Source organism: Bacillus sp. 7705b, from assembly GCF_002289525.1.
Taxonomy (GTDB): domain Bacteria; phylum Bacillota; class Bacilli; order Bacillales; family Bacillaceae; genus Bacillus; species Bacillus halotolerans.
Genome location: NZ_NSDH01000018.1, coordinates 1 through 55,487, shown reverse-complemented (window position 1 = coordinate 55,487; position 55,487 = coordinate 1). Strand labels below are relative to the sequence as shown.

Sequence of the window (55,487 nt, the reverse complement as noted above, 5' to 3'; positions counted from 1 at the left end):
CATAAGGTGATTTTTAATGCAGCTGGATGATTGCTCCTATGCCATACAGTGCTAAAGCTCTACGATTGAAGGCGCCCGCACGCTTTTTTTGCCGTGCTTCTTTCACCTTCAATCCAGAAGGCTTTTTTTATGCCTTGAAAACGAAATGTTGAACAAAAAGGAGGTGCGGAGTATGGATTCTCCCCATTCGAGTCAATCTGAAGAAGTACCCATATACTATGACAGCAAGACAATTGATTACACGATGAGGAGACGATCTGCCGCACCTTCTGGCGAGGCCGGCACGTCTCCGTAGAGGAGGTACGAGTCCCGATGGTTCAAAACATGACCTATGACGAACTCATTTTACGCATCATTATATTATTGCGAGACGGAAAAATCAGGGATTTCAGAAGTGTTATTGATGAGCTTCAGCCCTATGATATGGCGTTTATTTTTAAAGAAATGCCGGAAAAACACCGCGCCCGCTATTTATCTTATTTAACTGTTGATGATATTACTGATATGATCGGCGAACTGGAACGGGAATTTCAGCTAGCCGTCTTAAATAAAGTCGGAAAAACAAAAGCAACACTCGCCATGAACAAAATGGACAACGATGACCTCGCTCAATTGCTTGAAGAAATGGATGAAGAACTGAAGGAGCAGCTTTTATCCAGCATGGAGGCATCAGAGTCAAAAGCTGTTCAGCTCCTTATGAATTACCCGGCTGATTCAGCGGGGCGCATGATGACCAACCGTTATGTGTGGATTCCTCAGCATTACACGGTAAAAGACGCGGTCGTCAAACTAAAAAGTTTCGCGGAAATCGCAGAGTCTATCAACTACTTATATGTTATAAATGACAGTAAGCAGCTTGTCGGCGTTCTGTCATATCGCGATTTGATTCTCGGGGAACCGGAAGAAAAGGTACAAGACTTGATGTTTACCCGTGTCATTGCAGCAGACGCGCTTCAAGATCAGGAAGAAGTGGCGCGGCTGATTGAACGTTACGATTTCTTAGCGATTCCGATTGTGGAAGAAAACAATGTGCTTGTCGGGATCGTGACGGTCGATGATATCATCGACGTCGTTATTCGGGAAGCCGATGAGGACTACGAAAAATTCGCCGCATCAGGTAAAGCCATTACCTTCGATACAAAAGCATATGTTGCAGCATACCGCCGCCTTCCATGGCTGATCCTGCTTTTGTTCATCGGGCTGATTTCAGGCAGCATCATGAGCTATTTTGAAGATACGCTGAAGCAGGTCGTGGCGCTGGCATTCTTTATGCCGATGGTGTCAGGGATGACAGGGAATACAGGAACACAGTCTCTCGCGGTTGTCATCAGAGGTTTATCTAAAGAAGAAATGAATAAAACAACGATTGTGAAACTGATTTTTCGGGAGCTCAGAACGAGTATTTATATCGGTGCCGTCTGTTCTGTCTTAATTACGGTGATCGCCATTATATGGCAGGGGAATGTGCTTTTAGGATTTGTTGTCGGCTCTTCACTGCTGCTGACCTTAATTATCGGCACGATGTCCGGAACAATCATCCCCATTATTCTGCATAGACTGAATGTAGACCCGGCCATTGCGTCAGGCCCGCTCATTACGACGTTAAATGATATTTTGTCATTATTAATTTACTTTGGTATTGCGACTGCATTCATTCACTCATTATAAACGATAAAAGTCCGTCTCAGATTGCGAGGCGGACTTTTATCGTTTAACGGTTTTTGTACCTAAAGTGAGCATTAAGCTGCCCCTCCAGCATTTTTTTTCGTACTTGCGGATCGTTTTTTACCATTTGTTCTTTTTTGCGCATATCTTTTAAAATTTCAGCTGTCTGCACGCCGTCTTCGCGTTTGTTGGCAATATCCATCAGCCGCTCGACGTCGGCAAAAGAATATTTTCTCGTTCCCCTTGAAGAACGCTGCGGATAAATCAGCTTACGCTCCTCATAATACCTGATCTGTCTTACGGACAACCCTGTCAATTCACTGACAATCCCGATTGAAATCACTTTTTTGTCTTTATAAGAATGATCTTCTGTGGTCATTTTTCCACCCCTGGATGTCTTTTGATAATAGTATATAAAAAACATAGAGAAAAAACCTGACGCTTGTTATATTTTCTAACATGAAATAGCAGATTTTTGAAAAAATACGGCAGAAAAATTAACAAGAATGATGCGTAACCTATAAGCGCGTTTTATCCTTTATGTAACGATTAAATGAGGAGGAAGGATAATCATGGAGGAAGAAAAAGCGGTCTCACTGGCAAAGGAAATAATCGAGTTGGATATGAAACGGGATGAAATGCTTGAAACGTTTATGCAGCTTGCCGGAGAACATGCTTTTCAGCTTTTAAGATCAGTTCAAAACGGACTTTACCGAAAATCTTCGTAAACATAAATTCTTTACATTAGATTCACACCACATTCATTTAAAAAGAGTATCTTATTTAGAGGATACCTTAAAATGAAGGAGGACGCTATGAGTAATTTATTGAAAACAGCATTAGAAAAAGAACGAAGCCATTATTCAGAAAAACTCTTTCAAATCGGAGTTTATAATAAAGAAGTAATGAACAAAATGACACTTTCTGAACTGCGGAAGGAATACGCATATTTCTTTCGCAGCATCCCATATCACCAAAAAAATCCTTATACAAAATAACGAGTATAAGGATTTTTTTGTTTCCTGAAAAGGAATTTCTCGAATTATAGCGAATAAAAATAATAAGGGCATTAAACTCTTATTATATGTAAGGGTTTTCATTATTTTTTTATAAAAATTCTATATACGGGGTAGATATGATGAGATTATCGTTTAACGAAGAAGAAGTTGAGCGTGCGATGAATTTGTACAGAGTTTTTGCAAGGGCTTTCAAAAGTGTGTCTGAACACAGCATCCGTGACAGCAAAGAGCACGGCTTTAATCCCACAGAATTTGCCGTACTGGAACTTTTGTATACGAGAGGCCCGCAAAAATTACAGCAAATTGGGTCGCGACTTCTGCTTGTAAGCGGAAACGTCACATATGTCATTGACAAGCTAGAAAGAAACGGGTTTTTAGTCAGGGAGCAGGACCCGAAAGATAAACGCTCCGTTTACGCGCATCTCACGGATAAAGGGAATGAGTATTTGGATAAAATTTATCCAATCCATGCGCTCCGTATAGCGAGAGCGTTTTCAGGCCTTTCGTCTGATGAGCAGGACCAGCTGATTCTCCTGCTGAAGAAAGCAGGTATTCACAGCCAGCATTTACTGTTTCGTTAGTCATTCCACACTCTCTTTTCAGGAGGGTGTTTTTTTATGTTCACATTCATCTAATATCCTTTTTAAAACCTCTCCAATCTCCCGGTCACACATTTGGCCAAGATACTCCCTGACTTGCTTCTCTGCTGCTGCCCGTTCATTCGATTGAAAAAATGCGGAAATGCGTTCCTCTGCCCGCTTCATATCCCAGTTTCTTATATCTGTGACAAGCTGCCGTTCTTTTAACAGGTTCACATTCATTTCCTCCTGTCCCGGCAGCGCATGATAGATAAATACCGGAAGCCTTTTCTTTAAGCATTCACTGATGGTTACGCCTCCTGGCTTTGTCATGACGCCTGAGGCTTGTGCGTACAGACTGTTCATTTCTGCTTTGCTGTGAAGGTATGGGATCGCTTCGATAAAAGGATGTTGTAAACTTTTGACATAGCGGTAGAGCTTTTCGTTTCTGCCGCATAATATTTTGTATAAGATGTTTCCGCCTGGCGACAGCTCCTGGACCAGCTTAAAAATACCTCCGACTCCCATACTGCCGCCTGTAATCATGACGGTATAAGGCGGACGATGCTGACAGGTTTCTGCGGTTCCTGTTTCATAAGCCCGGTGAACGGGAATGCCGGTCAAAAATATTTTTTCCTGGCTGATTCCTTCGGTCATGAGCTGCTTCTTGATATCCATGATCGGGACAAAGTGGTAGTCAATGTTCTTCCGCCCCCATACCTGATTCACAAAAAAATCCGTGTATACATTTACAATGGCCATGTTTGGATATTCCGGTTTCAGCATGTTTAGCAGGTAAGAAGGCAGGGCGTGTGTGCAGAAGGCGATATCAGGCTGTTTTTCTTTGAGAATCTGTCTCATGCTTTGCATAAACAGCCATTCATACATGGCATAGCGTTTGACATTTTTACACTCTCCGCAAGCGAGAAGCTTGTATATTCCGCTGTACGTTTTCGGGAAATATTGAATCCATTTTAAATAAGCTGAGGAGGACAGTTGTTCTAAACGTTTATACGTATGTGAAAAGATATCAATTTTTTCTGAATGCAGCCCTTTAGATTCCAGATCAGCCTTCAGGGCATCAGCAACATGATGATGCCCGGTGGAAATGCTTAAAAAAGGAAAAATAAGAATGTTTGTCATGTCTGTCCTCCTTAAAAATATGGCAACTATATTTTGGGGAGAATCATCACAAAATATAAGGGTGTTTTTTTGATGATAAGGAAGGTGAAGAGATGAAAACCTGTTTCCTTTCCATTTGGAGAGTGATTGACCCGATTTATTTCTTTTTTTCGAGGCTGACTTTGATTGAAGATGAGCGAAAATGCGTCTTTCGAGTCAGACTGACGAAATACAAAGGGCATCATGTGGTGCTGAGTGACGGAACGCATATAAGAAAAAACGATGTGCTCGTTAAAATCCATCTGCACAACATCAAGCTGATCAGGGAACTGCAAAGCATTGAAAGCGCGGTCAGAAAAGGAATCATCATTTATCAAAAAGTATATCAATCAATGCCGATGCTGCTGGATTATATCAACAATCATAAAAAAAGCGAAAAAATCAAAGGGATCATTGGCATTACAATGCTTGATAAAGGGGTAGAAAGGCTCGGCTTTGACGTGGTAACCCCGGTCAATCCTTTTTACAGATCCTTTAAAAAAATCACCCATATGCCGATTTTATATTTAACGTCAAAGCCAGTGAGCTTGCGAAATCTGCCGGATTCATCCTATTTGTTTATCTCGAAAGAAAAGCTTCAGCACACCTATCAAAAAAAAGACTGATGCCATGGTCAGCACAGTCTTTTTAAATTTGATGGAAAGTCACTTCGGGGCGGCTTCCTACACGGATATTAACGCCAGTTTGTCCTAAACCTTCACTGATATAAAACGGTTTATCGTGATGATAATGAAGACCTTTAATCATATTCATGCGTACAAGCTTGCCCATTTTCACCAAATGATACGGCTTTGGCCAGTGGATTTGCCCTCCGTGAAAATGGCCTGATAACAGGTAGTCAAAATGAATATCCTGCATCTCTAAAATAATATTCGGATCATGTGTCAGTACAAGGTGATAGCCATTCTGAAGACCTTTATAAGAGTTTGTGATTTTACTGCGATTCGTGCTGTAATCGTCAATTCCGATAATATTAACAGGCCCTGCATCAGTATTGATGTGAACATGTTCATTTTGCAGCGTAATGCAGCCGTTTTCCTCCAGCACTCGCTTTAATCTTTGAAAGTCCTTTTCTTTTAATACATAATCATGATTGCCAAACACCGCGTACATGCCATAAGCAGGCTTCAGTTGTTGCAGTGCCTGCAAGTAGCCGGCAAGCTTTGGAATATTTCGTTTCCGGTCAAGAAAATCTCCGGTCAGCGCAATGATGTCTACAGGTTGATTATTTGTTAAACGATACAGCTCATCAGGCGAAACAGAAATGTTTTCTAAATGAAGATCCGATAAATGAAGGATATTCAGTTTTTTTCTTGCTGGAAGGCCGTCTTGCTGATCAATTGAAATCGTGTTGACCTTCACATCTTTTGTGTTGCGGTTTGCTTTATATATAAATGGCATAACAGCAAGTATGACCAATGAAAGTAAGATGAACACATGTATCCCCTCCCTTCTACCAGTATAGTAAGTGATCCAGCCTTATGGATAGCGGGAATTAATGGGTTGAAGACCAGTTTGAAAAATGCAGAAAGGATTGTCATTTGATGAATGTTTTAGAAGGGAAAAGGGATAATAAATTTTGACAGGTGAGGCAGATCATGCCCAATAGAAGTCAGAATAACAGATGGATGTGTTAGGGATGTTACGATTAAGACAACACAAAAAAGAAACATATTATCTTTTGATGGCTTTATTTCTCCTTTTGCTGTATGTCTCCCCGCTTTTTATTTTGAAGGAAGACGCCCATATTCGCGTACACGATAATTTGGATTCCAATATCGCTTGGTACAAGGTGCTGGCCGACAGCGGAGAAATCATCGGCAAAGTTGATGCGGCCATTCCGCAAATCATTAACGGACTGCCACGGGATGCGTTTGGCACTGAGTGGAGCGGAATTGTTTGGCTGCACGCGTTGTTTTCTTCTATGACCGCCTATGCGGTAAGCCAGACCATTACGAGAGTTGTCGCTTTCTTCGGAATGTATGTGCTGCTGAAGAAACATGTGATTCCGGAGGAGAAAGCGGCATTGATCCGAATTGGCGTATCGCTCGCATTTGCCTTAACGCCTTTTTGGCCTTCTGGAATGCTGAGCACGCTTGGATACCCTTTGGCGCTGTGGGCTTTTTTGAATATCCGAAAAGGGGATATCTCATGGAGAGAATGGCTGACGCTCGGTTTGCTGCCGTTGTATTCAAGCTTTGTATTAGGCTTCTTCTTTTTCTTGGCTGGGATGGCATGCTTCTGGCTGTATGATGTCATCACAAAAAGAAAATGGAATTTCATTTTCTTAGGCAGCATCGCTTTTATGACAAGTATTTATCTATTTGTCGAGTACCGGCTTGTCTATTCGATGTTGATTTCACACGCGCCGATGCACCGGATTGAATTTATTTCATCAAGGCATGATGTTTGGCACTCTCTGCGTTTGTCCGTCAAAAACTTTGTCTACGGACACAACCATGTCATGACAGTTCATACCGTTGTGATTCTTCCAATCTTATTACTCGTCTTTTTTGCTGTGCTGTTCAAACGAAATCGGACAAGGGAAGAAAACGTTTATCTTTTTCTCTGCGTGCTGAATTATGCGCTGTCACTGTGGTATGCGTTTTGGTTTAACAAAATATGGGCTGTTCCAAAGCAGAAATTTGCATTTTTAGCTGAATTTAATTTTGCCCGTTTTCATTTTTTGCGCCCGCTGGTGATCTACATGAGTTTTGCGCTCGCTTTGTACCTCATCTGGCGGATGGGGAAAAAGTGGCGATGGCTTGTGTATGCGGCAGTTACTGCGCAGCTGATGGTCCTGGCGCCTTTTAATGAGGAGTATACGTATGGCGTTCACTACAACGCGCCGACGTTTCGTGAATTTTACGCATCTGACCAATTTAAAGAGATTAAGGAGTATATCGGGCGCCCGCAAGATTCGTACAGGGTGGCGAGTATCGGTCTGCATCCGTCTATTGCCCAATACAACGGTTTTTACACCTTAGATACATATAACAATCTGTACCCGCTCTCATATAAATATGAATTTAGAAAAATCATTGAAAAAGAGCTGGAAAAAAACGCCCAATTGAAACGATACTTTGATGAATGGGGGAGCCGCTGCTATCTGTTCGTCGATGAGCTTGGCAAACGATATGACTTTAAAAAGAATTCGAAGAAAACAATCAATCATCTTGAATTAAATACAGATGTGTTTCAACAAATGGGCGGACAATATATTTTTTCTTCGGTTCCCATCATGAACGCTGACCAAAACCACCTGGCGCTCGTGAAAACATTTGACCATAAAGATTCCGCCTGGCGCATTTATTTATACGAAACAAAATAAGGAGGATATCGATTGAAACAGCCACAGCCAGTGTTAACCATCGTCGTTCCGTGTTTCAATGAAGAGGAAGTATTTAAAGAGACAAGCCGTCAGCTGACGGAGGTTGTAAACAGCTTAATGGAAGAAAAAATGATATCCGAAGACAGTAAAATTTTATTTGTTGATGACGGCAGCAAAGACCGCACCTGGTCTTTGATTGCCATGGAAAGTGTGAAAAACAAGAAGGTAACCGGATTAAAATTAGCCTGCAATGTCGGACATCAAAAAGCGCTTTTAGCAGGTCTGCATAAAGCAAAGCAAAAATCAGACTGCGTGATTTCGATTGATGCCGATCTGCAGGATGATATCTCTGTTATCAAGGATTTTATGCTGAAATATCACGATGGTTTTGAAATCGTGTACGGCGTGCGCCGCAGCCGGAAAACCGATACCTTTTTTAAGCGGACGACCGCTATAGGGTTTTACCGGTTCATGAATAAGCTTGGGATTAAGTTAATTTACAATCATGCCGATTTTCGCTTAATGAATAAAAGGGCGCTTGAAGAACTCGCGCGCTATCCGGAAGCCAATTTGTTTTTAAGGGGCATCGTTCCTATGATCGGCTTCAGGTCAGCCGAAGTCTTGTATGACCGCAAAGAACGTTTTGCCGGAAAAACGAAATATCCGCTGAAAAAAATGCTTTCATTCGCATTTAACGGAATTACATCCTTCAGTGTGGCCCCGATTCGCTTTTTTACGCTTTTGGGTTTTCTATTATTTTTGGTAAGCGCCATGGCGGGGATTGGCGCAGTCATTCAAAAAATGCTCGGCCACACAAACGCGGGCTGGGCGTCTCTCATCATCTCCATTTGGTTTCTGGGCGGATTGCAGCTCATGGGAATCGGGATTATCGGCGAATATATCGGAACGATTTTCTCTGAAGTGAAAAGACGGCCGAAGTATGCGGTTGATATCGATTTGTATAATGAACCCTTGAGCCCGCTGCAGCGTCAGGAAAGTGAGCATTTGGAGAAAAAATACAGTTGAAACAACACAAAGAGCTGACCGGATAAGTCAGCTCTTTTTCTTCAGCTGATTCAAAAGAGCGGCAAGAGGTTCATCCTGCGGATTGCGGTAAAATTCATAAAACGGGCATCCTTGTTTCTTGACCCGGTCAACGACGGTATCGATTGTATACATCGCCGGTGTCAAAGATGGCTGCACCTCGTGCCAATACAGCGGCGCCGCTACGGTGCCAAGCTCGTTTCCCCTGGTGGAATAGGGGCAGATAATCGTTTTTCCTTCAGCATGCTGCAAATAATCGAGATACAATTTTCCATGCCTGTTTTTGATCAGGCGTTCGGTTGTAAATAGGTCTGGAAATGCATTGGTACAATATTCGGCAATCAGCTGTGTAAATTGGCGTGTGTCCTCGTACGTAAATGCTTCTGGTGACAAGGGAATGTAAAGCTGAATCCCCTTGTTGCCGGAAAGCTTCGGATACGATGTGATGCCGAAGGATTCAAAGAGCCGTTTGAGTTCATTTGCTGCCTGAACAGCCATCAGAAAGTCATCTCGGGACGGGGGATCTAAATCAATGACAATCTCTGCCGGCCTTCTGCTTGTAATCGTTTGAAAAGGAACATGAAACTCTAAAGCGAGCTGATTGGCAAGCCACAATAAGGTGGACAGGTCCTTACAGACAATATGTTCATGGCTACCGTCAAAAAAGGATTGGACAAAGTCCGGTGTATAATCCGGCTTATTTTTTTGGAAAAAGGATTCGCCCCTTGATCCGTGCGGATAGCGAATAACCGTGACAGCACGGTCTTTGAGAAACGGGAACAGGTAGTCGCTGATTTCAATCATATACTGGATGAAATCTTCTTTTGTTTTTTTATGCTTTTCAAATATGATTTTATCCAGGCTTGTAAACTGCAGTTTTGGATGAACCGGCTTTGAGCGGCGCACAAGCTGTGCAAAGGTGCAGTCGGTCCAGTCCATTTGAAATTGAAATTTGACAAACGAAACCTCTCGAAGCGTGCCTTGTAAAATCGTTAAGTACTGGACAGTAGCGCAGATCGATGGTTCGAGCGTATATTCACCTGATGCTGTTTTATGTCCGTGCTGTTCCATAATCGCGCGTATTGCATTTTTTTCTTCCTCGCTCATCCCATGTGATACAGAGGCGACAGGCGTCATTACACCGTTTTTTAACACAGAAACCGTCAGAAATCCATTGTGAGGATTAAATCCTGTGATACAAACATCGGCATGTTTAAAGTTTTTATATTTCAGCCAATCAGATGACCGTTTTTTTTCGAGCCATTTGCTGTTGATTTTTTTTGCTACAATTCCCTCTCCGTCATACTTTATTACCTTCTCCCAAATCGGATCGAAGTGCTGGTAGGGGGGGATATACTGAATGGTTTCCTTTGCATAAGGATTTGGCTCAGCCGGGAGCTTTGCAGCAGACATCAGCTCATGCAGCGATGTTTTTCGGTCAATATAGGAATAAGTCGATACATCTTGTCCGCTTCGTTCCAAAAGGTCAAATGCGAGAAAACAGCAAGGCCGAGAGTTTGCGGATTCCTGTATCTTCTCCGGCCTTTTCAAACGTCCCCGCACTTGAATATGTTCAAAATCTGAACGGAATGGATTCGCCAAAAACACGATTTCTCCGTCAAGTGTTAACGGAAGTTCCTTTTCTATATGCTGAAAAGCAGTTTCGGCAAAGTTGGCAATTTCAGGGAAGGTGCTGTTAAGCTCTAAGCCATTTCTGCTCGTTAATGTCACGCCTGACGTATTAATGCGGAGAATACAGCGAAACCCGTCATATTTTACTTCGTAACGCCATTCCGCTCCTTTTGGAGGTGACGCAGTAAGGACGGGCTGCATGGTAAACGCCATTGGTTATGATGTGCCGGAGACTTTTTTTCTAGTGGTTTTCTGCTTTTTTTCTCCGGCTCCTTTCGGTTCTCCGCCTTCGGCAGGTGCTGCTGCTGGTTTTTCCCGGTTCGGCCTTTTGGTTCGATCGATGCTGGCTTGAAGTGCGCTGACCAGGTCGATCACATCCTCACGAGGAGGCGCTTTGTCAGGAGTGACGGCTGTTTCTTTATTTTCCAGCTTATCATTGACTCTTTGCAGCAAGGCTTTTCGATACGTGTCCTCATATTGTTCCGGCTGAAATTCAGTTGTCAGCTCATCTATCAGTGTAATGGCGGTTTGCAATTCTTTATCATTTACATTTGATTGATCAGGCACTCCGGGTACGTGGGCAGCACTACGGACCTCATCGGGATAATGGATGGATTCCATTACGATGCAATTTTCATATACGCGGAGAATGGCAAGCTGCTGTTTCGACCTGATCGTCATATTGGCGATCCCGATCTTTCCGGTGGATCGAAGCGCCTCGCGAAGAAGAGTATAGGCTTTCGTGCCGTTATCTCCGGGTCCGACAAAGTAGGAGCGGTTAAAATATATCGGGTCAATTTCCTGCAGCTGAACAAAATCGACAATTTCAACCGCTTTCTCTTCATGCTCCTGCTTTAAGCTTTTTAAATCTTCATCAGTCAGCACGACATATTTTCCTTTTACGTATTCATATCCCTTCACAATTTCGTCAGGGCTGAGCGTTTTTTCGCAGTTGGTGCACATTTTTTCATATTTAATTGGCGCATGATCTTCTTTATGAAGGCTTCGCAGTTTGATGTCTTTGTCTTCTGTGGCGGCATAAAGCTTGATGGGGATATTCACCAAACCGAAGCTGATGGATCCCTTCCACATTGTATGCATATCGATGAACCCCTTTTTTTCATTATTGTGGAGATGAGAAGGGGGATTCATGTGTAGTAACTTATGGGTATAAAAAAACAGCCGGCGCTGTTAACGCGGCGGCTGGTTCAATATCAAGTGTTCAAGCTGTTCGGGCGGTATCGGCCTGCTGAAAAAGAAGCCCTGTAAATGGTCACAGCCTTTTTCGTCAAGCAGCTGTTTTTGGCCGGAGTTTTCCACGCCTTCGGCAATGACTTGTAAAGACAGCTGATGGCCCATGGCAATAATGGCACCTGTAATTTGTTCTGATTTTGGGTGTGTCTGAATATCATCGATGAATGATTTATCGATTTTCAGCCTGTGGATCGGAAAGTCCTTTAAATAACTTAGAGAACTATGCCCCGTGCCAAAATCGTCAATGCTGATCCTGATGCCTAATTTGGTTAAAGAAGATAGAACCTTTTTGGAGTGGTCAAGATTATCCATAGTCATGCTTTCTGTTACTTCAACTTCAAGAAGGCGAGGGGGAAGCATGTATTTAGAAAGTGTATTCTTGATGAGCGGAATCAGTTCCTCCGATTGAAACTGTCTGGCGGAAATATTAATGGCGACAGAAAGATCAAATCCTTTGTCGTGCCAGACTTTTGCCTGCCTGCACGCCTCATCAATAATCCACTTTCCAATATCAATAATAAGGCCGGTTTCTTCGGCAACACCGATGAATTCTCCAGGCGGACGCAGATTGCCGTCGGGAGTGACAAGGCGTATGAGCGCTTCAGCACCTGTCATTTTTTGATCTCTTGTACTGAATTGCGGCTGATAGTGCAAGACAAATCTTTTGTTATCAATCGCTTCCCTCAGCTCCATTTCTTGATTAAGCTTGACGGTTTCTTTATTGCCGATTGAGAAAGAGTAGTATCTGTATTTGCTTTTGTTTCGCTCTTTGGCCGCATACATTGCCATATCTGCTTTTTTCATCAATTCAGGGCCGTCTGTTCCGTCTTTAGGAGAAATCGCAATTCCGATGCTGACGGATGTAATAAGGGTGTGTTCCTGAATTTTAAATGGCTTTTTGAATTGCTGAATGATTTTTTTAGCCAACACATCGGCTTCGCCTGTTCCAGTATTGGCGTCAGTCATAATAATAATGAATTCGTCACCCCCAAGCCGTGCGATAAATCCATTATCCGGTATAACGGATGAAAGCCGTTTAGCCGCGAGCTGGAGCAGCTGATCGCCGACATTATGGCCTAATGCGTCATTTATCACTTTAAACCGGTTCAAATCTAAGAAAAATACCACGGTGTTATAATCCAAGGCATGCTCGCGATTCAAGACTTTTGTTAAATGGGAGATCGCATGTCTTCTGTTGGGTAAATCTGTAAGAGAGTCGTAATGAGCCATTCTATGGATTTTTTTTTCGGCTCTGTACTGTTTTGTCACATCTTTACAGATGACATATATGCTGTCCAGTTCTTGGTTCACCTCAACAGGAATAAACGTAATATTCAAATGAAACTGGCCTTTGTCCGTCATAAGATTGGTATCGCTGTTAATGGCTTGTTTTTCGCTTTTGACCTGCTTAAAAAGCGCATTGATTTTTGGCGACATATAATGATTCCAATTTTGATGGTTTAGGCCGAAGTTATTCATCATATCCTCACCAGCATGATTAGAAGAAATAATATCTCCTTTTAATGACAGGATAAAGATCGCATCAATATTATGAATGATTAAAGATTGAAACCGCTGTTCGTTATCCTTCATGCGTTCATTTTGTTTCATGAATTTTCGATCAGCATGAGAACTGAATAATAATAACGTTTGAATACAGAAGACGATTAAGGCAATCAGAATAGACCAATCGAATGTATGGACTTCCATATGATGGTCGGGAGGTGCAACATCCTCATAAAATGTAGCGGCCATCATTCCTGTATAATGCATTCCCGATATGCCAATTCCCATTATTAAGGCACTGATTATTTTATAAATCAGCAAATGGTCTGCAGGTTTTTTCATGGACAAGTCAAAGAAAATCTTTAGTGAGACGAAAGAAGCTCCAATGGCAATGACAATGGATAATGTAAAAAGCAGCGGTTCATACATCATCATTACCCGGGAAATGGAAGACATTCCGATATAATGCATAGATGAAATCGATGCACCCAGCACCACCGATCCTGTAAGCAGTCTGTAAAAGGTTAGGATATAACGGCTGACGATATATAAAGAAACAAATGATCCAGAAACAGCAGCTGCAATCGAGGCAACTAAAGGCGCCAGTTCATAATGCATCGGCATCTCCGTATGAACAGCCATCATGCCGATAAAATGCATGGACCAAATCCCAAAGCCCATAATGATAGAGCCTGCAATCAGCCACACCTTGCTTTTTAATCCCGTATGAATGGTGACTTTTCTTGAAAGTTCAAGGGAAGTGAACGATGCTGCACAAGCAATAAGAATAGATAAACATATGAGTGTTGTATTATACGTTGCGTGTAATTCCATATGGAGATTCCCCCGTGTGTTCCAGTCTTGTTGACTCTCCTTAATATCGGCTGTCAGCTAAAGAATTTCAGTCTATATGCCTGGAGAAATTGTCAGAAAAACGCTTGAAATGAAGATTCTCTGTTTTTAGTTCTGCTGACCGTCAAAAATATGTTAAAATCATTTTGATGTTTTGAGTGAAAAACAAAAATGTGTATACATAGATCAGGGAAAAGGGAAGTGAAGATGATCGAAGAATTGGTTATGTCCTGGATAGAAGCATTTAAAAGCTTATCTTATTTCGGAATTTTTCTGGCGCTCTGTATTGAATTTATTCCGGCCGAAATTGTCCTTCCGCTTGCAGGTTATTGGGTATCGAAAGGTGACATGACGCTTGCCGGCGCTGTTCTGGCAGGATCATTGGGAGGAGTCGCCGGTCCGCTCACCCTGTATTGGATCGGGCGTTATGGAGGCAGGCCGTTTCTTGAACGTTTCGGAAAGTACTTCTTTATAAAGCCTGAGGCTCTTGACAAATCGGATGAATTTTTTAAAAAACATGGCGGTTTTGTCGCTTTCAGCGGCCGCTTCCTGCCGGGGATCCGCACCCTGATTTCCATACCATGCGGCATCGCAAAAATGAATGTCTGGGTGTTTTCTCTTTACACGTTTATCGCCATGCTGCCGATCACATTTGTGTATGTATATCTTGGTGTGAAGCTCGGAGAAAATTGGAAAGACGTTGGCTCTATTCTAGACCAATATATGCTTCCGATCGGGATCGCCATTTTGATCTTGTTTGTTCTCTATTTAGTGATAAAAAAGAGGAAAAAACGAATGCAGTCTGAACATTTTTCAGTTTTTTTAAAAAATAAGCGTTGACAAATAAACTCGCTCCGCATATCATTGACATATAATATGATATTTCTTGAAATCCCAAAGGGGAGTAGCGTCCGGAATGTTCCGGAAACAAAGTCGTCATTTCATGGATAGTGATATCCATCGGCTTTGTTGGCATGCCTGAATTCATGTCTAGCAAGACCTTTGCCTTATGTCGGCAAAGGTCTTTTTTGCATGTCCGGCCGGCATAAGATCGGATGAAGAGAAAGAAAACAACTTTTTTGGGAGGGTATCATTTATGGATGCAGCATTATTATTGGAGTATGGTTGGGTTCTTCTCGTCTTGATCGGGCTGGAAGGTATTTTAGCCGCCGATAACGCTCTAGTGATGGCGGTTATGGTAAAACATTTGCCGGAGGAGCAAAGAAAGAAGGCATTGTTTTATGGGCTGGCAGGCGCCTTTGTTCTGCGATTTGGCTCTTTATTCGCTATTTCTTTTTTGGTGAACGTATGGCAGGTTCAAGCCATTGGCGCGATCTACTTGCTGTATATTGCAGCAAGCCACTTGCTCAAAAGATATGTATTTAAGAAAGAAGACAATCATAAGGTGACGAAGCAAAGCGGATTTTGGCCGACTGTATTAAAGGTTGAACTGGCAGATATCGCTTTTGCTGTTGACTCCATCTTAGCGGCCGTCGCTCTGGCCGTTACGCTGCCGGGAACTTCACTTCCAAAGATCGGCGGACTTGATGGAGGACAATTCTTCGTTATTTTGGCCGGAGGCATTATCGGACTGGTGATTATGCGGTTTGCGGCATCGATGTTTGTTAAGCTTTTAAAGGAACGTCCAAGCCTAGAAACAGCAGCATTTGTTATTGTCGGATGGGTCGGGGTAAAGCTTGCTTTATATACACTCGCACATGATGACATCGCCATAGTGTCCTCGCACTTTATCCACTCAGGGACATGGAAGCTGATTTTCTGGGGTGTCTTAGCGGCGATCGCAGTTTGCGGCTGGTTTATGTCAGGCTCAAAAAAACAGGCGGAAGACGCACAAAACGAACAAAATAACAGAAGCCAAGAAAGGGCTTAATCATAAAGACTCTGCTGAAAAGCAGAGTCTTTTCATGTTTGAAGCGTTTTCACAGTCGAAATAAAATAACATTTTTATAACAGCTTTGTTACAAAAACCTCTTTTAAAACCCCCAAAATTCTCTTTAAAGGCACGAAATCCTGTATAGTACGTGAGAATGGATTGTCATAATTGAGACATTGGAAATCAATATTTCTTTTTCTCCTTTGCGATTCCCTATCAAATTAGCTATCATTAATGAGTAGTTATAGGGAGGAACTGAGGTGAAACCAGTGCTTAGCCTTTTGTTTAAATTGGGAAAAAAGAAGCAAACGCTTGAAAAATCTGTTGAAAGCATACAAAAAGGCAATAAAGATCTGCAAAACGAGTTGATACAGCAATATAAGCCATTTATCGCAAAAACGGTTTCATCCGTTTGTAAACGATATATAGATGAAAAAGACGATGAGTTCAGCATCGGACTGATTGCATTTAACGAAGCTATTGAAAAGTACTCACCTGAAAAAGGAAATTCGCTGCTCGCATTCGCAGAGCTTATTATAAAAAGAAAAGTCATTGATTACATTAGAAAAGAAGCAAGAACCGCTCAAAATATTAATATGGATTTACAGGAGGGTGACGATCAGGAATCCTCACAAAGCCTGATTGAAGCCGAGCTTTCTATTGATGAATACCGCCGCCAGATAGAACAGGAACAGAGGCGGGAGGAAATTCTGTATTTTCAAAAGCAGCTCAAAGACTACGGTCTTTCATTTCAAGAGCTGCTTGAACATTCTCCAAAGCATGCGGACGCAAGGCAAAACGCCATAAAGGTGGCGCTCACCCTTGTCGAGCATGAAGAATTAGCTGCGATTCTTTATACGAAGAAACAGCTTCCTGTTAAACAGCTCGAACAGCTCGTTTCAGTAAGCAGAAAAACGATTGAGCGAAACAGAAAATATATCATTGCAATGTGCATTATCATTACCGGTGATTATATTTATTTAAAAGATTATCTTAAAGGGGTGCTGCACTCATGAGAAGAGGGATCATAGTAGAGAAAAATAAAAAATTCGTCACGTTGCTGACCCCTGACGGACAATTTTTAAAAGCAAAAAATGATCGCCAAACATATGAAATCGGAGAAGAAATCATGCTTCCGAGTGAGACACGCATGGGCAGAAGGGCCAGCTTTTTTGATGTTTTAAGACTGCGCCCTTTCAAAATGGGGATTTTTTCGATGACTGCTATTATGCTTTTTATTTTTATAATTCTCCCCGTTTTCTCTAATGACAAGGCCTATGCGTATATGACAATAGATATCAATCCAAGCTTCGAAATGGCGTTAAACAGCGATTACGAAGTGATCGAACTGACGCCCTTAAATGATGACGGCAAGAAGGTTATCAGTGACATCGATGATTGGGAGGAGACTGATTTTAAAAAGGTGATAGACGATATTATTACGGATTGCAGCGAGCATGGATATGTAAAGGAATCGAAAGAAATATTGATTTCCACTGTTTATGAAAATACGGATGACGATACATATAAATCAGGAGTAAAAAAACAGCTGAATGATGTAACGGAAAAATATAAAACGACATACCGCATGGAATCTCTCGAAACAGATATGAAAACGAGAGAAAAAGCAAAAAAGGAAGGCGTATCAACAGGCAGCTACATAAAATCGAATGAAAAGAATAACATGAAAGATCCAAATGAAGATTCTCAAAAATCCGGGGAAGAGGATCAAAAAAATACCGGCAGCGAGGAAGAAAACAAGAATCAGACAGACGATCAGGACAGCAAACAAGGAGAAAATGAACAGCTGGATGATACGGATTCACAGAAAGAAGATACAACTGACACGCAGAATGATGATAGTGAACAGAATAAAGATGTAAAGGAATCAGATGAGAACACGAAAGTTGAAAAAGATGGGGATACTGAGCAAACCCCTACACAAGTTCCTCAAGATAACGGAAATGAAGAAGAAGACAATGGTGAACAGAATAGCAAGAATAGCAAAAATCGTAAAAATTGGAATAACGGTGAAAAAGGAAAGGATCATTCCTCATCTAATCGGGATAATGCTTCTTACCACCGTAACCCAAATGGCTACAGCAGCAATAATGAATCAGCTCAAACAGAAGATTCGCCGAGTGCCCCCGGCGAATAGAGTCCTGAGTTTATTTATTTGTGCCATTTAGCTGTGATTGTGCCTGCTGAACCAGACGCTTTGTCATTTCCCCGCCTACAGAGCCGTTAGCGCGTGAAACTGTATCAGAACCAAGGTTCACACCGAATTCTTGAGCCACTTCAAGTTTAAATTGGTCTAGTGCCTGCTCCACCCCTGGAACAACGAGTTTATTTCTGCTCGCCATCTTTTTTCATCTCCTTTTTCTATTAAGAAATTCTTAATGCGTATTTAGTTTGAAATGTACGGGGTTTATTTATGCTGGCAATTGTTGTGGGGGAATAAGAAACCCCCGGCAATTTGCCGGGGTACCTCCTGATTACAGTATGTCAGCGGTCATTTTGTTCGCGGTCGCCTGAATATGGAACGTCAAAATGGAGAGAACTGTAATGGCAATAATCTGCCTGATTTTGACCCATTGGGCGTCACTCAGCTCTTCAAAATGGTGACGAAGAAGGTCTGTTTCCTGTTCGACAATCTGCTGGAGGTTTGATTCCTTCATGGAAGGAGTATCTTGGTGATAAATGGCATGCAGCACATGCGCGCAGCTTTCATAGTACGCTAACGGGCTGATGACATCATCAGATCTGTCTGAGATGGTGTTAAAAGCAACTTTTAAGATAGCTCGTATGTGTTCAAAGTCATAAATGGATTTTAGGTCACGTACAATTAAAAGAATCACTGCCTGTTCAACTGAATACTTTTTACCCAGCTCAGGATGGCCAATGAGGTCTTTGATATCGCGTTTCACCCAATTTTGAATCGCGGTTGACTTTAACGAAGTCAGCTCGCATAAATTGCCAAGCTCAACGATTTCGTTGGTTGAAAGCCCGTATTCTTTTTTCTGTTTTTTTCGTTCATATCTTGTAAGAAATTCTGGAATTTGAAGATGGCTTGCCGCTTCTTCCGCTGACATATTCGCCGATTTAACGAGGATGTCGAGCGGGCTAATGTCTCCCAGGCCTTTAAGGGAATAGAGCAGCCGTACCATCTCAATTCGAGTGAGTTTAAAAATATTCATTGTTCACCTCTTCAAGACAATTTGACGCGGATATAATCTCTATGTATAAATGCACTATTAAAGCGTCAGTAATACATTAACATCATACGTCTAAATCCTTGCATTTTCAAACAGATGTTTTATAATTTAAATATACAGGTTCATTTGATCTTAAAAATAACGGAGGTTATTATGGCGAAAAGAATTTTTCTGTTTATTTTAACGAATATTTTGGTGCTTACAACGATCGGAATTGTTTTATCTGTCATAAGCTCTGTCACTGGAGTTGGGACGTACTTTACAGCTGATGGCGGTATAGATCCTATTGCGCTTCTTGTATTCAGTTTAGTCGTCGGTTTTGTCGGTTCCTTTACGTCTCTTGCGATGTCCAGATGGATGGCAAAGACAATGATGGGCGTCAGAGTGCTGAATCCGGAAAAACATACACTTAGCCATGAAGAGCAGCAATTGGTTGACCGTGTTTATAGATTAAGCCGCTCTGCCGGCTTAACGAAGATGCCGGAGGTCGGAATTTACCGCTCATCCGAAGTGAATGCGTTTGCGACTGGCCCTTCAAAACGCCGCTCTCTTGTCGCTGTGTCGTCAGGCCTGCTTGATCAAATGGATGATGCTGCGGTTGAAGGCGTGCTTGCCCATGAGGTCGCTCATATTGCAAATGGTGATATGGTGACAATGACGCTTTTACAAGGTATTGTGAATACCTTTGTCGTCTTTTTATCACGGATCGCTGCATGGATCGCGAGCCGCTTTGTTAAGGAAGATCTTGCTCCGATTGTTCATTTTATCGCAATGATTGTGTTTCAGATTGTCTTTTCAATTCTCGGAAGCCTCGTTGTTTTTGCGTATTCACGCCACCGTGAATTCCATGCTGACCGGGGAGGAGCGGATCTTGCCGGCAAGGATAAGATGATTCATGCTCTTCGAACGCTTAAGAGCTATTCTTCCCGCATCATGGAAGAAGATCAGACAGCTGTCCAAACACTAAAGATTAATGGCAAGAAGCGGTCATCGCTTTTCTCTACTCACCCTGATTTAGATGAAAGAATCAGACGATTAGAAGCTAAATAAAATAAAAACATCCTTCCTCTGAGAACCCTCAGAGGTTTTTTTTCTGTTTCACTTTGACTAAAATAATAAAAAAATATGCAAGTTAAGAAAATGTTTCGCAAAAGCCTTTAAAAATGGATCTAATATCTTTAGAATAATTACCGTACTTTAAAAGAGAGGCAGAAGGATTTCACATGAGAGTAAAGCTTGGAAAATTGATACAGGCATTATCTCCGGCCCAGCTGATTGCATTATATTACTTTCTCGCAGTAACTGTGGCCCTGATATTGCTGAGCCTGCCGGCTGCCCATAAGCAGGGAGCGGATTGGACTTTTATTGACGCGCTTTTTACGGCTGTCAGTTCAGTCAGCGTCACGGGGCTGACGGTTGTGGATACAGCTGATACATTCAGCACTACAGGCATTTTTATTTTGGCATTCGTTCTGCAATTTGGCGGAATCGGGATTATGACGCTCGGAACGTTTATTTGGCTGATCATGGGAAAAAGAATCGGCCTTAAAGAACGGAAATTGATTATGGTAGACCAAAACCAATCCCAGTTTTCGGGTATTGTCAATTTAATGAAGCAGGTTCTTTTTCTTATATTGTGGATTGAATTTTTTGGAGGAATCATACTTGGCACTTATTTTTTAACCTACTATGATTCCTTTCAGGAAGCTTATTTACACGGGTTTTTTGCAAGTGTCAGCGCTACCACAAATGGCGGGTTTGATATAACAGGAAATTCCATGGTTCCATTCCGCCATGATTATTTTGTGCAGTTTATTACGATGCTTTTGATCATATTCGGAGCGATCGGCTTTCCGGTGCTTGTCGAAGTAAAGGACTTCTTGTTTTCAAAGCATCGGAGATATCCGTTTACGCTTTTTACAAAAATCACGACCATTATGTTTGGCTCACTCGTAGTGTTTGGCGCCATCGGCATCTATGCGCTGGAAGCAAGCCACTCGTTTGCAGGAAAGGCATGGCATGATATTTTGTTTCTATCCTTGTTTCAATCAACAGCTACCCGAAGCGGCGGGCTTGCAACAATTGATATCAGCCAGCTGTCGGATCCCACGTTGTTTTTTATGTGCGCGCTGATGTTTATCGGTGCGTCACCAAGCTCAGTCGGGGGAGGCATAAGGACAACAACTTTTGCCTTGAATCTGCTTGCGCTGTTTCATTTTGCACGCGGCAATAAAGCGGTAAAAGTATTCAAACGGGAGCTGCACCCAGCAGATCTGATGAAGTCTCTTGTTGTCACAATGATGGCGATTTTGCTCGTTTTTGGAGCGACACTGATCCTAACAGTGACAGAAAAGCATTCTCTGCTGGAGCTTTTGTTTGAGGTATGTTCGGCCTTTGGAACGACTGGTCTGTCCCTTGGCATTACCGCTGATTTGAGCAACGTAGGAAAATGTGTCATTATGATCGTAATGTTTATCGGGCGGATCGGAATATTGACTTTCCTTTATCTGATCGGAAGAAAAGAAATTGAAGCAAATTACCATTATCCGAAGGAAAGAGTGATTATCGGATAATTAAACACCGCATTTGCGGTGTTTTTTTATTGCCAAAAAAAAGATGTGTGACCCGGGACCAGTTGGAGAACCTAACATAAACAGCTGCAGTTAATAGCTGGCCTGCATTTTCAAGCGAAATAAAAATTAGAAAATACTGGCGAGGAGGATTTCTATGAAACGTAAGGCTGAGGTCAATGAAGCCATAAAAAATAACAATACACCGACTGAGAGTATGGACAGAAATGCATATAAGACTCAATATCACGACGACCCGAATTTCCGAGGGGCCAATCGCAATTCCAAACAAGGTCAGCAAGGAGGCGCGTGATCATGAAAAAGAACCAGCACAGCAAAGACATGCAGAATCATAAAAAGCCGATGAATAAGAAGGTGCTTGAGGAAGAATTCTCAAGTGAGCTTGGGGATTATAACGCCGGGAAAATCATTGAAACCCTTGAAGTAACAAAGCCGAAAAAGAAAAAAGAGAAAAAACAAAAATAAAAAACACCTCTTAGGCGGCATGCCGCTTAAGAGGTGTTATGCTATTTTAAATAGGCATTTTTGCTGCTTCCTCTGACTAGCTGCAGCAAGCCAGTCATTCTCAGTTCAATGAACGGCTGAGCAACCGTTTTGACGAAATTGCTTGAGAGAATGGAGGTAAGGGCTGCAGTTAAGAGCAGCAGGATGACTAAGTTTTGATAGTCAGTGAGTCCATCCTCAAGCCCGACCTGCCTGAGTGTTTTAATGATAAATCCATGGAGCAGGTATACGTAAAATGTCCTTGTTCCCCACTTAGTAAAGAAATAGCGTTTTTGCGGAACAAGCGCTAAAAAGCTAAAGGTTGCCGCAAAGGCAAGTACATACCAACCGATTCGGGAGAGGCCGCTTGCCAAGGTGACATCGCCAAATGATGAGTACGGCTTAGAGCCGAACAGCCATGAATAGTCAAAATCGATGCCCCAGCAGATGACAAATACGGCGGCGAGCACACCGAGCGCAATCTGTTTGCCTCGTTTTGATCTCAGTAAATCAAAGTGATGTTTATTCGAGTAAAATCCGACAAGGAACATCGGCAAGAATACAAATGTCCGGGACAGGCTCAGTGTGCTGCTGACAAAGTCGAGATAGCCGATCAGCACGGCGATGCCGCAGCTGACAAACAGCGCCCAATGCTGAGAAAGCTTTGAAAAAGGATAGAGCAGGATATTCCAGAAAAATAAGCTTACCAGAAACCATAACGACCATTGCGGATCAATCGGATTCACATTTGTCATGCTTTCGTCTTGAATAATGTAATAAAAGACGGAATAGATGCTTTGGAAAATCAAATATGGAATAATCAGCTTGACCGCCAGCTTTTTCACATATCCGGCGCGTTTAAAACCTTTGGCGAAATAACCGGATACAAGAATAAAGGCAGGCATGTGGAACGTGTAAATGAACTTGTAGAGGTAGAGCATAAAATTGTTATCATGAATAAAAGATCGAAGAATATGACCGAAAACAACAAGGAATATCAATAAGAATTTTGCATTGTCAAAATAACTGTCTCGCGATTTACTCATAGCATCACCTTCTCTTTAAATCAGTCACTAAAAGATTATTCCCTGTTGGTATTTATTTTAAAATAAAAGATCAAAAAGGATTTGAAAAAACGTCTGATTGTTAGGACGATGTAAAGTGACAGTAAGGATCGTTGAAAATGTCTTCTTTATGTAATCACGCTGAAATTTTCTGAAATGTATAGGGCGAATGAAGGAAGTTCATGCAATATGTAGAAATATTGAGGGATAGGTTTTGAAGAAGGAGTGTTTACGCATGGAAACTCTCGATGTCGAGACAAATTCAGATCTGAAAGAGGAACTGAAGCGCCTCAAACAAGAAAATGATCGGCTGAAAAAGGAATTACATCAGCATCAAGTGATTGTGAACAATACGCTCGATGCTATTTTTATATGCGATAATGAAATGAAAATCGTGCAGGCAAATGAAGCAACAGCGAGGATGCTTCAAGTAGATGCGGAAGGTTTGAAAAAGCGTTCCGTTTTTGATTTTTTGTTTTCTATTCCAAAGGATGAGCTGGACCTTTCCGTAAAGAAGTTTTTTAAGAAAGGTTTTCTGTGGAAGGAGGTTCCGATCAGGCTGGACAGCGGAGCGACAAAATATATTGAGTTTCTTGCCAAAAGAGGGATTGGCGAGGATTTCTTTTTTGTCGTTATGAGAGACATTTCTTCAAAGAAAATTTTGGAGCGGGAATTTTCCATGAATGAACAGCTTTTTAAGGACTTGTTTGACAGAGCTGTCGACGGAATCGTCTTATTTGATAAAGACGGCGGCTTTATTGATGCCAATCTGTCCTTTTGCAAAAGCTTTGAAATCGACCAGAATGAGCTGTCACATTTGTCGCTGTATCAATTCATAGACAGCGGATCGCGAAAAGATTTCGATAATATTTGGCACACGCTTTATCGAAAGGGAAAAGCAAAAGGCGAGCTGCCTGTCAGGCTTCGTTCAGGAGATCAGAAGCTGTTTGAATTTACGATTACGTCTAATATCATCAGCGGTTTTTATATGTCGATTATGCGGGATATCACAGAGAAGAGGTCCATGGAGCTCCAGCTATTTAAAAGTGAGGAGCGCTTCAGAGAAATTTTTGAAAACGCCATGGACGCCATTATCATCTGGTCGAATGACGGAAGAATCGTTAAGGCCAATCAGTCAGCCTGTAAAATTTTTGAGCTGCCGATGAATTTGCTGTTAAAAAGAAAGCTGTGTGATTTTCTCGTAGACTCTCAGCAGAAATACAGCTTGACGAAGAGAAAATATGCAAAATACGGTGAGATCAGAGAAGAGATGCTGTTTCAAATGGGCAACGGGCAGTTCAAAGAGCTTGAATTCACTTCAAAGCGGACAATACTTGAAAACCAGCACTTAACAATTTTAAGAAATGTCAGTGACCGAAAGCGGATGGAAAAGGAGCTTCGGGAAAGCGAGCTCAAATTCAGAAAAGTGTTCAACGGCTCAATGGACGGCAACGTATTATTCGACAATCAGTACCGAATCATCGACGCCAACCCGTTAGCGAGCAATATTTTGGGCCTGCCGCATGAAGAACTGAAAAAACACAGCCTGCTTGATATTATTTCTTCCTATGAAATAGAAAATCTGGCATCGCCGGCAAGGCAGATTAATTTCGATGAAATGGACAATGAGATTCCATTTTTGCTGAGCAGCAATGATAATCGAAAACTAGAATTTTCGTTTAAACGAAATATTATTCAAAATATGAACCTGGCTATCTTTAAAGATGTCACAGAGCGAAAAGAACTGGAAGAGCGTCTTCGCAAATCTGATACTCTCCATGTCGTTGGAGAACTCGCCGCCGGCATCGCTCACGAAATCAGAAATCCAATGACAGCTCTTAAAGGCTTCATTCAGCTCCTGAAAGGGAGTGTGGAGGGAGACTATTCTCTTTACTTCAACGTCATCACCTCAGAATTAAAGCGCATCGAATCCATCATCACAGAGTTTTTAATTTTAGCCAAGCCCCAGGCTATCATGTATGAGGAAAAACATGTGACACAAATTATGAAAGACACATTAGACCTTCTTAACGCGCAAGCCAATCTCAGCAACGTACAAATGCATCTGGATTTAGTCGGCGACATTCCGCCGATATACTGTGAACCGAATCAGCTGAAACAGGTTTTTATCAATATATTAAAGAACGCCATCGAAGTCATGCCTGACGGCGGCAATATTTATGTGACGATCAAAAAAGCTGATCAAGATCATATTCTTATATCTTTGAAAGACGAAGGAGTCGGAATCACAGAGGATAAATTAAAGCGTCTCGGAGAACCATTTTATACAACAAAGGAACGGGGAACTGGACTCGGGCTTATGGTAAGCTATAAAATTATTGAAGAACATCAAGGCAAAATAATGGTGGAAAGTGAAGAAGGAAAGGGGACTGTTTTTCATCTTACACTTCCCGTCAGGCAGAATTTTGAAGAAAGAAGGTTAGACGAATGAATTACTATACGACAGCGGAAACGCCGCTCGGGGAGCTCGCAATTGTCGAGGAAGAAGGCAGCATCACCCGTCTCTTCCTCAGTAAGGAAGATTTGATGCAGTGGAAAGAATCTGTTGAGAATACGGAGCAGTTGGAGACGGCTTTTTTGGCAGAAGCGAAAAAGCAGCTTCACGAATATTTTGCGGGAGAAAGAAAGATATTCTCACTGCCATTGAGCCAAAAGGGCACGCCTTTTCAGCAAAAAGTATGGGAGACGCTTGCCATGATTCCGTATGGCGAATCACGAAGCTATGCTGACATTGCCGTAGCGGTCGGAAGTCCGAAAGCAGTGCGCGCTGTCGGACAGGCAAATAAACGAAATGACCTGCCGATATTTGTTCCGTGCCACAGAGTGATCGGCAAAAACAGCACGTTAACAGGGTATGCCGGAAGTAAAACTGACATCAAAGCTTATTTGCTTAGCATCGAGCAAATCTCCTATAAAGAAAAATAAAACATATGGCACGTTCCCTTTTTTCGCCGCCGACATATGATTTTACTAAGTTAAAAAAGTTGGTCTGATGAAAGAGGAGGACAAAGCAATTGAAGCCGAGCCGCTCTGAGAAAATTGCCGTTTTTGCCGAGCTGCTTGTAAAACTGCATATCTTATCCAGCGCTCAAAAAGATGAAATAATCGATATGAATATGAGCAAACAAAAAAACCGCTGACTCGGCCCAATATGAGCAAAGTCTTCAGCGGTTTTTTAATGAACCTTTTCGCCTGTAAACAGCTGTTCAATTTCTTCTTCATAGGAACCGGTCATAATCCCTTTTTCAGTGATGATCCCAGAAATAAGATGGTGTGGTGTAATATCAAAAGCAGGATTAAAGACAGGCACTTCAGCCGGAGCGGTTCGGACGCCGGAAATGTTCCTGACTTCTTCGGGGTCCCGTTCCTCTATCGGGATATCAGCCCCGCTTTTTACTTTTGTGTCAAAAGTAGATAAAGGTGCTGCTACAAAAAACGGAATATCGAAGGCGTTTGCTAAAATAGCAAGTCCGTAAGTGCCAATTTTATTCGCGGTATCTCCGTTCTTTGCAATTCGGTCCGCGCCAACGATGACGGCAGAAATTTGTTTTTCTTTCATCGTATGGGCTGCCATGCTGTCCGTAATCAGAGTGACGTCAATACCGCCCTGCATCAGTTCCCAAGCAGTAAGCCGTGAACCTTGAAGAACCGGTCTGGTTTCACAAGCATAAATATGAAGCCCCAAATCCTTTTGTTTCGCCAAATAAAACGGGGCAAGCGCGGTTCCATAGCGGCTTGTCGCGATAGAACCGGCATTGCAGATTGTCATAATCTTGTCGCCTTTTTTGAAAAGCTGAAGCGCGTTTTGGCCGATCATACGGCACGTTTCTTCATCCTCGACTTGAATCTGAATCGCTTCATGGACAAGATTGGTTTTTGCTTCATTTACAGAAATGGCGTTTTGAATTGAATGGTTTAGTCTCTCGAGCGCCCATGATAAATTGATTGCTGTCGGCCTTGAACTGTTCAAATAATTTTTGATGTTATCCAATTCGCAGCGGAATTCCGCCACATTATCAGTTTCGATGTTTTTTGCCGCCAGCGCGAGCCCAAATGCTGCCGTAATGCCGATCGCCGGGGCTCCTCTAACTTTAAGTGAGACAATCGCGTCAAATACTTCTTCTTTCGTTGTCAGCTCCAAATATTCCGTAACATCAGGAAGCTTTTGCTGATTTAAAATCTTAATGGCTGTTTCTTTCCATTCAACAGAACGCGGAACAGCAAATGAATTGGTCATGGGTGAATCATTCCTTTACAAGTAACTTAAAACATTCAATAACATCCGTTATGGTTTTTAATTGTGAACGTTTTTCGATGAAGGCAGTACCGGTTTCCAGCGCCAGCCGTTTTCTTTCGATTCGCTTATCAAACGGTACGATTGTATCCAGATCTGCCACATGAGCAAGACCAACGGTGCGGCGTATCAGTTCGCAGCCGGCAAACCCAATTGTCTCTTCAAAAATATGGCTGAGCGTATCAGCAAGATAACCGTCGATTTTGGCATACACATCGAGACTGTTTTTCTCCCAGGCTTCACTGAATGTTGTTTGAAACGTGTCCCACACTTGTTTTACATGTTCATATAATGGCTCTCGATCAGCACCGTCACGGCTGAGTGCATTTAACAATAAGTTGGCGATAAATTGGCCAACATCAAAACCGATTGGTCCGTAAAAAGCGAATTCAGGATCAATCACCTTTGTCTCAAGCTCGCTGGCAAAAATGCTTCCTGTATGCAGATCGCCATGAATCAGCGTTTCGGCAGATGTTAAAAATGACTTTTTCAGCTTAGCCGCTTCAACTTTGACCTTGTCATTTTTCCAAAGCTTTTCAACATATGGACGAAGCTCTTCCTCAAATTCATTTGTATCATGATCAAAGAAAGGATCTGTAAATACGAGTCTTTCGGTAATATCGCAGAGCTCAGGATTTGTAAATTGTTTAACAAGCTGTTTTTTTACCTTAGGCTCAAGTGCGTAATCAGAAGAGTAAAAAAGCGTTTTTCCTAAAAATTCGCCAATGTCTCGTGACAGATTTGGATAATTTTCACCTTCAAGAAGTCCTTTTCTAGCGATCTTCATATGTGAAAGATCCTCCATGACCGTAACCGCCAATTCAGTATCTGAATAGTAAACTCTCGGTACGAGGTGAGGGACGTGTTCACCCTGACGGATCAGTGCGCTGCTTTCGATTCTTGCCCGATCGATTGTCAGCGGCCAGCTTTCCCCGACAACTTTTGCATAAGGAACCGCCTGTTTAATGATCAAAGCCCTGTCATTTTCTTGGTCATAAATATGAAAGACGTAGTTTAAATTTCCGTCGCCGATCTCCTGGCATGTCAGTGTGCTTTTGCTTTGAAATAAGCCGAGTTTCACCGCGAGTGCGACAGCGGAGCTTTCATTTAACGCTTCGTATAAAGGTGTTTTTGTGACTGCCATCGTCATTACCTCCAGTTATGTAATATCTTGTTATGTGTGCCGCGAATGGCCGTAAAAAAGCCTCCTTCTCAGAGAGAAGGAGGCTTAACAATCATGTCCCGCCTCTCTTATCTCTCAGATCAAATCTGATGGAATTAGCACCGTGCCTTACGAGATCTCAGTCTCGGCGCCAAGAAGATGCGCCCCATTTCACAATGGAATTACGGTCGGTTGCTGTTGGGGTCAAAAGGCCAATCCCTCGCCCAACTCTCGATAAGAGAATATATTCACTTGTTAAACAATTCTAATTTATCAGTTGATGAACATAGTAACAGGTGTGTGATTGAATTGTCAATATATTTTTTAATATAAATCTTTTCTGATATCATCGAAAACAGGAATTTTTCCCCGCACCTCAACGCTTTCTTGAAGGTCAATTTCCGCTCTGACAATGCCTTCTTCACGGCCGCCCTCGGCCAATATGCGTCCCCAAGGGTCAATAATCATGCTGTGCCCGGCGAATTCATTATCGGGATTAGATCCTGTGCAATTGCAGGCAGCGACAAAGCATTGATTCTCAATAGCCCTCGCAATAAGCAGGCTTTTCCAATGATCAAGACGGGGCAGAGGCCATTCCGCAGAAATGAACAGCACGTTAGCGCCTTTAGTCGTATGTTTTCTGATCCATTCCGGAAAACGGATATCATAACAGATCAGTCCTGAGCTTTTGACGCCTTCAAGCTCGAAGTATCCGTCCTCGGAACCGGCTGATAAATACTCATGCTCATCCATCAGCTGAAAAAGATGGGCTTTGCTGTACTCTTTAATGATTCGTCCTTCCTTATCTGCGATGAACATTGTATTATAAACATCAGAACCCTTTCTGACAGCAACAGATCCTGCGACAATATGAACCCCGTGTTTTTTTGCGGTTTTTTGCAGCCAGCTTTGAGCAGTGAGCCCGTCTTCATCAGCAAGCTGATCAAGTTTGGCAAGGTCGTAACCAGTCGTCCATAATTCAGGGAGAACAAGAACGTCAGCATTTTTACTCTCTTTTTCAATTAAAGATTCAGCCTTTTTTATATTTTCTGAAGGTTTTCCGTATGAAATATCAAATTGAAGACAAGATATGGTCCATTTCATTTTTTAACACCCCATATTTTTCTTTACTTTTTTCATTTAACCATATATGATACTGGACTATCATTTCAAGATTTTTTTAGAAGGTGAAAACAGATGAAATTTGAACATTCTCAAGTGCTGCAGGAACTGCCTAAACAATTCTTTGCTTCTCTTGTGCAGAAAGTGAACCTAAAGCTGAAGGAAGGACATGATGTCATCAATTTGGGGCAGGGGAATCCGGATCAGCCGACGCCTGAGCATATTGTTGAGGAAATGAAGCGAGCCGTTGCTCAGCCTGAAAATCATAAATACTCCTCATTTCGAGGTTCGCACAGTCTTAAATCAGCAGCGGCTGCATTTTATAAAAGAGAATACGGCGTTCAGCTTGATCCGGAAACTGAAGTAGCCGTATTATTCGGCGGGAAAGCCGGTCTTGTCGAGCTGCCGCAATGCCTGCTAAATCCGGGGGATACGATTTTGGTTCCTGACCCTGGCTATCCAGATTATTGGTCCGGTGTCACGCTTGCGAAAGCGAATATGGAAATGATGCCGCTCACTAAGGAAAATGCGTTTCTTCCTGAATACGCAAGCATTTCCCCTGACGTAAGAGAACAAGCGAAACTGATGTACTTGAATTATCCGAATAATCCGACTGGAGCCGTCGCTACCGCAGAATTTTTTAGAGAAACGGTGAGTTTTGCGAAAGAAAACGAAATCTGTGTGGTCCATGATTTTGCTTACGGTGCAGTGGGCTTTGACGGACACAAGCCTTTAAGCTTTTTGCAGACTGAAGGCGCTAAGGATATCGGAATAGAAATTTACACGCTGTCCAAAACATATAATATGGCGGGCTGGCGGGTCGGTTTTGCAGTTGGTAACGCCTCGGTCATAGAAGCGATCAATCTTTATCAAGACCATATGTTTGTCAGTCTTTTCAAAGCAACCCAGCAGGCTGCCGAGGCGGCACTTTTATCTGAGCAGACATGCGTAGCGGAGCAAAATGCCCGGTATGAAAGCAGGCGCAACGCTTGGATAGCGGCATGCAGGGAAATTGGCTGGGATGTAACAGCGCCTGCGGGTTCATTTTTCGCGTGGCTGCCGGTGCCTGAAGGCTATAGCTCTGAGCAATTCTCAGATCTCTTGCTTGAAAAAGCGAATGTGGCGGTTGCAGCAGGAAACGGCTTTGGTAAATATGGCGAGGGGTATGTCAGAGTGGGGCTCTTAACGAGTGAAGCTAGGCTTAAAGAAGCAGCTCATCGAATTGGCAAACTAAACCTGTTTACCCAAAAAAGCATTGACAAGATTCTTTAACGGTGGGATAATTCAAAATAATTTATAAAATCTATATTTTCTTATCAAGAGCAGGCAGAGGGACGAGCCCGATGAAGCCCGGCAACCGACTTGTAAAGCACGGTGCTAATTCTTGCAGCTGGCGGCTGAGAGATAAGATTCGGACGAGAAACGAAACCTCTTTAGACGCATTGCTGTTTGAAGAGGTTTTTTATATGGGTTAAAAAATGAAAGGAGCTCTGGCATGAGTGAATTATTAGCAACATATCTCCTGACCGAGCCGGGAGCCGACACGGAGAAAAAAGCAGAACAAATCGCAACAGGATTGACGGTGGGCTCTTGGACTGATCTGCCTCTGGTGAAGCAGGAGCAGATGCAAAAGCATAAGGGACGGGTTGTAAAGGTCGAGGAGAGAGAGGGACATCTTGCACCAGGAAAACAAGCGGTTATCACAATTGCCTATCCCGAGGTAAATTTCTCACAGGATATTCCGGCATTGCTGACAACTGTGTTTGGCAAGCTGTCGCTGGACGGAAAAATCAAGTTAATAGATCTCGAATTTTCTGAAGCGTTTAAGCGAACACTTCCGGGCCCGAAGTTTGGCGTATACGGCATCCGGAAGATGCTTGGAGAGTTTGAAAGACCGCTGTTAATGAGCATTTTTAAAGGGGTCATCGGAAGGGACCTGAGTGATATTAAAGAACAGCTCAGGCAGCAGGCGCTAGGCGGGGTTGACTTAATCAAAGACGATGAAATTTTCTTTGAGACGGGTTTAGCACCTTTTGAAACAAGAATTACAGAGGGAAAACAAATTTTGAAAGAAACATACGAGCAGACCGGCCATAAAACGCTGTATGCAGTGAATTTGACTGGAAGAACGGCTGAGCTTAAAGATAAAGCAAGACGCGCCGCTGAGTTGGGAGCGGATGCGCTTTTATTGAATGTCTTCGCTTACGGTCTGGACGTCATGCAAAGCCTTGCGGAAGATCCGGACGTATCAATCCCCATTATGGCGCACCCAGCAGTCAGCGGGGCATTTACATCCTCACCGTTGTACGGGTTTTCCCATGCCCTTTTGCTCGGAAAATTAAACCGATATTGCGGCGCTGACTTCAGTCTGTTTCCTTCTCCATATGGCTCAGTTGCGCTTCCGAAAGAAGACGCGCTGGCGATTCATGAAGAATGCGTAAGAGAAGATGTCTTTAACCAGACATTTGCCGTTCCGTCCGCCGGTATTCACCCTGGTATGGTTCCGCTCCTCATGCGTGATTTTGGCATTGATCATATTATTAACGCCGGCGGAGGCATACACGGACATCCAAACGGCGCCCAAGGCGGGGGCAAAGCGTTCAGAGCTATTATTGATGCGGTTTTGGAGGCGGAGCCGATTGAAGAAAAAGCCGGTCAATGCGAAGATTTGAAGCTTGCGCTTGATAAATGGGGAAAGGCTGAAGCCGTATGACGACTCAAAAACCGTTAATTATATGTGATTTTGATGGAACCATCACGATGAACGACAACATTATAAACATTATGAAAACATTCGCTCCGCCGGAGTGGACGGCGTTAAAAGACGGCGTGCTCTCCAAAACGATGTCGATCCAAGAAGGCGTCGGACGAATGTTCGGCCTTCTGCCGAGCAGCTTAAAAGAGGAGATTACGAGATTCGTATTAGAAGACGCAAAAATCCGGGACGGCTTTCGGGAATTTGTCGCATTTGTTAACAAGCATGAACTCCCGTTTTATGTCGTAAGCGGGGGGATGGACTTTTTTGTCTATCCGCTGCTTGAAGGAATTGTTGAGAAAGATCATATTTATTGCAACCGTGCGTCATTTGAGAACGAATTCATTCATATTGATTGGCCTCATTCTTGCAAAGGCACATGCACAAATCAATGCGGGTGCTGCAAGCCGACTGTTATGAACGAGCTTTCTGAGCCTGATCAATATATCATCATGATCGGTGACTCCGTTACCGATGTAGAGGCGGCAAAGCTGTCTGATCTTTGCTTTGCAAGGGATTATTTATTAAATGAATGCAAGGAGCATCATCTGAATCATATCCCATACCATGATTTTCACGAAATAAAGAAAGCGATTGAAGACGTAACGGAGGTAAAGAAATGGCTGCAAAACAAGAGCGCTGGCGCGAGCTTGCCGAAGTGAAACGGGAATTGGCAGAAAGAGATTGGTTTCCGGCGACCAGCGGCAACCTGTCCATCAAGGTTTCTGATGAGCCATTGCAATTTCTCGTAACGGCGAGCGGAAAAGATAAACGAAAAGAAACGGATGAAGACTTCCTGTTGGTGGATCAGAACGGAGAGCCTGCCGAAAGCGGACATCATCTGAAACCGTCAGCAGAAACGCTTTTGCATACGCATCTGTACAATAAAACAAATGCCGGATGCTGTCTTCATGTTCATACGGTCAACAATAACGTCATCTCAGAGCTGTATGGAGATCAAAATCAAATCACTTTTAAAGGTCAAGAAATTATAAAAGCGCTTGGCCTGTGGGAAGAGAATGCAGAAGTGTCCATTCCAATTATAGAAAATCCGGCTCATATTCCGACTCTCGCAGCGCTTTTCGCGGATCAGGTTACTGGAGATTCAGGAGCTGTCCTGATCCGGAACCATGGCATTACTGCTTGGGGAAGAACAGCATTTGAAGCGAAAAGAGTGCTTGAAGCATATGAATTTTTATTCAGCTATCATTTGAAGCTGAAAACACTCCAGCATCAGCTGGTTAAATAAAAGGGGGAACCGCAAATGGCAACAATTAGAATTCATGATGATGCAAATACAACGATTGAAAATCAAGAGGAAGTGGCAAGCTTTCTGGAAAGCCAAGAGGTGATCTATGAGCAATGGGATATCGCCAAGCTCCCTGAACAGCTTTCAGAAAAATATGCCCTGTCTGAAGAAGAAAAACAGCAAATTCTTGACACCTTCGACGCTGAAATTAAAGATATCTCAGCCCGCCGCGGCTACAAAGCCCAAGATGTTATTTCTTTGTCTGACGCAAATCCGAAACTGGATGAACTGCTTGAAAACTTTAAAAGAGAACATCACCATACAGACGATGAAGTCCGTTTTATTGTAAGCGGACACGGAATTTTCGTCATTCAAGGCAAGGACGGCACATTTTTTGATGTCCGTTTAAACCCTGGAGATTTAATCTCGGTACCTGAAAATATCCGCCATTATTTCACGCTTCAAGAGGATCGAAAAGTTGTGGCGGTGCGGATCTTTGTAACATCTGAAGGCTGGGTTCCGATTTATGAAAAAGACAGCGTGAACCAATAAGAAGAAAAAGCCCCGTCCATAAAGGCGGGGCTTTTTCTTCTTATCGTAAACGCCATTCTTCGTATTGGGACATTTCTTTTTTGACCAGCGTCCAAATCAAACCGAGAACGGCAGCATCGTCAAGAATTCCTAAACCGAGCACGAAGTCCGGAATCATATCAATCGGCATGATGATATAAAAGATAGCAGCTGTCAGAAGCAACAGTGTTTTAATCTGTGAACGGGGATAGTCACCGTTTCGCCAATCGCGAAGCATTTGACAAAAGATCGTGATATGATTGATTAATTTTTTGCGGGTTTTCCTTTTCAGAATAGCTTTTCCGCCTGCCGCACCGAGCATTATCGCTTTTTTTTTCTTCATTTAGCATTCCTCCTGCCTGCCGGTGTGTTTAAGATGGTCTTCGTCTGGGTATTGTTCTTCTAATCCTATCAATATATCTATTATAAATGAAAAATTAAGTTATTTAATAAAAATATGTTTACAAATAAAGTATAATCTGTAATAATGCACAATAACCCAATCAAACTTGTTTCCTATTTCTTAGCGGCGAGGGGTGAATTGAATGGGCTGTTCTTCTGAACAAGAAAGATTGCTGGTGTCTATTGATGAAAAAAGAAAGTTAATGATAGACGCCGCTAGTAAGCAGGGATTTACAGGGCATGACACAATCAGGCACAGTCAGGAGCTGGATTCTTTAATGAACGAATACCACCAGCTCATGCAAGAAAACGAACATTCCAAAGGAATTCAAGGCCTTGTGAAGAAATTAGGCTTGTGGCCCCGAAGAGACGTCATGCCTGCATATGATGCACATAAATAGCGGCGCTATCTGATGCATATATAAAGAGAGAGCTTTTCAGAAGCGCTCTTTTTTTCTGGGAAAATTTCATACGAAAGAGGGAACTGATGAAAGAACTGGCGGTAGTCATTACTGAAATGATAAACCAATTTCATGATGCTTTTATTTCGATATGCGGGATGCTTGGCATTCAATTAACCGACAAAGAAATGCATTTTTGGGTGATTGGAATATTTGGCATCTTCTTTTTCGCTGTCACTCACGCTGTATTTACATGGCTTTCTAAATGGAGCTTGACGGCTTTGTCCTTTATCTATACCGTAACGATCATCATTGTTATCGTATTTGCAATTGAGATTCAGCAAAAAGTGACCGGACGGGGAAATATGGAGTTTTTAGATGCGACGGAAGGGTTAAAAGGCTTTTTGGTGTTCTTTTTCATCTTTTTGCTTTTGAAAATGCTTTTGCGTTTGATCCGATTCTTCTTTTCAGGAGGAGCAGTAAGCAAGGAGAATGAAAATACCCGTTCACGAAAATAAATAAGCCCTCCTGAGACTGTCAGGGGGCTAGGAAGAGGAGACGGGGAGGGTAATGGTAACCTCGGTTCCTCTTCGTACTTCACTTTCTATATGAATGGAACCTCCGTACATCAGCACGATCCGTTTACATACGACTAACCCGAGGCCGGTTCCTTTTTCTTTAGAAGTGACAAATGGAAGAAAGATATGATCCAGCATTTCCTGTGATATCCCTTCACCGTTATCCATCACTTTTATAATGGCCTTTTTATCAACTGCTCCTAAGGAAATTGTGAGTTTGCCACCTTCCGGCATAGACTCAAGGCCATTTTTCGCAACATTCAAAATGACTTGTTTAATATGATCTTTTGTACATTTTACTTTTAGAGGTTTATCAGTTAAAAATGTTAACTCTACCTCCACATTATATAAATTTCCTTCAGAATAGATGATCGGCATAATTTCTCCGATAATATCCTGAAGCGAGTTAAGCTCCCATTTCTCAGCTGTCGGTTTTCCGAGAACTAAAAACTCACTCACAATTTGATTGATACGTTTAATCTCCTGGTCGATAATTGAAAAATACAGCTGGTCTTCTTCACCTTTATATTTCTTTTGCAGCAGCTGAATAAAACCGCTTATGCCGGTGAGCGGATTGCGGATTTCGTGAGCCGTGCTGGCAGCAAGCGTTCCGATCAGCTCTAATTTTTGCTGCTCATTTTCCGTGCGTTCCAGCTGGGTCCGCCGCTTCAGCAAATAATAAAGTACAAGAATAAAAAGAATATTCAGCAAGACTATAATACAGGAAAGAGGGAGCACAAGGCTTTTACTCAGCTCCTCTATTGTGACAGGATTCGGATATACTTTCATATTCCAGCTGATATCATCAAGATAACCGCTGACAGGTTTTTGATCTCTTGCGTGAGAAGCCTGTCCGCTTGAGAAAATCATTTTGTTATTTTCGTTCACAACCTCAATATAGACATCAGGGCTCAGCAAGTTAATCAGGTTTTGCAGATAGTCAATTTGTATAGCTGCCACAAGATAATCTGTGACATTTTTCTTTTCATCCAGCACGGGAACACAAATTGTAAAAATCGGCTGGCCTGTGATCCTGCTTGAATAGCTGTCTGTAATGACAGTCTTTTTTGTTTTTTTCGCTTTTGTAAAAAAGGATCTGTCGGCCAGATTGACTTTAGTTTTTAATTCTGTTGCGCTGGCAGTGACATCTCCTTTAGCATTGAGAAAATAAAGACCGGAAAACCTTGGTTCGGAATCAAACGTTTTTTCCAAAACAGTTTTCATTTTATTCATATCTATCGGTCTGTCGATAGCGATAGACAAGGACGTCATTCTCGCTTTTGTTTCCCCGATTAAATAATTTATTTTGTTGCGGTGAAGGTTCAGCATAACACTGGCTTCTTGCTTATGTTCTGCAGCTATTGTTTCTTTTTCTTTTTCATAGACGAAAAAGCTTATGACGAGTGCCGGAATCACTACTAGTGCAATGTAAAGCTTAATTCTCCCGCAGGCGCCTTTTAGTATTTTCAATTTGCATCGCTCCAACATACACCTGATTAGAGGTATTATATCATTGTTTCTTCTTGTTTAATAAGAAAAAATAACCAAAATAATTAAGAAAAATATGTTGTTCACATGAATAATAAAAAAGAAGAGAAATATTGGAAAGATTTTTATTGACATTTCGGTATTTGTTTATTAATGTTTCTCTGTAACGGTTTCTAAAAGGATGATTGAGACATGACAGAAAAATCACTGAAGTTATTTATCGTGCTGTCACGCGCGTATCGGTCTATTAATGATCATATGAATAAGCATATTCATAAGCATGGACTGAATCCTACTGAATTTGCTGTGCTGGAGCTGTTATATCATAAAGGTGATCAGCCGCTGCAGCAGATAGGGGATAAAATTCTCTTGGCCAGCGGGAGCATCACCTACGTCGTAGATAAGCTTGAGCAAAAAGAGCTCCTTATTCGGAAAGCGTCGCCTACAGACAGACGAGTAACATTTGCACAAATTACCGAAAAAGGCATCAGTCTTTTGGATGATATTTTCCCTGATCATGCAGCTGAAATTGATGAAATGATCAGCGTATTAAGCGAAGAAGAAGTTGAAATGTGCACTGAAATGTTAAAAAGAGTAGGATTAAACGCAAAACAGTTTCATAATAAGTAAAAAAAGGAAGCCTTGTGATAGATCAGGCTTCCTTTTTTACTATTTTTCATTTGTTTCCGCTGCGCCTCTTGGCAAGATGAGAACCTCAACCCGCCTGTTTTTGCTTCGGCCTTCCGCAGTTTTGTTGGAGGCCACCGGTTTATACTCACCATAGCCTTTGGCACTGAACACTTTGGCATCGAGCTTAGGGTTCTCAATCAGAAGCCCCATGAAGTTTACGGCTCTCATCACACTTAAATGCCAGTTTGACTGAAATTCTGAATTTCTAATCGGCATATTGTCTGTATGTCCGCTGATAATGATGTTTCTCGGCGGATTAATCACAAGAAGGTTTGAAATCTCTTTTGCAAGCGGAATGTCTTCCTGGCGGATGGTCGCTTTTCCTGAATCAAAGAAGATGCTGTCTTTAATCGTGATCAGCAGGCCTTCCTTAGTCATCTTTGTTTCCAGCTGATGCTCCAGCTTTTTATTTTTAATGAACTTTTCCACCTGGCTCTGCACGTTTTTAAGTTCTTCTTGATCAGCTGCTTTTTCCTTTTCTTTCTTGTTTTCCTTTTTCTCTTCTTTTTCCTTTTCCACTTCGTCGATTCCGTCTGACTCATTTTTAGGAGGGGTGACGCTGGAATAATCCAATACGCCGGTCCCGCCTGTAAAGACTTCATTAAATGATTTTGAAAGCATTTGAAATTTAGCTGCGTCAATCGAGCTGCTCGCGTACAGCACAATAAACAATGCTAGGAGAAGGGTAAGGATATCGGCGTAAGGAACCAGCCATGATTCATCAACGTGCTCGTCCTCATGCTTCTTCTTCTTTTTTCTCGCCATTTTGCGCCTCTCCTTCTCGTTCTGCAAATTTCAAACGGTCCTTCGCAGGAAGGTACATTAAAAGTTTCTGCTCGATCACTTTCGGTGCCTGTCCTTCTAAAACGGACAGGACGCCTTCAATCATAATTTCACGGAGCTTGACTTCCTGTTTTGACTTGCGTTTTAATTTGTTTGCAAAAGGATGCCATAATACATATCCCGTAAAGATACCGAGAAGGGTGGCTACAAAGGCGGCACTGATGGCGTGACCAAGCTCATCTGTATTGTCCATATGAGAAAGTGCGGCGATCAGTCCGATAACAGCACCGAGCACCCCAAGTGTCGGCGCATAAGTTCCCGCCTGTGTAAAAATAGCGGCTCCGGCCTGGTGTCTTTCCTCCATCGCTTCAACTTCTTCAGTCATGATATCTCTGATAAATTCTGCGCTTTGCCCGTCAACAGCCATGCTGAGACCGTTTTTCAGAAACGCGTCATCTACATTTTCAATACTTGCTTCCAAAGCCAGCAGGCCTTCACGGCGTGCAAGCTGAGCCCATTCAGAGAACATAGGAATGAGTTCTTCTATTGTCAGCTGTTTGTTTTCTTTAAATAGCACACGGAACAGCACAGGCACTTTTTTGATTTCTTTCGTTGGGAACGCAATGACTACCGCTGATATCGTTCCGGCGATGATAATTAAAATGGCAGCGGGATTTGCAAGAGCGGCGAAACTGACGCCTTTCAGAACCATTCCCACACTCAATGCAACAAAAGCAAGAATAATACCGATAATCGAAGTTTTATCCATAATTTTCACCAAATCCTTTTTTACTAGCTTGTCTATGGTTAATATCGGTATCAGTGTCTGGAACTTTAGGGACATTGTGAAATTGTTCATGAAATATTCAAGGAAGATACATAGAAGGGAGAAATAAACAAACGCAGGCTTTTCAGCATGAAAAAGGCCGCGGGTTTTAAGGTGCCGGGATTGATTGGTGCGTATCTGATTCTCTAAACGGTTTTCGTATAACAATAGAAATAAATATTCATTATAGATAAACATGCTCCATCCCTCCTTAAAGAAAGAAGGAGATGAGCGCTTCAGGGGATGGAATGACATGTTCTCGGACGAGAGAAGGATTTCACATAAAAAGCGGCTTCCCTGAAAAGGAAGCCACTGATTTTTATTTTGCCTGAACTTTGATGTTATCATTTTCTACTGTGACGTGAAAACTTGCAATCTCGTTATTGTCAAGCAGCAGATCAGTCATTTCGTCCTCAACCCATTCCTGGATCGTTCTTCTGAGCGGGCGCGCACCGAATGAAGGATGGTAACCCAGCTCAGCGATTTTTTCTTTCGCTTCATCTGAAACACTCAAGCTGATGCCTCGTTCTGCCAATGTTTCTTCCAATTCTCCAAGAAGAAGGCTGACGATTTTGATCAGATGCTCTTTTTCAAGGGAACGGAATTCGATGATGCTGTCAAATCGGTTGAGAAACTCAGGTTTAAAGAACATGCTGAGTGAATCAATTAATGTTTGTTCTTCAATCACGCTGTCTTCTGATTGGAAACCGACTTTCGTTTGTTTTTCACCAGTGCCTGCATTGCTTGTCATAATGATGACGGTGTCTTTAAAGCTTACGGTTCTGCCTTGGCTGTCCGTTAAGCGGCCGTCCTCCATAATTTGCAGGAACATATGCTGAACATCTGGGTGCGCTTTTTCAATCTCATCAAGCAGCACGATGCTGTATGGATTGCGGCGCACTTTTTCCGTTAATTGTCCGGCTTCCTCATGACCGACGTATCCAGGCGGTGAACCAATAATTTTCGATACGGCATGTTTCTCCATGTATTCACTCATATCGAGACGGATAATGGCATCTTTCGTACCGAATAATTCATCCGCCAGGGTTTTAGAAAGCTCTGTTTTCCCTACGCCGGTTGGTCCGACAAAGAGGAAGGAGCCGACTGGTCTGTTTTTTGATTTTAAGCCGGCGCGGCTGCGTCTGACCGCTTTTGCCACTTTTTGAACAGCCGCTTCTTGTCCGATAACGCGTTCGTGAAGCTTTACTTCAAGCTCTTTCATTTTTGTTTGCTCATCTGCCTGCAGTTTTCCCACAGGAATGCCTGTTTTTTGTTCTACGATATCCTGAATGTGCTCAGCTTCCACTGTGACGGCGGAATGTGAAGAAGAGCTGTTCAGTTTTTTCTCCAGTGCGATTTCTTCATCACGGAGTTTTGCTGCCAATTCGTAATTCTCTTCTTCCAGTGCTTTTGTTTTTTCTGCTTCAATTGCAGTCAGCCGTTCAGCTGCATCTTCATCATTCAAATCATCAATTAACAGGTTGGCTTTAGATCCAGCTTCGTCTAATAAATCAATCGCTTTGTCCGGCAGATGTCTGTCCTGAATGTAGCGTGATGATAAAGTGACACAGGCTTTCAGTGCTTCATCGCTGAATGTCACGCCATGGTATGCTTCGTATTTGTCTTTAATTCCTTGCAGAATGCTGATCGCTTGTTCAATTGTAGGCTCCTGCACCATGACAGGCTGAAAACGTCTTTCCAGCGCAGCATCTTTTTCAATTTGGCGGTATTCTTTCAGTGTTGTCGCTCCGATAACCTGCAGCTCGCCTCTGGCAAGAGCGGGTTTGAGAATGTTACCTGCATCCATTGAGCCTTCTGCAGAGCCTGCCCCAACGAGAAGGTGAATTTCATCAATGAAAAGAATGACATTTTTGCGCTCTTTCAGCTCAGTGATCAGCTGTTTCATTCTTTCTTCAAATTGACCTCTGATGCCAGTGTTTGCAACAAGGGATGCGACATCAAGCAAGTAAAGCTCTTTGTTTTTCAATTTATTTGGAACATTGCCTTCAGCGATTTTTAAAGCGAGCCCTTCTGCAATTGCTGTTTTCCCTACACCAGGCTCTCCAATCAGAACCGGATTGTTTTTGTTGCGGCGGTTAAGAATCTCGATCACACGCGCAACTTCTTCATCACGGCCGATGACGGGATCAATCAGACCGGCTTTTGCGCCGTTTGTAATATTTTGCGCCAGTTCATCAAGCAATCCTTTTTTCTCGCTTTGCTTAGCTGCGCTTTGTTCTTTCGGCTGGAATGCTTGTTCAAACGGAAAACCGAAAGATTGAGGACCCATGCTCATTGAAGGTTTACGGGTCAGTTCGTGATAGCAAGTTTCACATAAAACCATTTGTTTATGAACGGAATTTATTTGCATGTTAAGGCGAATCGTCGCCTCGTTTTGATGACAGTGTTGACAACGCATTTGCCAAAACCTCCTTATAAAATTTGATCATCTTTGACCAATCGGTTTAGAAAAAAAGGCCGACTTATTTGACCTTCTTTGACTATTAGTATACGCCAGATTCACTGGCTTTCAAAACCATTTGCTCAAAGCGGTCTTGTTTTTGACTAAATTTGACCAATGAAATAATATAAAAAGACGGCTGGTTTGGCCTTCTTTGATGAATAGTATACTCTGACCTTTTTTGACTTTCAAGGCTTTTGCTCAAAAATATTTTTGAATTGTTTACACAGTAAAACATGTTTTGTTCGTCTTTTCAAGGAACTTGTCTCATAGGCTATAAAAAGGCTAAAAGGACAATACTGCGGTTGGTTCGGAGGGGAGAAATGGAACAATCAAAAGGGTCTGCACATCAGCTCGCTTTTGTGTATGTAGGCACAGTCGTCGGAGCGGGATTTGCAACTGGCAGGGAAATTGTGGAGTTTTTTCTGAAGTTCGGCTGGTTCGGATTGCTTGGTATTATTATAAGCGGCGGGATGTTCACGTTTTTAGGCGCAAAGCTGATGATCATTTCAAAGCGAATCAATGCCAAGTCCTATCAGGAAATGAATATATACTTGTTCGGGGCGGCTGCCGGACGGATTATCAATGTCTTTATGCTGTTCGTTCTTCTCGGTGTCACATCTGTCATGCTGTCGGGGGCAGGGGCGCTTTTTGAGGAACAGCTTGGGATGTCCGCTCAGGTTGGAATGCTGATCACAATTGGATTAAGTTTGATTGTGATGACAAGAGGAGTAAAAGGCATTTTCGGTGTGAATGTGTTTGTTGTACCGCTTTTGATTATCTTTTCTATGATTGTGGTGGCCGATTCATTTATTTTCAGTGAGACGCGGAATACAGCTCAGTGGGTGTGGCCGCATCGATGGGACTGGCTATTATCAGCAGTGTCGTACGGAGCCTTGAATTTATCGCTTGCCCAGGCTGTTTTGGTGCCGCTGGCGAATGAAATGTCTTCGGAACAGGTGATAAAAAAAGGCGCTTTCATCGGCGGTACAATGCTGACAATTGTGCTTTCCGCAAGTTTTTTGTCTTTGTCGATGCTCCCGGATGTATTTTTGTACGATATTCCGATGGCTCAAGTGGTTTACCTCTTCGCGCGATCTGTACATTTGATTTATTTGTTGATTATATTCGGCGAAGTGTTCACATCGGTGATCGGAAACCTTTATGGGCTGGAAAAACAAGTGAAGAGCTTTCTTACTATAAAAAGTAAATATATTTTTGCGGCAATAATGATTACGGCTTATATCACGAGTCAAATCGGCTACGGCAAGCTCATTTCAACCATTTACCCACTGTTTGGCTATGTGAGCTTGGCTTTCATAGGCGCTTTGGTCTGTAAAAAGCTCCCCCGGCGCAGTTTGTAATCACAATATTGAAACATATATAATAATGAAGCAAATGTTTATGTTAGACCCTGCGCCAGCCCGAAACGGATCTTAATTAGGTATTTTCGCTGTGTAAAAGGATCAAGGCGGAAAAAATGAGACAGGCTTTTCGGCTATCTTTTTTATTGTCAATAAAAACAACATTATGGTAAGATAGCAGAAGTGAAAAATTGAAGAAAATCCGTTCGATATGCGGGAGAGGTTCTAGCTACACCCTCTATAAAAAACTAAGGACGTGCTGTATCCTTGGATACGGCCTTTTTTATGTTTTTCTAGAGCACCTTTCCAAAAAGGTGTTTTTTTATATTTAACAGTTGTAGCGATGTCTCTCGCCGAGATTTTTATAGCGGAGAAGGAGAGGAATCATGAAAAAGGAAAAAGCAATTGTCGTATTCAGCGGCGGCCAAGACAGTACCACATGTTTACTGTGGGCGTTAAAGGAATTTGAGGAAGTGGAAACTGTAACTTTTCATTATAATCAGCGTCATTCGCAGGAAGTTGAAGTGGCGAAGGGGATTGCGGATAAGCTTGGTGTGAAAAATCATTTGCTTGATATGTCACTTTTGAACCAGCTTGCGCCTAATGCCCTGACGAGAAATGATATAGAAATTGAAGCAAAAGACGGCGAGCTGCCATCAACATTTGTTCCAGGCCGTAACTTAGTATTCTTATCTTTTGCGTCTATCCTGGCGTACCAAATTGGCGCCCGCCATATTATCACGGGCGTTTGCGAAACGGATTTCAGCGGCTATCCTGACTGCCGTGATGAATTCGTTAAATCTTGCAATGTGACGGTTAACCTGGCCATGGAGAAGCCTTTTGTGATTCATACACCGCTCATGTGGCTGAATAAGGCGGAAACGTGGAAGCTTGCAGATGAGCTTGGCGCGCTTGATTTTGTGAAAAACAACACGCTTACATGCTATAACGGCATCATCGCAGACGGCTGCGGCGAATGTCCGGCATGTCATCTTCGCTCCAGAGGCTATGAAGAATATGTGGCGATGAAAGGAGAGCGGGCATAAATTGTTATCTCAAATATATCCACAGGTCCAGCATCCTTATTCATTTGAATTGAATAAGGACATGCAAATTTCTGCTGCTCATTTTATTCCGCGTGAAAGTGCGGGAGCGTGCAGCAGGGTTCACGGGCATACGTATACCGTAAATATTACCGTTGCCGGTGATGAGCTTGACAATTCCGGCTTTCTCGTGAATTTCAGTGTGCTCAAAAAGCTGGTTCACGGCTCCTATGACCATACGCTTTTAAATGATCATGAAGAATTTTCTAAGGACGACCGGTATTCACTGCCGACAACTGAAGTCGTGGCGAAAACGATCTATGACAAAGTGCAGGCTTATTTAAACACACTCGAGAATAAACCAAGCTGTGTGCAGGTGTTTGTCCGTGAAACACCGACCAGTTATTGTGTATACCGTCCGAAAAAGGGTGGTTTGAATGGCTAAAGGAATTCCTGTATTAGAAATTTTCGGCCCGACGATTCAAGGGGAAGGCATGGTGATCGGACAGAAGACAATGTTTGTCCGCACGGCCGGCTGTGATTACTCCTGCAGCTGGTGTGACTCCGCCTTCACTTGGGACGGATCTGCTAAAAAAGATATTCGCTGGATGACAGCCGAGGAGATTTTTTCAGAGCTTAAGGAGATTGGGGGAGACGCGTTTTCCCACGTAACAATCTCCGGCGGAAACCCGGCGCTGTTAAAACAGCTGGATGCTTTGATAGAACTGCTGAAGGAAAACAATATCCGTGCAGCTCTCGAGACACAGGGGACAGTCTATCAGGATTGGTTTACACTGATCGATGATCTGACGATTTCACCAAAACCGCCAAGCTCGAAAATGGTGACGAACTTTGATAAGCTGGATCACATTTTGACATCACTGAAAGAGAATAACAGACAGCATGCTGTCAGCTTGAAGGTTGTCATTTTTAATGATGAAGATCTCGAGTTTGCCAAAACTGTACACAAACGCTACCCGGGGATACCATTTTATCTGCAAGTCGGTAATGATGATGTGCATACGGCAGACGACAAATCACTCATTGCACATTTGCTTGGAAAATATGAAGCGCTCGTTGATCAGGTAGCTGCCGATGCGGAGCTGAATCTTGTCAGAGTGCTTCCGCAGCTGCATACCCTGTTATGGGGCAACAAACGAGGAGTTTAATAGAAAGGAAGATAAATATGACGACAAGAAAAGAATCAGAATTAGAAGGTGTAACACTGCTTGGCAACCAAGGAACAAACTATTTATTCGAATATGCGCCGGACGTGCTCGAATCCTTCCCGAATAAACATGTAAACCGTGATTACTTTGTAAAATTCAACTGCCCTGAATTTACATCTTTATGTCCGAAAACAGGGCAGCCTGACTTTGCAACAATTTACATCAGCTATATTCCTGATGAAAAAATGGTGGAGAGCAAATCACTAAAACTGTACTTGTTCAGCTTCAGAAACCATGGAGACTTCCACGAAGACTGCATGAACATCATCATGAATGACTTGATTGAATTAATGGACCCGCGCTACATTGAAGTATGGGGCAAATTCACGCCAAGAGGCGGAATTTCCATTGATCCGTACACAAACTACGGAAAACCTGGCACGAAGTATGAGAAAATGGCCGAGTACCGTATGATGAATCATGACTTGTATCCGGAGACGATTGATAATCGCTAATGAGAACCCACACTAAGTCCAATAAAAGTGTGACCTAGTGTGACTTTTATGCAGTGAAAAGTTGATATTGCAGAGGTAATTTAAGACGTACAAATGTGTACGTCTTTTTCTTTTATGCAAAAATCAATATATTAACGTAAGTTTTTTGGCAGAAAGTCTAGCGAAATCAAAGGAAAGTATTTTGTAGATCGCTTTCTTTTCTGTGGGGCATCCGCACAAGCTATTAAATGATGATTATAATTTTTATTTCTCATTATATATGGATGGCGTATCCGGCAATACCGAAAGTATTTTTCAGCTTCTGTTATATTTTTTCGTGTCGACGAGAGAAACGATTATTTTTCGTTCTCTTAGAATGTAATTTTTCAGGAAGCTATTACGTCATCTCATATCTGAACGTTTTGTATAGACTAGTACCGTCACAAGTTATATTACAAATACATACCAATAAGTAGACATTAAAAAGTGAAAGAGAGGACGAACATGTGTGAAAATTCTTTTTCTAGAGAGTCATCCTATGTGGCTCTATGGTTTACCGAATGGGTTTAGTGAAGCAGGCCATACCGTAATGATTTCGGGCCCTGTAAGTCGGGAAAATGTTACTGAAATGATAGAAGAATTCAAACCAGATCTAATCGTATCTATGGGTTGGACACCAGAGCATTCAAGGGAAAAGCAAGCCTGGATCCGCAATGCTACTAAAAAGGTGAAGATCCCCCTCGTTTATTGGGCAACTGAAGACCCGCTGCACACTCAAAACTTTACTATCCCGTTAATTAAAAAGATGAAACCGGATTTTGTTTTCACCGTTACACCTTCTCTGTGTAAAACTTATGAAAGGATGGGGATAAAAGCGGCTCATTTAGACTTTGCATATCACGAAAGTATACATCATCAGATTAAACCATTGGACAAATATAGCTGTGATATAGCGGTGGTGGCTAATGCTTACCCTAATTTTCTTGAAGAACATCCGGAAGTGTTCCGCTCGTCCTCTTTAAAAACGCTTATTCGTCCTCTCATACAAAATGGTATTCGCATTGATTTTTGGGGGAAAAATTGGGAGAAAATGAGCAAACATATAGGAAGAGAAATTCCCCGGAATTGGATTCATGGATACCTTGATTATACTGAAGCATATAAAGTTTACAGTTCAGCAAAAATCATTCTCGGTTTGCAAAACTGTGAAAGCCAGCTTACGCAGCGCACCTATGAGATTCTTGGTTCCGGAGGGGTTTTATTGACATCGGATACACCAGCAGTTCGAGGTAAATTCAAACCTGGCCGCGATCTCATCGTTTCATCTTCCCCAAAAGAAACATTTGAAAAGGTTAAATACTATTTGAATCATGATAGCGAGAGAAAGAAGATTCGGATAAACGGTAAAAAGGCTGTAAAGAATGATTCCTATCGGCATAGAGCTGAGAGAATGCTTGAGGTGCTAAAAAGCAGAGGAATCTTAAGAAACCTAGAGGAAACCATTCATTATGTTGATGTTCTCAAAGAAAATTACGTGATCCATCATGTTGCTCCCGGTGAAACATTAACGAAAATCGCCATAAATTACAATATTCCCCTTAAACAAATCATGGAGCTAAATCATTTCAAATCAGATCAGATATATGCGGGACAAATCATTAAGATTAGAAAGAAACGGTCTAGAGATGTTAAAAATAAATTTTTCTAAAGGAGAGTAATATGAATGAAGGGGAAAAAACCAAAACAGAAGTGAAAAGAACGCCTCGTTATATGGAATTTCCCGTGACATATGAAGTATATTGTGTGGAATCCGGCGATACATTATGGACGATTTCAAAATCCTTTAATATTCCGGTACAACAACTTATGAATCTTAATAAGCTTTCTTCAGATAGAATTTATCCCGGACAAATGATAAAGATAAGAGAAAGGTAATTTATGAGGTTTCGGAAACGAAACAAATTGGAATGATCAATCTTCATATTTTATTTGTAAAAACTTGATATCTTTGAGAATGAAGGGGTTATGAGATGTTTCAAATGAGCTATTTCTATTCTGGATTAGGTTATGATATTATTCATCATGTTGATCAAACGAACGGAGTATTAAAAGTCGTGTCTCCTGACTTTTTCTATATCAGAAAAAATGGATCACTACTTCTCCGTTCAGCTAATCCTGATGTGATTAAAGCTCTTCATAGAAGAAAATTAAAAGTAGTTCCTTTTTTAAGCAATCATTGGAATCAGGATTTGGGTCGAGTTGCGTTAAAGAAACGAGTGGTTTTGGCTAAACAAATTTCTAATGCAATAGAAGAACTGGATCTAGACGGGGTCAATATCGATATAGAAAACCTTACAGAGAAAGATCGGCAGGCATTTACGGATTTCGTTAGATTAGTAAGAAAAGGTATTCCTAGGCACAAAGAGGTATCAGTTGCAGTGGCAGCAAATCCTTTTGGCTGGACGAAGGGCTGGCACGGATTATATGATTATGAGAATTTAGCTAAACATGCGGACTATCTAATGGTTATGGCCTATGATGAAAGCCGCCTTGCTGGGCCTACTGCAAGTGTAGGATGGGTGGAAAAGTCCATTCAATATGCTCTAGCCCAAAAAATCTCTCCCAAAAAAACTGGTTTTAGGATTGCCTTTCTATGGCCGTTGCTGGATGCAAGACCAATCTAACTCACAAGCCATTTCACTTTACCTTGTTAACTCATTAGTAAAAAGGCATAACGGTACAATTATTTTTGACATAAAGAGTCAGTCTCCAAAAGCTGTTTTTACGATCAAACACGATAAGAAGGATCTATTACCTCCAGGAACATATACATTATGGTTCGAAAATGAACAGTCACTCAGAGCAAAAATAAAACTCGTTCAAAAATATAACCTAAAAGGTCTTGGCAGCTGGAGTCTTGGACAAGAAGATTCGTCAGTCTGGAATAGAGTGTTTAAAAATATATAAGCGGAGGCGGTTAATAATCGTTAATATAGTTTCTCCTGCGGAATGCAGGGGATTTTATACATAAAAAAGACGAGTGAATCCGGGGGGAATGCCACTCGTCACCTTCTAATGAAAAGACGGGATGCTGGATGGCAGCTCGTCTGTTTTATTATAAAATATCGAACGTATGTTTGTAAAGGCGTCTTTTTTAAAGAAATGGTTAAAATAATGCTCAGAACAGATTCATTGTAAACGTTAACGGCTTTATGTTAAGATGCATGAACTGATAAGGAGTGATACCGAGTGAAAACATTGCGTTTAAACGATGTCACGTTAGAAATGTCAACATATCAAGAAGAGAGCGAGCCGAAGCGGAAAATTGCTTTTACCTTACATGTTACCAGTGAGACTTATCATGATATCGCTGTGCTGTTATATGAAAAGACATTTAACGTCGCAGTTCCGGAACGAAATCTTGCCTTCCGCGGTGAAATCACAAATTATTCAACGTCATTGACCAACCTGTACGAAGCGGGAGCCGTGAGTGAATTTTATATCGAAATAACGGAAACAGACACGAACGCCGATTCATAATCGGTGTTTTTTATGTAAAAAAGCTGCCGGCCGGCAGCTTTTGAGAAAGCTAATTTGATATGTAAGGTGTTTAATTGTTCGTCTTGCAGTTTTTGCGAATGCGTGTGGATGAAGGAGGATTTAATAGGAGTCTCTGATGATCTTGTAATTTTTATGATTAACAACAGTCAGTGAATCTAGCTCAAGATCCCGATAGTTATCCATAATGGTAACATCTACGATAACAGAATTCTCATTAACTTTTTCAACAACACCGGTTAATCCGTTTTTAAATTCAATGACGTTTCCGACCTTAGCGATTTTCACAAGCTTCCTCTCCTTTAAACATAATAATTCCTTTTGAAAGTATTAAACAGTATTTTTATTGAGAAGTAAAGCGATAAGGAGTTTTATCGTCCTAAGGAATTGTCCTGGCGCAGGAAAAATGATATATTGATTTTCGTTCAAAGATTGAAAAGGGGGAGTTTTGATTGCGTCCCGAAGACATAACAGAACAGATTGAACAGCTTCGTACTGGTGAAATAAAAGAATTGAGAGTCCAAAAAGAACACTTTCTTGATTTCAGGGCCGTTTTATCGAAACAGGACGATTTTAAGCATTTCCGAGGCATTGCCCAGCAAGGCGGAGATGTGGTGTTTCAATATTTAGAACAGCCAAGAAGCTAAAAGGTTTCTCATAAGTGAGAAGCCTTTTTATCATATATGACAGAACGCCAGCCTTTTATTACAAATGATGTAACAGACGTAAATAAAATGTAAAATTACAAAAATGGATAAATATGCCTTGAAATGACAAGATTTATAGAAAATCACGCTGTTTTTTTGCCATTAATCAGTGCGTCACCCGATATATTCCATCCTGATACCTGTTTGGGAGAGTTGGAAAATCTTTTTCCGTGAAATTGATTTGATCTCTTGTTAAGGTTATGAAGTGTTTTTTGAGCACTTTAAGGAGGAAACTGTATGACGACAAAATTTACTGCGCTAGCTGTTTTTCTTCTTTGTTTCATGCCTGCTTCGAAAATTGAACATACACAAGCTTCACTACTGAACACAAAGAAGACAAAACATGAAGAAGCTAAGCTGCTTACCCATATAAATCATGACACAGACACATCTTTCTCTTCACTGTCTGCTGATGAGGACAAGAAAAAAATAAAGCCGATCAAGCTATCAGCGAACACTGAAAAGAAAGAAAAAGAACAATCAGAGAAAGCGAATGAGAAGAGAGAAACTTATTCTGAGTCTGAAAAAGAATTGCTTTCCCGACTCGTTCACGCAGAGGCGAAGGGCGAATCCTATGAAGGCAAGGTCGCTGTTGCAAGCGTTGTGCTGAACAGGACGGATAAGAAGGGCTTTCCCGATACAATCAGAGGGGTTATTTATCAGAAAAATGCCTTTGAACCTGTCGCAAACGGAAGCATTAATCAAGAGCCAGACAAAGAATCAATTGAGGCTGTTGAAGAAGCGATGTCATCTAAGGACAGAGAAACAGAAGCCCTTTTCTTTTATAACCCGAAAACGGCGTCAGATGACTGGATTCGCTCAAGGAAAATCATTGAAAAAATCGGCAGGCATGTCTTTGCCATATAAGCATAGAAGAGACCATTCGTCTCAGCTGTGCTTTTTTTTATAGAAAGAGTAAAAATAAAATAATTTTTGAACTTGTCTCATATGATGTTGGTAGTACAAGAGACAAGGAGAGACATCATGAATCGATTTGTAAAAGGGATTATTCTTTTATCCATTGCCGCCTTTTTCGCCGAATGCCTTGAATTTGTCGTGAATATGATTTTGGCGCGCGAGCTTGGCGAGCACGGGATGGGGCTTTACATGAGTATTTTGCCTACCATCTTTTTAATTATTGTCATCGCAAGCTTGGAGCTGCCAATATCAATTTCTAAATTTATCGCTGAATCAAATCCAAAGCTCCATGAAAGCATGCTGAGGCACGCCTTCAGAATGACAGCTGTTTTCACGGCCTTTTCCACCGCCGCCGCCAGTATTGCGCTTCCTTTTATTCCGGTGTTTGATACATATCACCCGTTTATCAAAGGAATTGTCATCGGCTTGATTCCTATTGTCGCCTTTACGTCAATTGCCAGAGGCTACTTTATGGGTGTGCAAAAAATGGGGAAGATCGCAATCGCTAATGTCCTGAAAAAAATCATTCAGCTGTTGTGCTTGTTCATCTTCTTTCAATGGTACTCGTTTGAGCTGGACATGGCTGTGCTGATTTCGCTGTTTGTCCTTGTCGTGAGCGATGTGATCGTGCTTGTTTACTTGTATTCACAGTTTATCCTGGCAAGACGTGCGGTATCGGTTCAGCAGCATATCCATTTACGCGGGAAAGATGTTAGAAAAAGACTGCTTGCCGTATCGATTCCGACAACCGGACTGCGCATTTTCCACGCTGTAGTCAACGCCATTGAGCCCTTTTTAGTAAAAGGAGCGCTTTTGGCAGCGGGCGTTGCAGGGACAACTGCCATCGATCAATACGGCATGCTGGCCGGAGTGGCTGTGACAATAGGGTCGTTTCCTGCTTTTATCGCCCATTCGTTAATGGTCGTCATGATTCCCAGTATTTCTGAAGCTTATTCTCTCTCACAATATGACATCGTATTAAAAAGGCTGAAGCAGTCGATCTTTATCACGTTGGGATATGGTATACCGGCTGTCTGGATCATGTTCCAGTTTGCGGAGCCCCTGACCCATCTGTTTTTTCACTCTCCTGAAGCACAGTATTATTTGCAGCTTTTGTGGCCGTACTTTCTCTTTCATTTATTTGTGATGCCCCTTCAGGCATGTTTAATCGGGATGGGCTTTGTCAAAGAAGCTTTTTATCACAACGTGTGGAGCCATCTCGTTGCGCTGAGTATGATGTATGTGCTGGGTTCAATGGAAAACCTGCAAATGCTCGGGATTATCCTTGGGATGAATACAGGTATGATTTTGCTGACGAGCCTACACTATACAACGATTTGCAAAGCGCTGCGTGTATCTGTTTTTCTGACGGGAGGAAACCGAACGCCGCGGATTGAAGGATGATAAATCTCTAGCGGGGCAAGCTATTTGAAAAGCATGAAAGGAAGATTCCATGTTGACAAAACGCTTGCCCCTCGCTATTTGCCTGATCTTATTTGCTATGATTCCATGGCTGCCTCTATCGGCACAGGCTGCCAATAAACAGCCTGCTGTTCCTGCGGTTTTCCTCATGAAAACGATAGAAGGAGAGGATATCTCCATCCCAAATAAAGGACAAAAAACGATCCTGCATTTTTGGACTTCATGGTGTCCGCCCTGCAAAAAGGAACTCCCTCAGTTCCAATCATTTTACGAGGCTCATCGATCTGACAGTGTGAAGCTGGTAACGGTCAATTTAGTGAATTCAGAACAAAATCAGCAAGTCGTTGAAGACTTTATCAAAGCAAACCATCTGACCTTTCCGATTGTTCTCGACACAAAAGGGGATTTAATGAAGGAATATCATATTATAACAATTCCCACCTCGTTTTTGCTGAATGAAAAGGGTGAAATTGAAGAAACAAAAGTGGGGCCGATGACGGCTGAACAATTGAAAGAATGGACGAAAGAATAAGCTGAGAGCGTAGCCTTTCAGCTTTTTTGTCATATAATGAAAGGTGAACAGACATTAATGATAATTATTATCAAAAAGAAATTAAAATAATTATAATTGAAATTCTTTTTCTGCATGCTATAATTAAGAAAGACATCATGAAATAATCAACGATGAAGCTGCCTTCTGGGCGGCGATTTTGTTTTTTATAAGAGAAATGAAGATGATTTGCGTTCTCAATTAGGGAGGAGAATTCGATATGAATGAACAAGTGATGCTTCAACAAGATCAGCATCAGCCATTAAAGACAGAACAGCCAGAAAAAAGCTGGTCCCAGCATGCGGAGCTTATCGCAGCCCTTGTGTCAGGTGCTCTTATTTTAGCAGGCTGGCTCCTTTCCTCACATCAGTTGTTATCGGTAACGCTATATTTGCTGGCCTTTGTCATCGGCGGATTTGCTAAAGCGAAAGAAGGAATCGAAGAAACGCTCGAATCCAAAACGCTGAATGTTGAGCTTTTAATGATTTTCGCTGCCGTGGGTTCCGCATTGATTGGGTACTGGGCAGAGGGTGCCGTTTTAATCTTTATTTTTTCCTTAAGCGGAGCTTTAGAAACATACACGATGAATAAAAGCAGCAGGGATTTAACTTCTTTAATGAAGCTTGAGCCTGAAGAAGCAACGCTGATTGTAAACGGTGAAACCAAAAGAGTATCGGTTGCAGATATAAAGGCTGGTGATACGATTGTTATCAAACCTGGAGAACGGGTGGCAGCTGACGGAATCATTGAATCTGGTTCTACAAGTCTTGACGAGTCAGCGTTAACGGGCGAATCGATGCCCGTAGAAAAAAACGCCGGCGACGCTGTGTATACGGGAACTGTTAATCGAAACGGCTCCTTGACCGTCCGTGTCACAAAAGCAAGCGAAGATTCTTTATTCCGAAAGATTATCAAATTGGTGGAATCTGCGCAAAACAGTGTGTCACCTGCGCAAGCTTTTATCGAACGATTTGAAAATGCATATGTAAAAGGCGTTCTGATCGTGGTGGGGCTGCTGTTGTTTGTTCCGCACTTTGCACTGGGCTGGAGCTGGAGTGAAACCTTTTATCGCGCGATGGTATTTATGGTGGTGGCGTCACCTTGCGCACTTGTCGCGTCCATCATGCCGGCAGCGCTGTCCTTGATTTCAAATGGCGCCCGCAACGGCATGCTAGTGAAAGGAAGTGTATTTCTTGAACAGCTGGGATCTGTGCAAATGATCGCTTTTGACAAAACGGGGACTGTAACAAAAGGCCAGCCCGCGGTTGAGACGGTCAGACTGGCGGAAGGGTACGAAGAAAAGGAAGTGCTTGAAGCTGTCTATGCGATTGAGAAGCAGTCCAGCCATCCGCTCGCGCAAGCCATTGCCGGATACGCTGAAAGCCGCGGCATCAACAAGTCCGGCTACATATCAATCGAAGAAACGTCAGGCTTTGGTGTAATGGCTGAAGTGGCGGGTGCCAAATGGAAAGTCGGAAAGGCAGGATTTATTGGGGAAGAATTGTCAGCGCAATTTTTGAAACAATCTGCATCAGATATCATTCAAAACGGCCAAACCATAGTGTTTGTGAAAAAGGACGATCAAATTGCCGGCTGTATCGCTTTGAAAGATCAAATCAGACCTGAAGCAAAAGAAGTCATGGATGAACTGAGCCGTCTGGGGATTAAAACTGCCATGCTGACGGGAGATCACGAGGACACGGCTCAAGCGATAGCGAAGGAAGCGGGAATGACAACAGTTGCAGCAGAATGTCTGCCTGACCAAAAAGTAAATGAAGTGAAACGATTAAAAGAAGAATTCGGGACGATTGCAATGGTCGGAGACGGAATCAACGATGCGCCGGCACTAAAAGCGGCGGATGTGGGCATTGCAATGGGCGGCGGAACAGACGTGGCCCTTGAAACTGCTGATATGGTGCTCATGCAAAACGATTTGAAAAAACTCGTAAAAATGTGCCGTTTATCACGGAAAATGAACAGGATTGTAAAGCAGAATATCGTATTTTCTCTCGCGGTCATTTGCCTGTTAATTTGCGCAAATTTTTTACAGGTGATGGAATTGCCGTTTGGCGTTATAGGCCACGAAGGAAGTACGATCTTGGTGATTCTAAACGGTTTAAGGCTTTTAAAATAAAAAACAGCGGTCCAAA

Annotated in this window: 58 protein-coding genes, 1 pseudogene and 3 riboswitches; of the genes and pseudogenes, 41 read left to right on the top strand and 18 right to left on the bottom strand. The window is 42.2% G+C overall.

Annotation, left to right across the window (positions count from 1 at the left end; genetic code table 11):
* The first annotated feature begins 172 nt into the window (after nucleotides 1-172).
* Both CJU60_RS21805 and mgtE read left to right on the top strand, forming a co-directional pair.
* The gene (locus CJU60_RS21805; protein WP_010330178.1) at nucleotides 173-295 is read left to right on the top strand and encodes a hypothetical protein; all 123 of its coding nucleotides are present in this window, start codon (nucleotides 173-175) and stop codon (nucleotides 293-295) included.
* Between the two features lie 17 nt (nucleotides 296-312).
* The gene (gene mgtE / locus CJU60_RS07970; protein ID WP_024121136.1) at nucleotides 313-1,668 is read left to right on the top strand and encodes a magnesium transporter; all 1,356 of its coding nucleotides are present in this window, start codon (nucleotides 313-315) and stop codon (nucleotides 1,666-1,668) included.
* Nucleotides 1,669-1,711: 43 nt separating this feature from the next.
* Here the strand turns inward: mgtE and CJU60_RS07965 are convergent, their stop codons facing one another.
* A complete protein-coding gene (locus CJU60_RS07965; protein WP_003239028.1) occupies nucleotides 1,712-2,044 on the bottom strand; it encodes a MerR family transcriptional regulator in 333 nt (110 codons plus the stop codon).
* A gap of 193 nt (nucleotides 2,045-2,237) precedes the next feature.
* On the opposite strand from CJU60_RS07965, the gene CJU60_RS07960 reads away from it, so the two are divergent.
* From CJU60_RS07960 to CJU60_RS07950, 3 genes are all read left to right on the top strand, one after another.
* Nucleotides 2,238-2,393, top strand: coding sequence for a hypothetical protein (locus CJU60_RS07960; RefSeq protein WP_010333974.1), 156 nt, complete (start codon nucleotides 2,238-2,240; stop codon nucleotides 2,391-2,393).
* An 87-nt stretch (nucleotides 2,394-2,480) separates the two neighbouring features.
* Nucleotides 2,481-2,663: a hypothetical protein gene (locus CJU60_RS07955; RefSeq protein ID WP_024121137.1), complete on the top strand. Its 183-nt coding sequence runs from the start codon at nucleotides 2,481-2,483 to the stop codon at nucleotides 2,661-2,663.
* Nucleotides 2,664-2,800: 137 nt separating this feature from the next.
* Nucleotides 2,801-3,265, top strand: coding sequence for a MarR family winged helix-turn-helix transcriptional regulator (locus tag CJU60_RS07950; protein ID WP_081638289.1), 465 nt, complete (start codon nucleotides 2,801-2,803; stop codon nucleotides 3,263-3,265).
* 18 nt (nucleotides 3,266-3,283) lie between these two features.
* Here CJU60_RS07950 and CJU60_RS07945 read toward each other — a convergent pair whose 3' ends face one another.
* Nucleotides 3,284-4,405 carry an MGDG synthase family glycosyltransferase gene (locus tag CJU60_RS07945; RefSeq protein ID WP_095713453.1) on the bottom strand — a complete coding sequence of 374 codons (1,122 nt, stop codon included), beginning with the start codon at nucleotides 4,403-4,405 and terminating at the stop codon, nucleotides 3,284-3,286.
* A 92-nt stretch (nucleotides 4,406-4,497) separates the two neighbouring features.
* Between CJU60_RS07945 and CJU60_RS07940 the strand changes: the two genes are divergently transcribed.
* Nucleotides 4,498-5,049: a YkoP family protein gene (locus CJU60_RS07940; RefSeq protein WP_095713452.1), complete on the top strand. Its 552-nt coding sequence runs from the start codon at nucleotides 4,498-4,500 to the stop codon at nucleotides 5,047-5,049.
* Between the two features lie 22 nt (nucleotides 5,050-5,071).
* On the opposite strand, the gene CJU60_RS07935 is transcribed toward CJU60_RS07940, so the two are convergent.
* Entirely contained in the window at nucleotides 5,072-5,845 is a 774-nt protein-coding gene (locus tag CJU60_RS07935) for a metallophosphoesterase (protein ID WP_411810096.1), read from the bottom strand.
* Nucleotides 5,846-6,083: 238 nt separating this feature from the next.
* On the opposite strand from CJU60_RS07935, the gene CJU60_RS07930 reads away from it, so the two are divergent.
* Together CJU60_RS07930 and CJU60_RS07925 are read left to right on the top strand one after the other, a co-directional pair.
* Nucleotides 6,084-7,775: a DUF6044 family protein gene (locus tag CJU60_RS07930; RefSeq protein WP_095713455.1), complete on the top strand. Its 1,692-nt coding sequence runs from the start codon at nucleotides 6,084-6,086 to the stop codon at nucleotides 7,773-7,775.
* Between the two features lie 12 nt (nucleotides 7,776-7,787).
* Nucleotides 7,788-8,801 carry a glycosyltransferase family 2 protein gene (locus tag CJU60_RS07925; protein ID WP_095713450.1) on the top strand — a complete coding sequence of 338 codons (1,014 nt, stop codon included), beginning with the start codon at nucleotides 7,788-7,790 and terminating at the stop codon, nucleotides 8,799-8,801.
* 27 nt (nucleotides 8,802-8,828) lie between these two features.
* Here the strand turns inward: CJU60_RS07925 and CJU60_RS07920 are convergent, their stop codons facing one another.
* The 3 genes from CJU60_RS07920 to CJU60_RS07910 all read right to left on the bottom strand — a co-directional run bounded on the left by CJU60_RS07920 (nucleotide 8,829) and on the right by CJU60_RS07910 (nucleotide 14,045).
* Entirely contained in the window at nucleotides 8,829-10,664 is a 1,836-nt protein-coding gene (locus tag CJU60_RS07920) for a DNA ligase D (protein ID WP_095713449.1), read from the bottom strand.
* Between the two features lie 3 nt (nucleotides 10,665-10,667).
* A complete protein-coding gene (ku, locus tag CJU60_RS07915; RefSeq protein WP_024121144.1) occupies nucleotides 10,668-11,552 on the bottom strand; it encodes a non-homologous end joining protein Ku in 885 nt (294 codons plus the stop codon).
* Between the two features lie 90 nt (nucleotides 11,553-11,642).
* Entirely contained in the window at nucleotides 11,643-14,045 is a 2,403-nt protein-coding gene (locus CJU60_RS07910) for a bifunctional diguanylate cyclase/phosphodiesterase (protein WP_141243770.1), read from the bottom strand.
* 189 nt (nucleotides 14,046-14,234) lie between these two features.
* Between CJU60_RS07910 and CJU60_RS07905 the strand changes: the two genes are divergently transcribed.
* The 4 genes from CJU60_RS07905 (at nucleotide 14,235) to CJU60_RS07890 (ending at nucleotide 18,115) form a co-directional block, all read left to right on the top strand.
* Entirely contained in the window at nucleotides 14,235-14,903 is a 669-nt protein-coding gene (locus CJU60_RS07905; RefSeq protein ID WP_095713448.1) for a DedA family protein, read from the top strand.
* Nucleotides 14,904-15,159: 256 nt separating this feature from the next.
* Nucleotides 15,160-15,954, top strand: coding sequence for a TerC family protein (locus CJU60_RS07900; protein ID WP_095713447.1), 795 nt, complete (start codon nucleotides 15,160-15,162; stop codon nucleotides 15,952-15,954).
* A gap of 263 nt (nucleotides 15,955-16,217) precedes the next feature.
* Nucleotides 16,218-16,973 (top strand): RNA polymerase sigma factor SigI, encoded by a 756-nt coding sequence (sigI, locus tag CJU60_RS07895; RefSeq protein ID WP_044156149.1) that lies wholly within the window; start codon nucleotides 16,218-16,220, stop codon nucleotides 16,971-16,973.
* Entirely contained in the window at nucleotides 16,970-18,115 is a 1,146-nt protein-coding gene (locus CJU60_RS07890) for an anti-sigma-I factor RsgI family protein (RefSeq protein WP_095713446.1), read from the top strand. Before sigI ends, CJU60_RS07890 begins: the two co-directional genes overlap by 4 nt.
* A gap of 10 nt (nucleotides 18,116-18,125) precedes the next feature.
* Here CJU60_RS07890 and sspD read toward each other — a convergent pair whose 3' ends face one another.
* Together sspD and CJU60_RS07880 are read right to left on the bottom strand one after the other, a co-directional pair.
* A complete protein-coding gene (gene sspD, locus CJU60_RS07885; protein WP_010333988.1) occupies nucleotides 18,126-18,320 on the bottom strand; it encodes an acid-soluble spore protein SspD in 195 nt (64 codons plus the stop codon).
* Between the two features lie 132 nt (nucleotides 18,321-18,452).
* Nucleotides 18,453-19,154, bottom strand: coding sequence for a DUF1836 domain-containing protein (locus CJU60_RS07880; protein WP_024121150.1), 702 nt, complete (start codon nucleotides 19,152-19,154; stop codon nucleotides 18,453-18,455).
* 171 nt (nucleotides 19,155-19,325) lie between these two features.
* On the opposite strand from CJU60_RS07880, the gene htpX reads away from it, so the two are divergent.
* The 4 genes from htpX (at nucleotide 19,326) to CJU60_RS07860 (ending at nucleotide 22,228) form a co-directional block, all read left to right on the top strand.
* Nucleotides 19,326-20,222, top strand: coding sequence for a protease HtpX (gene htpX / locus CJU60_RS07875; RefSeq protein WP_095713445.1), 897 nt, complete (start codon nucleotides 19,326-19,328; stop codon nucleotides 20,220-20,222).
* A gap of 173 nt (nucleotides 20,223-20,395) precedes the next feature.
* Nucleotides 20,396-21,745 carry a Ktr system potassium transporter KtrD gene (gene ktrD / locus CJU60_RS07870; RefSeq protein ID WP_095713444.1) on the top strand — a complete coding sequence of 450 codons (1,350 nt, stop codon included), beginning with the start codon at nucleotides 20,396-20,398 and terminating at the stop codon, nucleotides 21,743-21,745.
* Between the two features lie 154 nt (nucleotides 21,746-21,899).
* Nucleotides 21,900-22,055, top strand: a complete 156-nt coding sequence (locus tag CJU60_RS07865) for a hypothetical protein (protein ID WP_010333992.1) — start codon at nucleotides 21,900-21,902, stop codon at nucleotides 22,053-22,055.
* A gap of 2 nt (nucleotides 22,056-22,057) precedes the next feature.
* The gene (locus CJU60_RS07860; RefSeq protein ID WP_024121154.1) at nucleotides 22,058-22,228 is read left to right on the top strand and encodes a hypothetical protein; all 171 of its coding nucleotides are present in this window, start codon (nucleotides 22,058-22,060) and stop codon (nucleotides 22,226-22,228) included.
* 41 nt (nucleotides 22,229-22,269) lie between these two features.
* Here CJU60_RS07860 and CJU60_RS07855 read toward each other — a convergent pair whose 3' ends face one another.
* Entirely contained in the window at nucleotides 22,270-23,292 is a 1,023-nt protein-coding gene (locus tag CJU60_RS07855; RefSeq protein ID WP_095713443.1) for an acyltransferase family protein, read from the bottom strand.
* 253 nt (nucleotides 23,293-23,545) lie between these two features.
* On the opposite strand from CJU60_RS07855, the gene CJU60_RS07850 reads away from it, so the two are divergent.
* From CJU60_RS07850 to CJU60_RS21365, 3 genes are all read left to right on the top strand, one after another.
* Nucleotides 23,546-25,762, top strand: a complete 2,217-nt coding sequence (locus CJU60_RS07850; protein WP_024121156.1) for a PAS domain-containing sensor histidine kinase — start codon at nucleotides 23,546-23,548, stop codon at nucleotides 25,760-25,762.
* Nucleotides 25,759-26,256: a methylated-DNA--[protein]-cysteine S-methyltransferase gene (locus CJU60_RS07845; RefSeq protein WP_095713442.1), complete on the top strand. Its 498-nt coding sequence runs from the start codon at nucleotides 25,759-25,761 to the stop codon at nucleotides 26,254-26,256. Before CJU60_RS07850 ends, CJU60_RS07845 begins: the two co-directional genes overlap by 4 nt.
* An 89-nt stretch (nucleotides 26,257-26,345) precedes the next feature.
* A complete protein-coding gene (locus tag CJU60_RS21365) occupies nucleotides 26,346-26,471 on the top strand; it encodes a hypothetical protein (protein WP_024121158.1) in 126 nt (41 codons plus the stop codon).
* 35 nt (nucleotides 26,472-26,506) lie between these two features.
* Here the strand turns inward: CJU60_RS21365 and mtnA are convergent, their stop codons facing one another.
* The 3 genes from mtnA to CJU60_RS07830 form a co-directional block, all read right to left on the bottom strand.
* Complete coding sequence (gene mtnA / locus CJU60_RS07840) at nucleotides 26,507-27,568, bottom strand: S-methyl-5-thioribose-1-phosphate isomerase (protein ID WP_095713441.1); 1,062 nt, start codon at nucleotides 27,566-27,568, stop codon at nucleotides 26,507-26,509.
* A 7-nt stretch (nucleotides 27,569-27,575) separates the two neighbouring features.
* Nucleotides 27,576-28,769: an S-methyl-5-thioribose kinase gene (gene mtnK, locus CJU60_RS07835; protein ID WP_141243769.1), complete on the bottom strand. Its 1,194-nt coding sequence runs from the start codon at nucleotides 28,767-28,769 to the stop codon at nucleotides 27,576-27,578.
* A 104-nt stretch (nucleotides 28,770-28,873) separates the two neighbouring features.
* Nucleotides 28,874-29,028, bottom strand: a riboswitch (SAM riboswitch).
* Nucleotides 29,029-29,111: 83 nt separating this feature from the next.
* Nucleotides 29,112-29,891: a carbon-nitrogen family hydrolase gene (locus tag CJU60_RS07830; protein ID WP_095713439.1), complete on the bottom strand. Its 780-nt coding sequence runs from the start codon at nucleotides 29,889-29,891 to the stop codon at nucleotides 29,112-29,114.
* 93 nt (nucleotides 29,892-29,984) lie between these two features.
* On the opposite strand from CJU60_RS07830, the gene CJU60_RS07825 reads away from it, so the two are divergent.
* The 5 genes from CJU60_RS07825 (at nucleotide 29,985) to CJU60_RS07805 (ending at nucleotide 34,465) form a co-directional block, all read left to right on the top strand.
* Nucleotides 29,985-31,181 (top strand): pyridoxal phosphate-dependent aminotransferase, encoded by a 1,197-nt coding sequence (locus tag CJU60_RS07825; RefSeq protein ID WP_095713438.1) that lies wholly within the window; start codon nucleotides 29,985-29,987, stop codon nucleotides 31,179-31,181.
* Between the two features lie 38 nt (nucleotides 31,182-31,219).
* Nucleotides 31,220-31,320, top strand: a riboswitch (SAM riboswitch).
* Between the two features lie 84 nt (nucleotides 31,321-31,404).
* Nucleotides 31,405-32,622, top strand: coding sequence for a 2,3-diketo-5-methylthiopentyl-1-phosphate enolase (mtnW, locus tag CJU60_RS07820; protein WP_095713437.1), 1,218 nt, complete (start codon nucleotides 31,405-31,407; stop codon nucleotides 32,620-32,622).
* Entirely contained in the window at nucleotides 32,619-33,326 is a 708-nt protein-coding gene (mtnX, locus tag CJU60_RS07815) for a 2-hydroxy-3-keto-5-methylthiopentenyl-1-phosphate phosphatase (protein WP_095713436.1), read from the top strand. The genes mtnW and mtnX overlap by 4 nt, the downstream gene beginning before the upstream one ends.
* Nucleotides 33,284-33,913 (top strand): methylthioribulose 1-phosphate dehydratase, encoded by a 630-nt coding sequence (locus tag CJU60_RS07810; RefSeq protein WP_024121166.1) that lies wholly within the window; start codon nucleotides 33,284-33,286, stop codon nucleotides 33,911-33,913. Before mtnX ends, CJU60_RS07810 begins: the two co-directional genes overlap by 43 nt.
* A gap of 15 nt (nucleotides 33,914-33,928) precedes the next feature.
* Nucleotides 33,929-34,465 carry a 1,2-dihydroxy-3-keto-5-methylthiopentene dioxygenase gene (locus CJU60_RS07805; protein ID WP_095713435.1) on the top strand — a complete coding sequence of 179 codons (537 nt, stop codon included), beginning with the start codon at nucleotides 33,929-33,931 and terminating at the stop codon, nucleotides 34,463-34,465.
* A 40-nt stretch (nucleotides 34,466-34,505) separates the two neighbouring features.
* Here the strand turns inward: CJU60_RS07805 and CJU60_RS07800 are convergent, their stop codons facing one another.
* Nucleotides 34,506-34,826, bottom strand: a complete 321-nt coding sequence (locus CJU60_RS07800) for a YkvA family protein (RefSeq protein ID WP_095713434.1) — start codon at nucleotides 34,824-34,826, stop codon at nucleotides 34,506-34,508.
* A 202-nt stretch (nucleotides 34,827-35,028) separates the two neighbouring features.
* Between CJU60_RS07800 and spo0E the strand changes: the two genes are divergently transcribed.
* Nucleotides 35,029-35,286: an aspartyl-phosphate phosphatase Spo0E gene (gene spo0E, locus CJU60_RS07795; protein ID WP_024121169.1), complete on the top strand. Its 258-nt coding sequence runs from the start codon at nucleotides 35,029-35,031 to the stop codon at nucleotides 35,284-35,286.
* 86 nt (nucleotides 35,287-35,372) lie between these two features.
* A complete protein-coding gene (locus CJU60_RS07790) occupies nucleotides 35,373-35,804 on the top strand; it encodes a hypothetical protein (RefSeq protein ID WP_024121170.1) in 432 nt (143 codons plus the stop codon).
* Nucleotides 35,805-35,831: 27 nt separating this feature from the next.
* Here CJU60_RS07790 and CJU60_RS07785 read toward each other — a convergent pair whose 3' ends face one another.
* Nucleotides 35,832-37,352: a sporulation kinase KinD gene (locus tag CJU60_RS07785; protein ID WP_081638293.1), complete on the bottom strand. Its 1,521-nt coding sequence runs from the start codon at nucleotides 37,350-37,352 to the stop codon at nucleotides 35,832-35,834.
* A gap of 192 nt (nucleotides 37,353-37,544) precedes the next feature.
* Here CJU60_RS07785 and mhqR point away from each other — a divergent pair, with 192 nt between their 5' ends.
* Entirely contained in the window at nucleotides 37,545-37,982 is a 438-nt protein-coding gene (mhqR, locus tag CJU60_RS07775) for a MarR family transcriptional regulator MhqR (protein ID WP_024121172.1), read from the top strand.
* A gap of 39 nt (nucleotides 37,983-38,021) precedes the next feature.
* Here the strand turns inward: mhqR and motB are convergent, their stop codons facing one another.
* The 3 genes from motB to clpE all read right to left on the bottom strand — a co-directional run bounded on the left by motB (nucleotide 38,022) and on the right by clpE (nucleotide 42,070).
* Nucleotides 38,022-38,807, bottom strand: a complete 786-nt coding sequence (gene motB / locus CJU60_RS07770) for a flagellar motor protein MotB (protein WP_024121173.1) — start codon at nucleotides 38,805-38,807, stop codon at nucleotides 38,022-38,024.
* Nucleotides 38,779-39,594, bottom strand: a complete 816-nt coding sequence (gene motA / locus CJU60_RS07765; RefSeq protein WP_024121174.1) for a flagellar motor stator protein MotA — start codon at nucleotides 39,592-39,594, stop codon at nucleotides 38,779-38,781. The genes motB and motA overlap by 29 nt, the downstream gene beginning before the upstream one ends.
* 376 nt (nucleotides 39,595-39,970) lie before the next feature.
* Entirely contained in the window at nucleotides 39,971-42,070 is a 2,100-nt protein-coding gene (clpE, locus tag CJU60_RS07760) for an ATP-dependent protease ATP-binding subunit ClpE (RefSeq protein WP_095713433.1), read from the bottom strand.
* Between the two features lie 365 nt (nucleotides 42,071-42,435).
* Between clpE and CJU60_RS07750 the strand changes: the two genes are divergently transcribed.
* The 9 genes and pseudogenes from CJU60_RS07750 (at nucleotide 42,436) to CJU60_RS07705 (ending at nucleotide 49,722) form a co-directional block, all read left to right on the top strand.
* Nucleotides 42,436-43,476, top strand: a complete 1,041-nt coding sequence (locus CJU60_RS07750; protein WP_095713431.1) for a YkvI family membrane protein — start codon at nucleotides 42,436-42,438, stop codon at nucleotides 43,474-43,476.
* A 213-nt stretch (nucleotides 43,477-43,689) separates the two neighbouring features.
* Nucleotides 43,690-43,734: riboswitch (PreQ1 riboswitch) on the top strand.
* A gap of 128 nt (nucleotides 43,735-43,862) precedes the next feature.
* Complete coding sequence (gene queC, locus CJU60_RS07745; RefSeq protein WP_095713430.1) at nucleotides 43,863-44,522, top strand: 7-cyano-7-deazaguanine synthase QueC; 660 nt, start codon at nucleotides 43,863-43,865, stop codon at nucleotides 44,520-44,522.
* 1 nt (nucleotide 44,523) lies between these two features.
* On the top strand, nucleotides 44,524-44,964 hold the full coding sequence (gene queD, locus CJU60_RS07740; protein WP_024121181.1) for a 6-carboxytetrahydropterin synthase QueD: 441 nt from the start codon (nucleotides 44,524-44,526) through the stop codon (nucleotides 44,962-44,964).
* Complete coding sequence (queE, locus tag CJU60_RS07735; RefSeq protein ID WP_024121182.1) at nucleotides 44,957-45,688, top strand: 7-carboxy-7-deazaguanine synthase QueE; 732 nt, start codon at nucleotides 44,957-44,959, stop codon at nucleotides 45,686-45,688. Before queD ends, queE begins: the two co-directional genes overlap by 8 nt.
* A gap of 17 nt (nucleotides 45,689-45,705) precedes the next feature.
* Entirely contained in the window at nucleotides 45,706-46,203 is a 498-nt protein-coding gene (queF, locus tag CJU60_RS07730) for a preQ(1) synthase (RefSeq protein ID WP_003218613.1), read from the top strand.
* A 487-nt stretch (nucleotides 46,204-46,690) separates the two neighbouring features.
* Complete coding sequence (locus CJU60_RS07725) at nucleotides 46,691-47,890, top strand: DUF3880 domain-containing protein (RefSeq protein WP_095713429.1); 1,200 nt, start codon at nucleotides 46,691-46,693, stop codon at nucleotides 47,888-47,890.
* 11 nt (nucleotides 47,891-47,901) lie between these two features.
* On the top strand, nucleotides 47,902-48,117 hold the full coding sequence (locus CJU60_RS07720; RefSeq protein WP_141243768.1) for a LysM peptidoglycan-binding domain-containing protein: 216 nt from the start codon (nucleotides 47,902-47,904) through the stop codon (nucleotides 48,115-48,117).
* A 95-nt stretch (nucleotides 48,118-48,212) separates the two neighbouring features.
* A pseudogene (locus CJU60_RS07715) lies at nucleotides 48,213-49,047 on the top strand (glycosyl hydrolase family 18 protein); the annotation flags it as partial.
* A gap of 384 nt (nucleotides 49,048-49,431) precedes the next feature.
* Nucleotides 49,432-49,722 carry a DUF3219 family protein gene (locus CJU60_RS07705; RefSeq protein WP_095713426.1) on the top strand — a complete coding sequence of 97 codons (291 nt, stop codon included), beginning with the start codon at nucleotides 49,432-49,434 and terminating at the stop codon, nucleotides 49,720-49,722.
* A 120-nt stretch (nucleotides 49,723-49,842) separates the two neighbouring features.
* On the opposite strand, the gene CJU60_RS07700 is transcribed toward CJU60_RS07705, so the two are convergent.
* Nucleotides 49,843-50,028, bottom strand: coding sequence for a YkvS family protein (locus CJU60_RS07700; RefSeq protein WP_003232446.1), 186 nt, complete (start codon nucleotides 50,026-50,028; stop codon nucleotides 49,843-49,845).
* Nucleotides 50,029-50,192: 164 nt separating this feature from the next.
* Between CJU60_RS07700 and CJU60_RS07695 the strand changes: the two genes are divergently transcribed.
* The 5 genes from CJU60_RS07695 (at nucleotide 50,193) to CJU60_RS07675 (ending at nucleotide 55,471) form a co-directional block, all read left to right on the top strand.
* Nucleotides 50,193-50,387: a hypothetical protein gene (locus CJU60_RS07695; protein WP_010334023.1), complete on the top strand. Its 195-nt coding sequence runs from the start codon at nucleotides 50,193-50,195 to the stop codon at nucleotides 50,385-50,387.
* A gap of 297 nt (nucleotides 50,388-50,684) precedes the next feature.
* Nucleotides 50,685-51,314 carry a cell wall hydrolase gene (locus CJU60_RS07690; RefSeq protein WP_095713425.1) on the top strand — a complete coding sequence of 210 codons (630 nt, stop codon included), beginning with the start codon at nucleotides 50,685-50,687 and terminating at the stop codon, nucleotides 51,312-51,314.
* 117 nt (nucleotides 51,315-51,431) lie between these two features.
* The gene (gene ykvU / locus CJU60_RS07685) at nucleotides 51,432-52,769 is read left to right on the top strand and encodes a sporulation protein YkvU (RefSeq protein WP_024121188.1); all 1,338 of its coding nucleotides are present in this window, start codon (nucleotides 51,432-51,434) and stop codon (nucleotides 52,767-52,769) included.
* A 49-nt stretch (nucleotides 52,770-52,818) separates the two neighbouring features.
* Entirely contained in the window at nucleotides 52,819-53,319 is a 501-nt protein-coding gene (gene stoA, locus CJU60_RS07680) for an endospore biogenesis thiol-disulfide oxidoreductase StoA (protein ID WP_095713424.1), read from the top strand.
* A 238-nt stretch (nucleotides 53,320-53,557) separates the two neighbouring features.
* Nucleotides 53,558-55,471: a heavy metal translocating P-type ATPase gene (locus CJU60_RS07675; protein ID WP_095713423.1), complete on the top strand. Its 1,914-nt coding sequence runs from the start codon at nucleotides 53,558-53,560 to the stop codon at nucleotides 55,469-55,471.
* Nucleotides 55,472-55,487: the final 16 nt, after the last annotated feature.

What these genes read in the sequence shown, in the direction of transcription:
- CJU60_RS07830 (WP_095713439.1), bottom strand. Translation starts at nt 29,891, where the DNA reads ATGAAATGGACCATATCTTGTCTTCAATTTGATATTTCATACGGAAAA.
- CJU60_RS07850 (WP_024121156.1), top strand. Translation starts at nt 23,546, where the DNA reads ATGGAAACTCTCGATGTCGAGACAAATTCAGATCTGAAAGAGGAACTG.
- CJU60_RS07920 (WP_095713449.1), bottom strand. Translation starts at nt 10,664, where the DNA reads ATGGCGTTTACCATGCAGCCCGTCCTTACTGCGTCACCTCCAAAAGGA.
- mtnX (WP_095713436.1), top strand. Translation starts at nt 32,619, where the DNA reads ATGACGACTCAAAAACCGTTAATTATATGTGATTTTGATGGAACCATC.
- mhqR (WP_024121172.1), top strand. Translation starts at nt 37,545, where the DNA reads ATGACAGAAAAATCACTGAAGTTATTTATCGTGCTGTCACGCGCGTAT.
- queF (WP_003218613.1), top strand. Translation starts at nt 45,706, where the DNA reads ATGACGACAAGAAAAGAATCAGAATTAGAAGGTGTAACACTGCTTGGC.
- CJU60_RS21805 (WP_010330178.1), top strand. Translation starts at nt 173, where the DNA reads ATGGATTCTCCCCATTCGAGTCAATCTGAAGAAGTACCCATATACTAT.
- CJU60_RS07790 (WP_024121170.1), top strand. Translation starts at nt 35,373, where the DNA reads ATGAAAGAACTGGCGGTAGTCATTACTGAAATGATAAACCAATTTCAT.
- CJU60_RS07965 (WP_003239028.1), bottom strand. Translation starts at nt 2,044, where the DNA reads ATGACCACAGAAGATCATTCTTATAAAGACAAAAAAGTGATTTCAATC.
- CJU60_RS07960 (WP_010333974.1), top strand. Translation starts at nt 2,238, where the DNA reads ATGGAGGAAGAAAAAGCGGTCTCACTGGCAAAGGAAATAATCGAGTTG.
- CJU60_RS07750 (WP_095713431.1), top strand. Translation starts at nt 42,436, where the DNA reads ATGGAACAATCAAAAGGGTCTGCACATCAGCTCGCTTTTGTGTATGTA.
- CJU60_RS07880 (WP_024121150.1), bottom strand. Translation starts at nt 19,154, where the DNA reads ATGAATATTTTTAAACTCACTCGAATTGAGATGGTACGGCTGCTCTAT.
- CJU60_RS07690 (WP_095713425.1), top strand. Translation starts at nt 50,685, where the DNA reads ATGACGACAAAATTTACTGCGCTAGCTGTTTTTCTTCTTTGTTTCATG.
- mtnA (WP_095713441.1), bottom strand. Translation starts at nt 27,568, where the DNA reads ATGACCAATTCATTTGCTGTTCCGCGTTCTGTTGAATGGAAAGAAACA.
- CJU60_RS07945 (WP_095713453.1), bottom strand. Translation starts at nt 4,405, where the DNA reads ATGACAAACATTCTTATTTTTCCTTTTTTAAGCATTTCCACCGGGCAT.
- CJU60_RS07955 (WP_024121137.1), top strand. Translation starts at nt 2,481, where the DNA reads ATGAGTAATTTATTGAAAACAGCATTAGAAAAAGAACGAAGCCATTAT.
- ykvU (WP_024121188.1), top strand. Translation starts at nt 51,432, where the DNA reads ATGAATCGATTTGTAAAAGGGATTATTCTTTTATCCATTGCCGCCTTT.
- CJU60_RS07935 (WP_411810096.1), bottom strand. Translation starts at nt 5,845, where the DNA reads ATGCCATTTATATATAAAGCAAACCGCAACACAAAAGATGTGAAGGTC.
- CJU60_RS07810 (WP_024121166.1), top strand. Translation starts at nt 33,284, where the DNA reads ATGGCTGCAAAACAAGAGCGCTGGCGCGAGCTTGCCGAAGTGAAACGG.
- CJU60_RS07825 (WP_095713438.1), top strand. Translation starts at nt 29,985, where the DNA reads ATGAAATTTGAACATTCTCAAGTGCTGCAGGAACTGCCTAAACAATTC.
- CJU60_RS07930 (WP_095713455.1), top strand. Translation starts at nt 6,084, where the DNA reads ATGTTACGATTAAGACAACACAAAAAAGAAACATATTATCTTTTGATG.
- CJU60_RS07785 (WP_081638293.1), bottom strand. Translation starts at nt 37,352, where the DNA reads ATGTTGGAGCGATGCAAATTGAAAATACTAAAAGGCGCCTGCGGGAGA.
- htpX (WP_095713445.1), top strand. Translation starts at nt 19,326, where the DNA reads ATGGCGAAAAGAATTTTTCTGTTTATTTTAACGAATATTTTGGTGCTT.
- CJU60_RS07800 (WP_095713434.1), bottom strand. Translation starts at nt 34,826, where the DNA reads ATGAAGAAAAAAAAAGCGATAATGCTCGGTGCGGCAGGCGGAAAAGCT.
- CJU60_RS07865 (WP_010333992.1), top strand. Translation starts at nt 21,900, where the DNA reads ATGAAACGTAAGGCTGAGGTCAATGAAGCCATAAAAAATAACAATACA.
- sspD (WP_010333988.1), bottom strand. Translation starts at nt 18,320, where the DNA reads ATGGCGAGCAGAAATAAACTCGTTGTTCCAGGGGTGGAGCAGGCACTA.
- ku (WP_024121144.1), bottom strand. Translation starts at nt 11,552, where the DNA reads ATGCATACAATGTGGAAGGGATCCATCAGCTTCGGTTTGGTGAATATC.
- CJU60_RS07890 (WP_095713446.1), top strand. Translation starts at nt 16,970, where the DNA reads ATGAGAAGAGGGATCATAGTAGAGAAAAATAAAAAATTCGTCACGTTG.
- CJU60_RS07720 (WP_141243768.1), top strand. Translation starts at nt 47,902, where the DNA reads ATGAATGAAGGGGAAAAAACCAAAACAGAAGTGAAAAGAACGCCTCGT.
- queE (WP_024121182.1), top strand. Translation starts at nt 44,957, where the DNA reads ATGGCTAAAGGAATTCCTGTATTAGAAATTTTCGGCCCGACGATTCAA.
- CJU60_RS07860 (WP_024121154.1), top strand. Translation starts at nt 22,058, where the DNA reads ATGAAAAAGAACCAGCACAGCAAAGACATGCAGAATCATAAAAAGCCG.
- CJU60_RS07950 (WP_081638289.1), top strand. Translation starts at nt 2,801, where the DNA reads ATGATGAGATTATCGTTTAACGAAGAAGAAGTTGAGCGTGCGATGAAT.
- CJU60_RS07675 (WP_095713423.1), top strand. Translation starts at nt 53,558, where the DNA reads ATGAATGAACAAGTGATGCTTCAACAAGATCAGCATCAGCCATTAAAG.
- motB (WP_024121173.1), bottom strand. Translation starts at nt 38,807, where the DNA reads ATGGCGAGAAAAAAGAAGAAGAAGCATGAGGACGAGCACGTTGATGAA.
- stoA (WP_095713424.1), top strand. Translation starts at nt 52,819, where the DNA reads ATGTTGACAAAACGCTTGCCCCTCGCTATTTGCCTGATCTTATTTGCT.
- CJU60_RS07845 (WP_095713442.1), top strand. Translation starts at nt 25,759, where the DNA reads ATGAATTACTATACGACAGCGGAAACGCCGCTCGGGGAGCTCGCAATT.
- clpE (WP_095713433.1), bottom strand. Translation starts at nt 42,070, where the DNA reads ATGCGTTGTCAACACTGTCATCAAAACGAGGCGACGATTCGCCTTAAC.
- CJU60_RS07805 (WP_095713435.1), top strand. Translation starts at nt 33,929, where the DNA reads ATGGCAACAATTAGAATTCATGATGATGCAAATACAACGATTGAAAAT.
- mgtE (WP_024121136.1), top strand. Translation starts at nt 313, where the DNA reads ATGGTTCAAAACATGACCTATGACGAACTCATTTTACGCATCATTATA.
- queC (WP_095713430.1), top strand. Translation starts at nt 43,863, where the DNA reads ATGAAAAAGGAAAAAGCAATTGTCGTATTCAGCGGCGGCCAAGACAGT.
- spo0E (WP_024121169.1), top strand. Translation starts at nt 35,029, where the DNA reads ATGGGCTGTTCTTCTGAACAAGAAAGATTGCTGGTGTCTATTGATGAA.
- CJU60_RS07905 (WP_095713448.1), top strand. Translation starts at nt 14,235, where the DNA reads ATGTGTATACATAGATCAGGGAAAAGGGAAGTGAAGATGATCGAAGAA.
- mtnK (WP_141243769.1), bottom strand. Translation starts at nt 28,769, where the DNA reads ATGGCAGTCACAAAAACACCTTTATACGAAGCGTTAAATGAAAGCTCC.
- CJU60_RS07855 (WP_095713443.1), bottom strand. Translation starts at nt 23,292, where the DNA reads ATGAGTAAATCGCGAGACAGTTATTTTGACAATGCAAAATTCTTATTG.
- motA (WP_024121174.1), bottom strand. Translation starts at nt 39,594, where the DNA reads ATGGATAAAACTTCGATTATCGGTATTATTCTTGCTTTTGTTGCATTG.
- ktrD (WP_095713444.1), top strand. Translation starts at nt 20,396, where the DNA reads ATGAGAGTAAAGCTTGGAAAATTGATACAGGCATTATCTCCGGCCCAG.
- CJU60_RS07940 (WP_095713452.1), top strand. Translation starts at nt 4,498, where the DNA reads ATGAAAACCTGTTTCCTTTCCATTTGGAGAGTGATTGACCCGATTTAT.
- mtnW (WP_095713437.1), top strand. Translation starts at nt 31,405, where the DNA reads ATGAGTGAATTATTAGCAACATATCTCCTGACCGAGCCGGGAGCCGAC.
- CJU60_RS07910 (WP_141243770.1), bottom strand. Translation starts at nt 14,045, where the DNA reads ATGGAATTACACGCAACGTATAATACAACACTCATATGTTTATCTATT.
- CJU60_RS07900 (WP_095713447.1), top strand. Translation starts at nt 15,160, where the DNA reads ATGGATGCAGCATTATTATTGGAGTATGGTTGGGTTCTTCTCGTCTTG.